Source organism: Ferrimonas pelagia (assembly GCF_039543565.1).
In the GTDB taxonomy this organism is placed as follows: domain Bacteria; phylum Pseudomonadota; class Gammaproteobacteria; order Enterobacterales; family Shewanellaceae; genus Ferrimonas; species Ferrimonas pelagia.
Genome location: NZ_BAABJZ010000093.1, coordinates 1 through 57,145 on the forward strand (window position 1 = coordinate 1; position 57,145 = coordinate 57,145).

Below are 57,145 nucleotides of genomic sequence, written 5' to 3' on the forward strand. Positions count from 1 at the left end.
CTTGTTTGTTTTCATGCCATCAGATTGACGGTATTGCGAGATCGTTCAAGCCTAAATTGAGCAAAATTTGTCGATCATCAATCGATCGCTGATCTCGCTGTCAACAGCGCGCGGGTGAACGGTTACCGAGAACCTAGACAAAATTCCCTGCAAACGACGCGTTAATGAACCCAACAGGCCGCTCATTGAGCGGCCTGCTGGGTTTGGTCGATCTGGACGGCTCTTGCTCGCTGGCATCTTGCGCTGTGGTTGAGCCGAGGACATTGCACTGGCCGGAAAAGGGGCCTGAGTGGACGGTTGTTGCTTTACTGATCCTGCCGTGGTGTCTTTACCCGCAGGGAAATTGACGCAGTGAGCTCATGGGAAAACAAGGATGAAGGGGTGGTCCGTCGCAAAATGGTCTGGCTACCTGCTCTGTTGGGTATGGGCATGGGAGGTTGTGGCGACGTCCGTTATGCCGACGGAGATCGGGGTGCCCATCAGTCAGCAATTTGGCATTGAGACGCATCAGGCGGGAAGTCAGATCTGGTGGGCGGATCAGCTGGACGACGGTCTGATGGTGTTTGCGACAGCGAATGGGATGGCCAGCTTTGATGGTACACGCTGGCAACTGGCCACAACCGACAATAACACCCGGATCCGCAGTCTGGCGCCGTGGCATGATGGTCGGATCTACGCGGGTGCGATCGGCGAGCTCGGTTATTTTGAGCGGCAACCGGAAGGGCACTTTGCCTTCACCCCATTGGCGACCCAAGCGCTGGTGGCCGATCCGGGTGAGGTCTGGTCGGTGGCGGTGGATGAGCATTTAGTTGTGTTTAGCTGCCAGAATGCGGTCTTGGTCTGGAACGGTGAGCAACTCAGTGCGTTGCCCCAGCTGGCGTCGGATGGATTTCGTTTTTTGCCTTTTCAGGGACAGCTTTACCTCAAGCCGCGAACACAGGGGCAGATCTACCGCCTGACGGGTGAGCGGCAAGCTCAGCTTGAAGCGATGCCATGGCAGATCGAGGCCGCGGCCGATATTAAGGCTTTATTGCCCGGCGCCGACGGCGAGCCGGTAGCGATCACCTATCAGCATGGGATCTGGCAACTGCGCGGCGACCGGTTTGAGCCGCTGTTTTCTCCGGAGCAACTCCCGGCGGGGGGCCTATACGGCGGGGCCGTTGATCAGGCCGGTTATGCCTACATCAACTCCTCAACCGATGGCGTCCTAATGTTTTCACCCCAGTGGCAACTGCTGCGCCATTATCGACAACAGGACGGCTTGTACAGCGGGCCTATCTACCATGTGTTTGTTGATCGTCAGGATCAGCTCTGGGTGAGCGGACTGCCGGGGATCGCCTCCTTTACGCCCCCGCACAAGTTCAGCCAATACCTGAGTGATACCGGCACTCGGGATCTGGAGTCGTTGCAATGGATCGGCGATCGGCTGTGGTTTTATGGCACCGGCTTGTATCGATTGGAGCCGGGAGCGGAGCCCTGGCTGGCCCCGCAGTTTGTCCGTCAGGGCACCTTTGATCATGTGGTGTGGGATCTGCAGCCCATGGGGGATCTCATCTTGGTTGCGGCCGACGATGGGGTTTATGCGCTCTCCCAAGAGGGGGGCGAGCCTGAACGGATTGTCGATCCCGGGACGGTGGTGGATCTGGTGGTGTGGCCGGATCAGCGGCGAGCATTTGCGGCGTCGGATGAAGGGATCTATCTGCTGGAGCGCCAGGGCGATGGCTGGCATTCTGCCGCGATCAGTGGGCTGGAGGGCGTCTTTGAGTACGTCGAAGTGCAAACGACGGGCGTAGAGCAGCCTGTGCTCTGGGCCAGCTCGGCCCAGCAACAGCTCTATCGACTGGAAGGGATCCAGGCTGATGGTCACAGTCGACGATTGCAGCGCTTTGATGCCGAGACGGCCCCTCTGGGGCACGATCACGTCGTGCCCTATCAGGGACGAGAGCATTTTTGGTTCGGTACCCAACATGGCTTATTGCGCCATGATGAACGGGCGGATGTGCCCTTTTTCCAGTCTGATGACTTGCCTGAGGCGCTGCGGCAGGCAGATCAGGGGATCTTTTTGCTCGAGCAGTCGGAGCCGGAGCAGTTGTGGTTTCAGGCCGGGGCGGACACTGGCTTACTGCACACGGCGTCCGGCCTCAGTGGTCAAACCCTGACCCAGTCGTTTCGGCCCTACAATCAAGCGGGGGTGCGGGGCCTGGCGGCGCGAGGTGAGGCGATGTGGCTGGGAACCTCTTCGGCTCAGGTGATCCGGATCCCGTCATCGGTCTCATTGCCCGCCCCGGCGGTCTTGGCGATCCGGCAGGTGACCGATCTCGAGCAGCAGATACCGTTAGCTCAGAGTCAGTCGATGGGCGCGACGGTTGAGTATGGCCGCGATAGCCGTTCGCTGCGTATCGGCTATGGCCTGCGAGGCGATCATGCCCTGCCTCGGCCGGTGCAATACCGCACCCGAATGCAGGGGGCATTGCAGCAGCACTGGAGTCCGTGGAGTACGGACTCCAGCAAGGATTTTATCGATCTGCGCGGTGGGCAATATCGGTTTGAACTGGAAGCGCGGGATCCTTGGGGCCGCGTGCTGCGCAGCGACTATTCCTTTGCCGTGGCCTACCCGTGGTATTGGAGCCCATTGGCCTGGCTCGGTTATGCCGTGCTGTTGTTTCTCGCCTTAGGGAGCAGCGCCTGGTGGGGCCAGCGCTGGCGGACGCGTCGGTTGCAGCTGCAAAATCGCAAGTTGTCTTTGCTGATCGCGCGGCGGACGCGTCAATTGCGGCGACAAACCGAACGCTTGCAGCAACAGCAAGAGCTGAAAGACCGATTCTTTGCCAACGTCTCCCACGAGTTTCGGACCCCGCTGACGTTGATTATCGGCTCATTGGGTGATCTGGTGGGTCGATTCACCCGGGGCATGAGCCCGCAAGCCCGGCAGCGGGCCAATACGGCCTTAACGAACGCCAATCGCATGCTGGCTCTGGTGGGGCAGGTGTTGGACATGGATCGGTTGGAGTTGGGGGCGATGCAGCTGCGGATCATCGAGCACGATATTGCGGCATTGATGCGACGTCAGGCGCAACGTTTTGAGGATTGGGCCGGGCAACAAGGACAAAGCTTGGTGCTGGAGGGGGCGGTTGACCCTCTGTTGGTTTATTGCGATCAGGATCAGTTGGAAAAATGTATAGCGAACCTGCTGTCCAACGCCATCAAATACAGTGGCGCGGGCACGCAGATCACCCTGTCGTTGTGCCGTGCTGATGGCCAAGTCGGCATACAGGTGCGCGATGACGGGATAGGTTTGAGCGACGCGGAGCAAGCGCAGATCTTCGATCGTTTTTATCAGGCGCCGGCGGCCACCGGTCTGGGTGGCAGCGGCATTGGACTGGCTTTGGTGAAAGAGGTCATGGCGCTGCATCATGGTCAGATCAGCCTGAGTTCCCAATTGGATCAGGGCTGCTGCTTTACCTTGTGGCTGCAGTTGGGTCACGCGCACTTTGACGACCATCAATTGCTCGAGCCGCGCGGGCAATCGACGGCGCGGCAATCGACCGACACCGACTCCGCCCGGGTTCTGCTGGTCGATGATAATGCGGAGCTGAGGGCTTTTTTGTGTCAAAGCCTGGAGGGGGCCTATCAGCTGTTTGAGGCGCACGATGGCGAGCAAGGATTGCAGATGGCGCGTCAATACCTGCCGGATGTGATCGTCAGCGATGTGACTATGCCGGGGCTGTCTGGGATCGAGATGACAGAGCAGCTCAAGGCGGCGCCGGACACCGCGGCGATCCCCGTGCTGTTGCTGTCGGCCAACACCACCAAGCGCCATGTTGTCGCCGGGTTCGATGCCGGCGCCAGCGATTATTTGACCAAACCGTTTGATACCGCGGAATTGATAGTGCGGATCAACGAGCTGTTGCGGCAGCAACAAGCGCTCTGCCGAGATATTGAACTGAAACCGTCTGGCCGACAGCAGGTATTGGCACAATTCGAGCTGGTGATCCAAGCGTTGATCTTGGCCCGAATTGACGATCCTAAGCTCACCGTAGCCGAACTCGCGACGTCGATGGACATGAGTGCGGAGACCTTGCGTCGCCGATGCCGGCAGGAGCTGAATATGAGCCCTAACCAATTGATGGTCAATCTACGCATCGCTCAGGCGAAACGCCTGTTACAACATGGCCAGCACAGCGTCAGTGAGATAGCCGACGCGGTGGGCTTCGACAGTCTGGCTTATTTCTCCCGCACCTTTAAAAAGCAAACCGGAGTCAGTCCTTCCGAGTTCGTACGATCTATCCCCGCATGACACCAAAACCCCGTTGTGATGGGTTTTGTACAAGTCTCTGACCGTTTTGTGCAAGCCATTATTCAACACATTTTCATATTGTTGATTGTGGTTGCTGTGGTTTTTCTTACTGCAGTTGAGGTGATTTTAGGAGGCGTCATATGGTCAGGAAAACACTGCTTGTTGGTTGGGTTGCGTTCGCTCTCGTTGCTTGTAACAACAGCTCTGATGAGGAAAATTCTGCACAGGAACTAGTTGCAAAGAATGTAAGCGTGACTGCAATTTCCACGGATTGGATTGATACACCCAGCATGGGCCGAACTGCAGAGGTTGAGTACGCTGTCTTACTTGAGGGTTTTGGTGATGAGTCTGTTGATGCGGATGTGGATTTTTACTTAGGAGGCTTATCGGATGAGGCGAAGGTTTACCACGTCGGCCACGAAACTCTGACAGCTCTTTCTGCCGGTTCTTCCCAGCAGATTTTCTCTATGAAGATACCGAGGGAGGTACGGCTGGGAGACTATGAGTTAGTTTCACATATTCGGCCACATGAGCGGCATGAGGAGTCGATAGACAGTGATAATTACCCGAACCCAGAGGTCACTGACCACCAAGATAATGGGTATGCCCATGCACTGATCCGGATTGAACAGAGCTTGCCGGTCGCATTGGAGATCGTGAAAGGGGCGACTGCTGCGCCAGCGCTGATCTGGGATGTTCCGAATACATCTATCGCCAATAGAGAGTTTGACTCTGACATTATTGGTTATATTGAAACGATCCATGATGGTGATCTGCAAGGCGATATGGAAATACTCGGGGCGGCATTTATCGACGGTGCATGGCAGCCGATGATGTTTTGGGATTATGAGTCGGAAGATTATCAAGGGTATCAGGGTATTTCATCATTCCACTCCGGCATTCAGCATGTTCCGTTTGATGTGAAGCTTTCAGATGAACAGCTGGCTAAGCTCTATGATGATTACGTTTACGGTGGTGAGAAGTTTGTGAGGCTTAAGTTTTCAATTTCAGATGAAAATGGTGACTTGATAAGTAATGAGTACGAGTTTGATCTTCCCTATTACTTCTTTGGTGATCAGGATGGCATTCAAATGAGCAATTTGAATACTCCTTTGCTTGCGAGCACCTCGACATCTAACAGTCAGGGTGAAGCATCATTAATGGCGGATGATGATAGTTTTCACTTCATGGGAGTAGATAGCAGAAATTATTATGGGGATGGTTCGAAGGCAAGTCTTGATGTGTATTGGAAAGCGGGTATGTTTTCTGATTCAAGAGGAGACGCAAGAGTTGCTGGATTCAATACCCTCTCAGCCGTAGGGGCGACAATATTTGGTCATTCTGAGTCTCTGTTTCAGTTGTCAGCAACTGCAGTGCCAAATCAGTCATCGGCCTCGTTGTCTGTACTTGGTAGTAAGGTTGTGGAGGAAAGTATCAATGTACCGAGTTATCAGCTAGCAAAAACATGGGAAGAGTACCGGCAGTTAGCCAGTGTCCATTTTCTGATTGGGCCTATCCCAGTGAACGTAGATGCTGGGGTGCAGGGCCAAGTTGGTACGTCACTTACTTTTTCACCCTGGGGTAATGGCGTTGGTGTTGAAGCAAACCTGATGAATCTGAACTTGAGCATACTTACGAGTGCAGGGTTTGATGTCGTCGTGGTTGGTGGTGGTGTTGTGGCTGAGCTGCGTGTGATTGATAACGCTTTTTCTGGTAGCGGCGGGGTTGCGATTGTGCCACATGGGAGTGAAGCCGTCGCAGAGTGGCATTTATATTCAGACATTAGTGTTGATCTGCTTTCGGGTCGATGGGGAACCTATGTGAAATATCCGACGGTTGTTCGGTGCTCATGGGGGTTCTTTGATGGTTGGTGCCCAAGTACGACCACCTCGGATCATTGGTTCTATAATACCCCCAGTATATTTAAGAAGAATTGGAATGCGTTCTCAGCCGCCGGCGGTGTTGCGATGGGGGATTGGGAATAATGAAATGGCTTGACAGAGTTTTGATATTATTGATTGCATTTTGCTCAAATGGTGCGAGTGCTAATTGCCAAGCGCAATATGATTTGTCTTTAGATACTAAAATGACTCTTGGAGAGGGAGAAATCAATACGCAGGTTGTTAACCTCTCTGGAGTTATCACATTAAAACATTTGTTTGATGATGAGTCTGGTGTCTGGTGGGCGATAAAGGGAGATGAGATGTCTATGGCTGGTGTGGAAGGGCATTTATTCTCAAGGGCGCATGAAGTACCTTTCGCTTTCCATTTGCATAATGAAGCCGGTTTGGACTCTTTCTCATTTCCTAAGGGGCTGTCAGAGGTCGATAAAGCGAAATTAAAGGGATTGGCCTACTTTTTTCAAACAAGCTATGAAGTGGCAACGAATGTGGTTGAACGAGATGCTTTTGGTGTCTATCGCGCGAGTTACATTGATGGCGGTGACGGTAAACTGCTCAAACAAAAAGGGCACTATGAGCAGCGTACGGATGGAACAGAGGGGCGGATCCAGTCATTATCAGTCCGTTATTTTTCTCATGAGATCGATCCGCGGGCGTGCATGTTTGCTCAGCTAAAAGGTCGGGAGACCGTGCTGTTTAAGCTATTTGATGGCTCTGAGTCGATGGAAACTGAACAGATGGTTGAGTTGACGCAGCGAAACGATGTGCGACCGAGTGATTTGGACATTTTGGCGTGGCCGGTGGAGGATTGGCCTGTCGCCATAGCAGATGATATCGCACAATTTGATGATAGGGGGCAGCTTAGCAGTGAGTTACTGGGCTTGATCACTTCTCCACAGTTAGAAAATATGTCAGTGACCGATCTAGTGGTCCATTTGGAGCAGCTTGACCTGGTGCTTGAAGAGATCCCCGCTTTGCTGACATCTCATGAGATATCAAATAAGGCAGAAATGCGCTTACTTGTCTCATTAGGGGTTGTGGACAGTGAAAATGTTCAGCGTGCTCTGACCCAGATCCTGACCGACGAAGACCGTGCCGACCTTTTAAGATTTAGGGCCGTTCGGGCTCTAACGGTTGGCGATGGTCCACTCAGCTCATCGGTTGAGGAGGTATTGATTGAGCTGATTTCAGAGGGGGTGGCAACGGACGATATGGCACTGGCATCGAGTTTCATTTTAGGGGTTGGAACGATGATTGAGAGGCGGGGAGCTCACCATGATATTGAGCCCTTGTTATCGGCCTTGTTGAGTGGGCTAACAAACGCCTCTCAGCCTACGGATCAGATCAGTATGCTGAATGCGCTCTCTAATGCTCGATTTGATGGAGAAATTGCGATGCTTGAAGAATACCTTAGTAGTGAAGTTGAAGCGGTTCAGATCGCGGCGATCGGTACGTTGGCACAGGCTGATCGAGAGGACGCTCGTGGGCAACTGTTTGAAAAGGCGCTAAGACAACACGATGAGCCTATCACTGTGCAGGTGGCAGCTTTGAACGCATTGGTGGGTAAATCGTTAAGCGACAAGGACGTTGAACAAGTTGTGGCTTTGGTGAATAGCCCGGCTGATAACCGGGTTAGGTTGGCTTCATTGGAGGCTATTACGGCGCAGATCGACGAGATGCCACACTTGCAAGAGACATTGAGAAGCATGTTGGAGAAAGAGTCGTGTCGGGAGTGTTTCGAAGCCATTGTGAAAGCGCTTCATTAGCATTCGGTTGCTGCAGTGAGCTCGGACGCAGGCTTGAGGTTCACGTTTCAGGTTCAGGGTTAAAGTGTTTGAAACGTATTCCCTTGAGGGTTCCAAGGGTCTAAGGGGTCAGGACTCCAAGTGTCAGAGTTATCGAAATTCGTTAATGACGGTGAGCCTATCGGAGCTCTGCCTACACCAAAAGATCGCCACAGCAGTACGGATTAAGTCCTAGCATTCTAGGATTTTTAGTTGGTCAGTTGGGGGCGACTCTAAAAGTCCACAAGGGTAGGATTAATTACGCTAAAGCCCAAAAACAACGGTGCCCCACTCGCTCAGCGTGCGGGGCACCGTGTTATCGACAAATAGGCTTACTCAATGTTCTGAATTTGATTAAGCAAAGTGCAATAAACTTCTTTTAAATCAATTAATTGAAGTCTGGCACGTGAGGCTGCTCAAAAAAATTGTACATATCTGTCACCCACGGTGTCATGTGCGCACTCTTTATACAGTTAAATTAAGTCAACAGTAAATAAAACTGTGTGTAAGCAATTAGAACTCGAAAGGATGCCCATCAAGTATATTTTAACGGCATCATATTAATTCTATCTAATCATCTGCTCAGTTGTTTTTAAACTGATTGCTGAGATTGGAAACAAATTTAGAGAATTTTGAACGATTCTCTTCGTCTCGGTTGTCGGATAGTAACCTCATAATGCCTACACAGATAGCAGTCCAACCAGCGATACCTAAAGCTACGCCATCAAAGCTAGATTGCTTAAATAGGTCGGAATAAATTGAAATAATAAACACCACAACTTGAGCCATATCTTCTCCAGTATGAACAACAATATCATTGAATAATTGTTGATAAGAAGTATTCTCAAGAAGCTTACACTGTATAAATGCTAAAATAGGGCCGCCGAGCAACCACAAGAGCGCGGTTCCTTTTATTGGATACTTTCTTTCTTCAAAAGGAACAAATTGACTGGCAAGTGAATCAGAGTCCACCATTTGAGTATAGGAACCAGTTTGACTGTTTTTTACTGATATGACTTTCCAAATTTCATGGTTTTCGTTATTTGGTTTTCCCTCTACAAGAAGAAGTGTCAGCTTATTTCCTTGTCTTACTGAAAAGCTACTGTCTAAGCTAATGGGAAGTTCTTTACCATATAGATTAATCCAAACTTCAGTATAGTTGACAGTTGTTGAGCTAACGTGGACTGCTGTTTGGCCCCACTTCCCATCACCTTGATAGTAAGAATCACCACCAGAGCTACGAATTTTATTCTCTGAGTGATGCCTTACCTCTAATGCTTCACAATCAACAGAAATAAATTTGAGATCGTGTGTTTTGTCATTATATCTAGAAAGTAAATTAGTCATATTATATCAAGAGCTATGAAGTGATAATGATATATGATCGCTGAGACACCATATGAGATCAAGTTGTACGCGAGAGAATTTGAATCCCATTCACTTTGGTGAAAAAGTATACTTTGATAGATAGGTGCCACCACTTTTTGTAACAGCAAAGGTTCCGTGTTGTTGTCATTATGTTTGATCGGCCGTGGCCGCCCACACACTGGTACAGTGTTTTAGTGGGCTAAAGCGCTGCTCTGTCGATCAGTGCTTAATAAAGCGCTGTCGCGCATATTTTGAAAGCAGAAGGACAAGTTGGTTTACACCTTTCAGTTATTGCCTGAGTTAAGATAAAAGAAAAGGCAATATTGTGGCTGCTTATATATCAGTTAATGCAAAATATTACAAAGACAGTAATAAGAATTTGTTTGGGCACACTGAAAGAACCCATGCTAAAATTCAAAATGCTAAAAGTGAACTCTTAAGTAACAACTTCTACTCTTATGGGGCACCTATCCCTGATTTATATGAGCAAACTAAGTTAGAGGTTGAGCGAGTAAAAGGGAAGAAACTCCAGAAGAACTCGAATACAATTGTCGACTTTGTTATTTCTTTTGATCGAGAACTTTGTAATTCGATCATCAAAAAAGAAGGAAGGATGTATTTCGAAAGGGAGTTTAAGGTACGCCTTAATAAGCTGCAATCTAAGGTAAAAGAAAAGTTTGGATTAACTCCGATTGGATTTGTGTTTCATGCCGATGAAGGTCATGAGGACAAGGATGGTCTATGGAAGGAGAATTACCATGCTCATGTCTCTTTCTTCAATTATGATTTCGATACTAGGACTGCTCCCCTCCGCATAATGGCTAAGAAAGGGCAGGATTCACCATGGGCACGAGTTCAAGATCTTGCCGCATTAGAGTTCCTAGACTTAGGGTTCAAACGAGGAGTGTCGAAAGAAAAAACCAGAAAGGAACATCTAGAGAAAGAGCAATACATAAAGCGTAAGCATGATGAAATGATAGAAACAAATGATCAGCTACAAAGAGATATAGCGGCTTCTAGAGAGTACATTAAGCACGAAGAAGAAAAACACCTAGAAGAAATGAGGAGAGTAACCGAAGCGGCCAAAAGCGTATACAAGTCAACACCTGCCATATTATCTATATCGAAAGTTCTGTCTGTTCTCTGCGAGAATGTGGCAACACGGAAAGTCTTAGAGTTTGCGATACGAAGGTTAAACGAAGACGAGCAGGACAGAGCCAAGTTTATGGTTGATGTTTGTTTATCTACACAGAATAAGAGTAATGTTTTTGGAAGTGGCCTTAGAGCTAAAGCCTTGGCAAGCCGCATCGTTAAGATAGCTAAAGATGAGCAGCCCAACATGAAGTTGGAGTTAAATGGTTAGCACTTGGACAAACGGTACATTCGATACAAACCCCATTAGGTAGGGACGTAAGGCTAAACATACGGAAGGCCAAACAAACAGTTTGGCCTCGAGCTGTATCATGGCCTCCACCCTATGGGGATGGGATTGGAGCGTTTGTCCACTTTGTCACAGGGGGAGCAATTGCACACGACAGCTATTGTTTTTTCCCCTAATAATATTCACCTTGTTTTTATGCTGAAGATAATCAAGAGCAGCTCTACGTTGTTTTGCTGGAATTCTTCTCTTGAACTTCTGGTTAAGCTCAGATGCATTGACGAAGTCTACACCAAGTTGCTTTTTTTCCAACAGGAAACTATAAATACTATCTGAATCATCTATAGCTCGTTGAGATTTAACTCTAGATGCTTCTAATCCCCAAAGGTAGTCAATACTTTCAAACCAGTAATCTATCCATGCATGTGCAGACCTTAGGTGTCTTTCCTTGATCGTCAATGAACAGTCGAAAATTGCAAATAGCATAGAGAAGGTAATTAGTTTGTGGGGAGCCCTGCTTAGTAATGACTTTCTGGTTTCATCACCATCCACATCATGGATCTCTGGGATAATTTGATCATAGTAGTCTTCAAAACAACGAGATACCACCATTTGAGTTGGGGCAGAATAAATGCCACACCACGAAATGATATCAGAGAGCTCTTGGGTGATGACTTCTAGCTCTCCCACGGAAACTGGGCGAGGCCTGTATACAGTTTGGTTTCTCATGCCATAGCAAAATATATGGCGGTTTATATACCCATTGCTTTCGTCTACTTTTGAAGTTTTGTCGTGTAAGCCCTTTGGTGTCACATGGGCGAGGAGTACAACGTGAGCACCTGTGGAGGTAAGTTTATTGGATATACTCATATTTCCAACAGTCTTTCCATCATGCACGATTCGTAGAGTACCAGAAAGTGTATTACCATCAGATTTGCCAACAGTCATTACTTTTTCATACTCTTCCTCAACGATAAGTACTCGCTTATCTGAACGTTCATTTCCGTCTTCATCGATATCCGATATTTCTTTTAGTAGACCTTGACCAGATACAAGCCCATCCATCTGTTTTGCTGGTTCAATATTTGCGAGCTTACTTGCCGCCATCCAAAGGTCATTTGCAAATGTTTCCGAGACTCCTTTCCCCTCACCTGTCGGTGCTACCAATATTTGCCAGTGTGCATTGAGCTTTGTCTTGTGCTGTCCAAATTGCACAAAGAACGATTCGAATTGTGCCGCCGCACGAGCCAATATTGAAGCTATCAAGAATTCAGGTATTAACTGGTTACTGCGCCCAAAAGCATCAATAATAAACTGGAATAGTCCGTCTATACCTTCCTTTCGAAGTTTCGGAACTTTTACAACGTAATCATCCTCAGTGAGTACATTGTTGGATGTCGTTTTGGTGCCATTTGAATTTGTCATGATTGTACCCTCTTGTGGAATTTCCACCAATTAATAATATCGACTTTATTCCAATAGAGTGCCCGTTCACCTAAAACAGTCCCCTTTGGAAAGTGATTTGATTTTCTCCAGCGCAGGAGAGTGCTGCGGCTAATACAAAGAAGTTTGCATACTTCATTTGTAGAGATTAATTCAAAGTCTTTCATAAGCTTTCCCGTGCTGAAGATGTGCATATGAAACCACAGACAGATATTTATTCCAGTCTGGTTATATTGTGTTATGTATAGAATTGCTCGTAGCGCTTTAGTGGCGCGGCTTAGGGCTATACGTCATTTCGTATAGCCCTGAGCCAGAAGTCATTTTTCTTTTAATACATAACGGCATCAGACTGGAATGAGGCGGTAATTTATTAAGCGGGAGTGAATTCGTGCCGCGCATTGAAGTGCTGACCGCGAAGCGGCCTGCGCTGAGATGGGTGGAATTACATTTTTGCTGAAGTCAGTAATAGATCCGTCAAGGACTCCTGCGCAGATCTTCGTTCTTCAATGTAATCGTGTTTATCATATGTCTCGATTATTCTACCTTGAGAGTGATTCAATACACGTTCTGCTACATGTGGTGGGACGTTTATAGATGCAAGCAGGGTACGACATGACCTTCTCAAGTCGTGAATAGTGAAGTGCTCAATGTCTTCTTTCGCCATGACATTTATTTCAGGTCTAAATCCTTTGCTACATTGTTTACCAAATAGCTTTGCTAATGCATGGTTTAGTGTGCTCGAAGATATGTGACCATATTTACCAGACCTGCGGCTTGGGAATAGATACTCACTATCATAGGACTTAACCTTTAATTCATTGAGCATAGGCCTAACTTGGTTAGGTATTGCAACTCTAAAAGCTTTTTTGCTCTTGTTTCGTGTTGCTGGCAAAGACCAGATGCCCAACTCTAGGTCAAATTCTTCCCACTTGGCCTCAATCAACTCCCTTTTGCGCACTCCTAATGTTAGTAGCAGACAAAAAGCGATGTAGTTATCTCGCGTAAACCTATCTTTGTTTGTTCTCAAAACCCTGAACACTTTCTCGAGTTCAGTAACTCCAAGTGCTCGTGTTCTGCTTTCTTCTTTACCTCCGGCATGCATTTCCCGTAGGCACGATGCCGGATTCCGTTCACATAGACCCATGATCATCGCATGGTCAAAGATTTGTCTGGCGATGGACAGCGCATCATTACTGATCGTCGGTCTACCACTTTGTGTGATTTTCTGGAGCACCTTGAGGAGTTCATGGGGTGTTATGTCATTTGGGTTTCTATCGCCCAGTGCTGGTTTTAGTTCCTTTTTGTATATCCGAGTGGGAATCGAGGGTGTTTGGATGTGTTGAGCCTTGATAGCTATCCATTCATCAAAGACAGAGTCGAGCGTTTCGAATGCCCTGATGGCGGTGTATGGATTAGTTAGAGCGGGGTCTTTCCCTTGTCTTACGTCAATTCGTGCCTTAGCAGCTCTGTCATGTGCTTCATCTAACCCTATACAGTCAGCACGCTTGCCATATCGCCCGATTGTTATCTCTCTTCTTTTACCGTTTAACGTGTATCGGAAGATCCAAAAGCCTGAGCCCTCTGCTGACACACGGAAGTACACAGAGCGGCCTACAGCGTGTCGGCCAATGACGCGGTTGGAGAGTAGTTTCTTAAGTTGAGAGTCTTTCATTGAACCAAAAAAAAACGGTGACAGGATTGCGTCGCACGATAGAGCTTAAGGCTCATATCTGCCACCTACCTGTCACCGTTCAGGTGACTCACTATGACTCAATCTGGTTCACTGTGAATCACTATTGATTCACGTCAAGCTTATGAAAATAAAGGATAAACCCTTAAAATTCAGAACTTGTGATGGTTTACTCGATGTTCTGAATTTGCTCGCGCATCTGCTCAATTAGCACTTTCAGCTCCACCGCTGCGGCGGTGATGTCGGCGCTGATGGACTTGGAGGCCAGGGTGTTCGCTTCGCGGTTGAACTCCTGCATCATAAAGTCGAGGCGACGGCCGACGGCGCCGCCTTTTTTCAGCACTTTGCGGGTCTCGGCCACGTGGGCGTCGAGGCGATCGAGCTCTTCGGCCACGTCCAGCTTCTGCGCCTGCAGGATCATCTCTTGCTCGATGCGCTGGGGATCCAGATCGTCCATCACTTCGGCTAGGCGGTCGGTCAGCTTCTGACGCTGCCAAGCCATGACTTCCGGCATGCGCGCGCGGACAAAGGCGGCTTGCTCGGTGATGGCGTCCAGACGCTGCTGGATCAGGGCTTCCATCGCCTGGCCTTCGGAGGCGCGGGCGGCAATGAAGTCGTCGGTCACGGTGTCGAACAGGCTCAGCAGATCTTTGCTGACGCCGTCCATGTCCTGCTCACCGGATTCCATCACGCCAGGCCATTTGAGTAGATCTACCAATTGGATCTGGCCAATGCCGGCCATGGTGTGCAGCTTGTTGGCCTGATCCACCAGCTGTTGTGCCAAGGATTCGTTCATCTGCAGGGTGTCGGTCTTCTGGGCCAGCTCAAACCGCAGGTTCACTTCCACTTTGCCTCGGGCCAAACGCTTGCGCAGGCGCTCGCGTAGCACCGGCTCTAAGCCGCGAAACTGCTCGGGCAGACGCAGGTAGGTCTCCAGGTAGCGTTGGTTAACGGAGCGGATCTCCCAGGACGCGGTGCCCCAGTCGGCTTTAATTTCACCGCGGCCATAGGCGGTCATGGAGTGGGTCATGATGGTGACTCAGTTAGAAAAAATCCCGCTCAGTATAGCGAGTCCCCTTTGTCGTTAACACCGTCACTCTCGGTGGGATTGATGCGGATCAACCGCTATAATGGCGCCCACTTCCCCAACTTCAGGTTCAACAGCATGCGTTCGAACGGCAGAACTGCGGCCCAGCCGCGTCCAGTGACCATCACCCGTAATTTCACCGCTCACGCAGAGGGCTCGGTATTGATCGCCTTTGGTGATACCAAGGTGATCTGTACCGCCAGCGTGGAAGAGGGCGTGCCACGCTTCCTGCGTGGCAAGGGACAGGGGTGGATCACCGCCGAGTACGGCATGTTGCCGCGGGCGACGCATAGCCGGAATAATCGCGAAGCGGCGCGCGGTAAGCAGAGCGGTCGCACCTCAGAGATCCAGCGTTTGATCGGCCGTAGCCTGCGCGCAGCGGTGGATCTGAAAGCCTTGGGCGAGCACACCATCACCATCGATTGTGATGTGATCCAGGCGGATGGTGGCACCCGTACCGCGGCCATTACCGGTGCGTGTGTGGCGCTGATGGATGCCATCGATTACCTCAAGGTGACTGGCAAGCTGAAGATCAGCCCGCTGAAGCAGCCGATCGCCGCCGTCTCCGTTGGTATCGTTAAAGGTCAGCCGGTGTGTGACTTGGATTACTCCGAGGATTCCACCGCCGACACCGATATGAACGTGGTGATGGGCGAGGATGGCCGCATCATCGAGGTGCAGGGCACGGCTGAGTGTGAGCCTTTCTCCTTTGAGGAGATGAACGCCATGATGGCACTGGCCAAAGACGGCATTGCCGATCTGATCGCGGCGCAGAAAGCGGCCTACAATCAACAATAATGACAAAATTGAGAAGCGGCGTTGCCGCTTCTTTTTTATCTAAGAAACAGGAAAAGACAGTGAAAGCCTACCAGAAAGACTTTATTGAGTTTGCCCTCGACCGTAACGTACTGCGCTTTGGCGAGTTCACGCTAAAATCCGGTCGCACCAGCCCGTACTTCTTTAACGCGGGCTTGTTTAACCGGGGCAGTGACTTGGCGAAGCTGGGACGTTTTTACGCGGCGGCACTGATGGACGCAGGCATCGATTTCGATCTGCTGTTTGGCCCGGCGTATAAGGGCATTCCTATTGCCACCACCACGGCTGTGGCGCTGGCGGATCACCACGATCGCGACTTGCCTTATTGCTTTAATCGCAAAGAGAAGAAGGCGCACGGCGAAGGCGGTACCTTGGTGGGTGCGGAGCTGACCGGCAAGGTGATGTTGGTGGATGACGTGATCACCGCGGGCACTGCGATCCGTGAGTCGATGGAGATCATCAAGGACAACAACGCCGAGCTGGCCGGTGTGCTGATCGCGCTGGATCGTCAGGAGAAGGGTAAGGGCGAGCTGTCCGCCATTCAGGAAGTGGAGCGTGACTTTGGCTGCTCCGTGGTGTCCATCGTGGCGCTGGGCGACTTGATCGCGTATCTGGAGCAGCAACCGGGCCGTGAAGCCGAGCTGGCTTCGGTGCGCGCTTACCGTGAGCAGTACGGGATCGCGTAACTCATCCGGTATAGCGTGTCCGGAGATGGACAAAAAGAGGGCGCCTTCATGGCGCCCTCTTTCGTACTTGGTGGCTTAGTTAGCGCTGATCCAGTCATGGATCATCGTGTTGATCAGCGCCGGGGATGACTCTGTAAACCAATGTCCACCAGGGACGGCTTCGATCTGGCCTTTGTTCAGATCGATGACTTGCTGTTGCCACTGTTCGCCATGGAACCAGATCTGTTTGTCTTCGCCATAGATAAACAGCAGCTCGGTGCCAAAGTCCTCAACGGCGACAGCGGTTGGGAGGGTTTTAGTGAAAATGGCGTTCCACAGGTGCCAGTAGGGATAGGTCATGCGTGGATCGGTCCGCAGATCATGCACGCTTTTGTTTGGATCGACGTTTTTTTCCAGCTCAAGGATATGCTCTGCGGTGTAGAGGGTAAGCTTGTGGCCGAGTGTCTCTGGCAGCGTCCATGCAATGCCCAAAGCAAAGGTGTATTTGGCGTTGATCGCCGGTGTTGGCTCGCTGCCATAACTGCCGATGTCGAGCAGGATCAATTGATCGACCAGATCATTTTGCGCCAGATAGTGGGAAGCATACATAGCCCCCCAGTCATGCGCGATCACCGTAACATGCTCGGCATTCAGGCTTGCGATAAAGGCGTCGGAGATCATTCTGATCTGTTGGATGCTGTAATGAGGGCGTTCGCCGGTATCCTTCTGCTCAAACCCGGGGAGGGTGAAGCGGGCGACGGTGTAATGCTCCTTGAGGAATTCGACTTGAGGTTCCCACATCTCCAGGCTGTCCGGGTAGCCGTGGATCATCACCAGGGTCTTATCACCGTTTCCTTCGATCTTGACCTCTAGGTTTTCAACAATGGAGGGTAACGCCTGTTGAAACTGTTCGTCAGGGATGGGACCGTTCAGGGCAAAGGTGCCTGCCACATAGAGCAGCGGAGAGAGCAGAAGAGCTGCCACTGCGAGGCTGATCAACGCGATCTTTTTCATGTATTTCCTTATCAACGGGCAAAGGGGAGACGAAAATTCTCCCTCGATATTAGAGCTTTTGCACTACTCTTTGTTTGATCATTCTTTGGAAATGCAGATATTTGATCCGACTGGTCGGTTAATGTTTGAACCCGGTACAGCCGCTGTGCTTTTGTGTTGAGCGAAACTGCAGGCCAATTCAATTCTGCTGGTTGTTTGCACAGCGGGTTCATTCCATAACGATGCTGAACGGGCTGGTGGCGTCAGTCGTTAAGCGCGTTGTGAGGCGCAAGTGAGGAGCCCAAGAGCGGCAATCGGTGGAGGTTTCGGTCTTCCGGCTTGTCGTTGGGGCGAGCCGTATGCCCATGTCGGAGCTGTACGCATATAGCGAAGCGGTAGGGTATTGGCAAAGGGGCCAGTTCATGATGCCAAGTCGCGGGACCAGCTGGACTTGGCTGAAAATCGCATAAAAAACCCGGCGCTTGGCCGGGCTCTTCTCGAGTGGGGAGCGGTCAGCTCTGCAGCAGCTGCTTACGGATAAAGGCCCACTGCTCGGAGAAGTCGGCGGTGGGGAGCTGCTTGAAGTCGCTGCGCACAAATTGGGCGATGCGCCCTTCGGTCCAAGCCATCAGCAGGTTGGCCAGCATGCCTTCCTCTAGATAGAAGCCCTGGCCTTCGCGGATGCTCTTTTCCCGCAGAACCTGTTTGATCTGGGTTTCGATCTTGCCAAACAGCAGGTTGATCCGCTCGCGCAGCCGCTCCTGCTCGCCGATCAAGGCATCGCCGGTCAACAGTCGGGTGATCCCCGGGTTGCGCTCGGCGAAGGTCAACAGCAGCTGCAGGATAAACTGGCAGCGGTTCATGGTGTCCTTCTCTTCCATCATCACCAGATTGATGCGCGACAGCAGGGAGTCTTCAATGAATTCGATCAGCCCTTCAAACATGCGGGCTTTAGATGGGAAGTGGCGATAGAGCGCCGCTTCGGAGACCCCCACTTCCTGCGCCAGCGCTTTGGTGGTGATCCGCTGGCCGGGGCAGGTTTCCAGCATGCTGGCCAGGCACTCAAGGATGTGCTGACGCCGATTCTTTTTGTTATTGGCTGCCATTTCGGGCTCCTGAATTACTGGGTACCTGAGTGGCCAAAGCCACCTTCGCCGCGATCTGAGGCGTCAAACTCTTCCACCAGCTTAAATGCCGCCTGCACAACTGGGACGAACATCAACTGGGCGATGCGTTCACCCGGCGCCATGGTGAAGGCTTCATTGCCACGGTTCCAGCAGGAGACAAATAGCTGGCCCTGATAATCGGAGTCGATCAACCCGACCAGATTGCCCAGCACAATGCCTTTTTTGTGGCCTAGGCCGGAGCGGGGCAGGATGGTGGCGGCCAGGCCGGGATCGCCGATGTGGATCGCCAGACCTGTGGGGATCAGCTCGGTTTGGCCCGGTGCTAGTGTCAGCGGGGCGTCGAGCATGGCGCGCAGATCCATGCCGGCAGAGCCCGGAGTGGCGTAATCGGGTAGGGGCCATTCGCTCCCTAGGCGGGAGTCGAGGATCTTCAGTTCAATCGGTGTTTTCATCGGTAGGCAATCGCTTGGCTATGGTCAGTAACAGTTGACGGGCCTGATCGGCTTTGTCGCTATGGCCCAGGCTATGATGTCCGTCGTGCCAATACAGGGTGAGGGCGTTGCCGTCCGCATTAAACCCCTGCCCCGGTTGGGAGACATCATTGGCGGCGATCAGATCCAGCTTTTTGCGGGCCAGTTTATCGCGGGCGTATTGTTCCACATTGTGGGTTTCGGCAGCAAATCCAACGGTGTACGGACGTTGTGCCTGTTGCGCGACGGTGGCGAGGATATCGGGATTGCGCACCAGCTCGATGGTCATCGCATCCTGAGATTTTTTGATCTTGCCTGCGGCCACGTTGGCAGCGCGATAATCGGCCACTGCAGCGCAGCCGATAAAGATGTCCTGGCCCGGCAGTGCTGCCAGAACCGCATCCATCATCTGCTCAGCCGACTCGACGTCAATGCGCTGAATGCCTGAGGGGGTGGCGAGATTAACTGGGCCGCTGACTAGGGTGACCTCGGCGCCCAGCGCCTGCGCTTGCTGAGCGATGGCAAACCCCATCTTGCCCGAGCTGTGGTTGGAGATGTAGCGCACCGGATCCAGCGCTTCGCGGGTCGGTCCGGCGGTCAGCAATAGCTTCTTGCCAGCCAGCGGCTGTGCCTCTGGGCGTTGAGCCTGGGCCCATTGAGCGGCGATGGTCTCAGGCTCCGGCATGCGGCCGGGGCCGATGTCACCGCAGGCCTGATCGCCGGCATCGGGATCGATCACTTGCACGCCGCGCTCGGCCAGCAGCGCCAGATTGGCCTGAGTGGCGGGATGTTGGTACATCACCTTGTTCATGGCTGGGTAGAGCATGACAGGCGCTTCGGTGGCCAGTACGGCGGTGGTGAGCAGGTCGTCTGCCATACCAGCCGCCATGCGGGCGATCACATTGGCACTGGCCGGGGCGATGATCACGGTATCGGCCCAGCGCGCCAGATCGATGTGACCCATGGCGGATTCGGTCGCGGGATCGAGTACATCGCGTACCACAGGATGACCTGAGACCGCCTGCAGCGACATTTCGGTGACGAATGCCTTGGCGCCTTGGGTCAGCACCACGCGAACGTCTGCGCCCTGCTCACGCAGTCGGCGCACCAGGTTTGGTGTTTTGTAAGCGGCAATGCCCCCGCTCACACCAAGAAGAATGTTGGCTTTACTCATGCTCTTGCCTATATCAGCGTACTGCGGCCTAAGATAACACAGGGCCGAATGGAGTCGGCAGTCTTGAACCAAGGAAGGTGATCATGACCATAAGCCAATGGCCTGCTCAGGAGCGGCCGCGTGAACGCTTGATCGAGCAGGGCGCCACCGCCCTGAGTGACGCCGAATTATTGGCTATTTTCCTGCGCACCGGGGTTGCCGGAACCAGCGCAGTGGCTTTGGCTCGGCAGCTTTTGCACCATTTTGGAAGCTTGACGGCACTTTTGACTGCGGACAAGCAGGAATTTTGTTCGATCCATGGCCTTGGCGAGGCCAAATACGTACAATTACAGGCTACATTGGAATTGGCGCGCCGATACCTGGCTTGCGAAGTGGAAAGGAGTTCGGCATTGAGCTCTCCACAAGCGGTTCGGGATTATCTGCGCAGTCATTTGCACGGTCTGGGCGAAGAGCATTTTGTGCTGCTGTTGTTAGACAGTCAGCACCGGGTGATCAAACTTGAACGGCTCTCCCGAGGCACGATCGACGCCGCGTCGGTGTACCCACGTGAAGTGGTGAAGACGACATTGGCAGCCAATGCTGCGGCGGTGATCCTGGCGCACAATCACCCCTCAGGGGTGGCTGAGCCAAGCCAGGCAGACCGCCACATTACCGGTCGGATCCAACAGGCATTAGCTCTGGTGGATGTTCCGGTCCTCGATCATTTAGTGGTGGGTAGCGGTCAAAGTTGCTCATTTGCTGAACGGGGCTGGTTATAGGTAGGGCGCATTCTCAGACTCTTGGCTTGATCTTTGCCAAGGGATCTTGTATAAAATGCGCCCTTCGTGTGTCCTCGGGCGACGGCCATACGAGGCACAATGATGCTCGAGCTAAGAATTGGAGACTGAAATGTCTAAAGTATGTCAAGTTACCGGCAAGCGTCCGGTAACCGGGAACAACGTTTCCCACGCAAAAAACCACACTAAGCGTCGTTTTCTGCCAAACCTGCACACCCATCGTTTTTGGGTTGAAGGCGAAAAGCGTTTCGTCAAGCTGCGCGTTTCCGCTAAAGGTATGCGTATCATCGATAAAAAAGGCATCGAAGTCGTTCTGAACGAACTGCGTGCCCGTGGCGAAAAGGTTTAAGGAGTTAAACGATGGCTAAGAAAGGTATTCGTGAGAAGATCCGCTTGGTGTCCTCTGCTGGCACTGGTCACTTCTACACTACTGACAAGAACAAGCGTGAAATGCCTGAGAAGTTTGAGATCAAGAAATTTGATCCAACCATCCGCAAGCACGTGCTGTACAAAGAAGCCAAGATCAAGTAATTGCTCTTTGCCTCTTGAAGAAACCCAGTCCTCGGACTGGGTTTTTTTGTGTCTGGATAAACCGTTCGGACACAAAAAACATGGCCGCTGGTATCAGGGCCCACATGCGCAATGCCCGAGAGGCTGACATCCGTCAGCGCAGTGCGGCAAGCTCAAACTCATGCCGTCGTGTATTGTCTGTTGCAGGATCCCAGTCCTCGTACGGGTCTGTTGTGTGCTGTGACGTCGCTGGATCGGGATGAAAGCGCCGTGCCGGGCGTGAGAGGGGGGCAGCGCTGGCACGATGGTGCCGCTAAGTCGCCGACACGCAAGCTGTATCGAGTTTAGGGGGGGATGGTCCTGGCACCCTCGGGCTAGGCGCCAAGATGCACCGAGCCAGTCGGTTGGGCATGAATAAGCTGGGCGCTTATGGCATGGTGGAGCCTGGCAGCGAGAGGGAGCGTGAGCGGCATGGCGAAACGGCCAACAAATTATAATAACCTGCTGATCGTATTGGTTGCCGGCGTTGGGATCTTACTGCTGAGCCTCAGTCGTTTGGTCGATTCGCAAGACAACAGCGTGACGCTATTGCCTGCAGAGGCCAACCTAGCGGCGCTGGTATTCTCCGGGGTGGTATTGCATCAACAGCAGGGCGAATGGCAGGCGACGCCATCACAGCCCCATTCAGAGCTGCAGCGTTTGGTCATGGCGTGGCAGCAAGCCCGCTTGGTGCCGGTAGTAACGCCACTTGAGCGATTGGAGGTACCGATCCAGGTCGATCTCTATTTGACGGCGTCTGGCGAGCCACAAACCGTGCTGTTGTATCCAGAGGGGCAGATGATCAAGTTATTGGCGCAGCCGCAATGGTGGCGTTTGGTCAATCTGGATATGAACACCCTGCTGCCCACGGCGTCGCCCGCCCGAAACGAGTCTGATGGAGTGTAACCATGCCTGAGTTACCGGAAGTGGAAGTCACCTGCCGCGGGATCGCCCCGCACCTCGTCGGTCATCAGGTGTTGGCGGTGCGGGTGCGCAACCCGAATCTGCGTTGGCCGGTCAGTCCGCAGATCCAGCAATTGGTGGGGCAGACCATCCGTGCTGTAACTCGTCGTGCCAAGTATCTGCTGCTCGACACCGAGGCTGGCGTGTTAATCCTGCATCTGGGCATGTCGGGCAATCTGCGGGTGCTACATGACCCGCCGGCGCCTGCTAAGCACGATCATCTGGAGCTCGAGCTCGACAGCGGTGCGGTGTTGCGGCTGAACGATCCGCGCCGATTTGGCGCCGCGATCTGGTGGCAGTTACCGCTCGACGCTCAGCCATTGTTGGCCCATCTAGGGCCGGAGCCGCTGACGCTCGGGTTTAACGCTGAGGCATTCCAGGCTCGGTTGAAAGGCAAGACCACCGCCATTAAGACGGCGTTGATGGACAATAAGATCGTGGTCGGGGTGGGCAATATCTACGCCAATGAGGCGCTGTTTGCCGCGCGGATCCACCCTAAGACCGCGGCAGGCGCGCTCAGCCGTACCCGACTGGAGCGGTTGGTGCAGGAGGTGAAGCAGGTATTGAGTCGGGCGATCGAGCAGGGAGGCACCACCTTGAAAGACTTCACCCAGGCTGACGGTAAACCGGGCTACTTTGTGCAGCAACTGCATGTCTACGGCCGGGGAGGCGAGCCCTGCGTGGCGTGCGGTCAGGCGTTGACCGAGATCAAGCTTGGGCAGCGAGCGACCGTGTTCTGTCGCCGCTGCCAGAAATAATGTGTACAGCGTTAGAAGCGATACCGCAGTGTGGTGGAGCCCCACGCGAAGTCGTCACGCTTATAAGGATCGTCAACCCAGTTGTTGCTGGTATCGGTACTGGTATAGTTCAGCTCGGCCGAGAGGGACCAGTTAGGTGCAAGCCAGTAGTTCAGCCCGAAACCAAAACCATAGCCGTAGGCTGGCAGCTCGCGGTAGTAGCGGGCGACGCCGCCATAGAATGAGGCACTCCAGTGGTGGCTGAGGGCGTAGTCGAGCTCTGCGACGCGAAACATCAACAGATTTTCTGAGCGGCGCCAGCTGATGGGATCGCTGATCAAGGCTTCGACGCCAACACCGAGTCGCAACCGCTCGCTGATCTGGCGGTGTAGCTGTAATTGCACCGAGGGTCGGGCTTCAGTGTGGGTCGGGTATTCCCGGGTCGGATCGCGCTCTTTTTGCCAGACAGCAGACACGCCAGCACCGGCTTGAAAAAACCACTCTTCGTTGGCCCAGGCTGGGCGTGTGAAGCAGACGAGAAGGGTGGTGATAATGGTGATGTATTTTACCATCCTAGGCTGATCTCCAGTCGGGCAAAGTTATCGGAATGAACGGTCTGTCCGGCAAACAGACTCCAGCCCCAAGGGTGGCCCATCAACTTGCCGTAGTGGCTCAGCTCGATGTCTCGACCGACCTCATAGTCGCACATCGGCGTTTCTCGCCCATTGTAACGATTATCGACGCTACGATAGGCCAGCTCGTAACGCGAGCCAGCAGCGCGTTGGTAGCCGAGGCGGGCGGTGTGGATCTGGCTTCCGACGCTGTCCGGGCCGCCATTGCTGTTGTAGCATCGATCGTTGCCGGCCCAGTGGCCCATCACCACGCCGTTGTTGCTGTAGCCTTGGCGGAAGATGTGGTGGCTGTACCAGGCGTGGGCGTGCTCGGTAAACTCATACGTCAGTGACCAGTCAGGCCCCAGCAGCCACTGGGGCATAAATGGCAGGTGGATCCCTGCCGACACCGCCAAGTTGCCCAGTCGGGTGTTCTTCAGCTGTACCGTATCTTCACCGGCGTATTCGGCGTACAGCACAAATGGTACGGGGCCGCCAAAGTGCATCTTGGAGGTGAGCGAGGCGATCTGATTGTCGCTGGCATTGCCTTGTTGATCGGCGGTGGGGTTAAAAAAGGCCTGCCAGATCTCTTTGAGGCTGATCCCATCATCGCCACCGTTAAACTGAATGGTGCGGTTGGCTCCGATCACCCAGCCTGCGATGGGCTCAATGCTCATATGAAAGCCCGTTAAACCGGGACGGACATTGAGCCACTCGCCATCGATCCGGACTCCGTCCATGTGCTCAAGCCGGGTGAAAAAGATGTCGTATTTTAGGTTCCACCAGTTCTCTAACGGCATGGGGTTGGATAAGCCGACCGAAACCGAGGGCTGTGCATTGGTGGAATGGACCATGGCTGATTCGTGGAATGGTGATAGCCAATGTTCCCGGTAGCCAAAATCCAATTGAATGCTGTCATTGCCCACGGCCACGTAGCTGCCCACAGGGATCACTTCATTCTGGCTGTCATATGCTAACCCACCGACGTTCACCACCAGCCAATCGGCAGGCCGATATTGCCCTTGCGCTGTGACTCGATAGCTGGAGTTGAGTTGTTCTCCACGTGCGTTTGGCAGCAGTTTACCGTTGTCCGGATCGGTTGCGGCGGCGACGGTGACTTCGCTGTAAGTCAGTGCCAGTTTCTGCTCATAAGGGCTGAGTAGGCGATCCAACTCGTGATAGAGCGTTGGATGACTGTGTTCGATCAGGGGTAATTGTGCCCGTACCTGGCGCACATTGTAGGGCTTGGACAGTGAAGGCATCTGGGTGACGGTCGCCATTTGATGGATGCGACCATTGAGATACCTATCCTGCATTGAAATGAACGGAGAGGCGGCCCACAGTGGGCTACTCAGGCTCAACAGCAGCAGCGATCCAGCGAGCGTCTTGTTTGATGTCATGTCGTCGAGGTGATCTTTAGGGGGCGGAAACTTGGGGCAGATCTTATCACAGCCGTGCAAAGAAAATGCGGCTAGGCGCAGGGGGCGCGCGCCGGCTAACGGACTCAGTTTGCTATCACTGAGCCCGTGGTTCAGATCACTTACCGAGTTTTTGCTTCAGCGGGGATACGACCTCGGCAGGAATGAAGCCGGTGACATCGCCGTCGTGCAATGCCACTTCTTTGACCAAGGATGAGGAGATAAAGGCGTTCTCTTCTGCCGGCGTCAAGAACACGCTCTCGAGATCTGGGTGCAGACGTCGGTTCATGTTTGCCAGCTGGAACTCATATTCAAAGTCGGAGACCGCACGCAAGCCGCGCACCAGAACGCGGGCATTGTGGGTTTTCGCGAAATCGACCAATAATCCGGAGAAACCGACCACTTGAACGTTGCCGATCGACTGAGTGATCTGCTCGATCAGGGCCACGCGTTCCTCAAGTGAGAACAGCGGCTTTTTACTCGGGCTGGCAGCGACGCCAACAATCACGGTGTCAAACATGCGGCTGGCCCGAATGATCAAATCAAGATGGCCATTGGTCAGTGGGTCAAAGGTGCCAGGGTAGATTGCGCGTTGTTTCATGTCGATACCGGTCGTTCTTTATGGATAGTTCGAGCCATTGTGCCGGGGAATGGGCTCTCGGCACAATGGTTCAATCGTTAGGCATGGTATGGCTGGCCCGTTTTCAGCGTATGCTCCAGCGCTGTGCGCCAGAGTTGGCGATCGGTTCCCCACGCTTTGAGTGCAACGTCCAGATCGGCTTCAACCATTTTTAGGCGCTCACAATATTGCTCGAAGCCGATCCCGGCCGAGGATTTTATCGAGAGTAAGGTAGGCTTATCTTCGCAGCCGAGTATTGCGGCTTCCATCGGGATTCGCGCGGGCAGCATGCCTCCAGCACAGGGGAGATGCTGATATTCTTCTGGTTGCTCGGCCGGGTGGATCTTCAAGATCACGTGATATCCCATGGCATTAAGGTGCTCGGTCAAGATCTCGTATAACTTGACCTTGTTGCCCTCATTACCTGGCATCCAGCGCTCCATCGGCTGGGTCAGCAGAATAATGGTGTTGTCGGCATGACTTAGCGCGCCGTTGATGCGAAACAGCCCGAGCAGATTGGTGCGATGGGCTTCGGCATTCAGAAAGTCGATATTGACGGCTTTGTGTTGAACAATGCTGGGCACCCGGTGAGGCTGAACCGCGAAGATCCGCTGACAACGATGGCTTTCTCCAAACACTCGGTTGTCTGGAAGTCCCATCAGGCGACGCGGCAGCGTTTTAATGGCTGGTAGCTTAAATTCAATGTAGTTGCCCTCGCCATCTTCGATGATGTCGAACTGCTCAACCAGTTTGTTGAAGAGCCGCGAGATCGGATTGCGCTCATTAAATACCACCATGGATTTGTCGTGATCGTGCAGCAGTGCCTCGCTCAGTGACGGGCTATAGCTGGCGAGAAAACGGATAAATCGCTGCTGCTGCCCCTCTGTGGCAGGCGTGTCTCGGTAGGTACTCAGCCGGTACAATAACCCCCATGGTTGCTTGGCCAATTCGGCTTTACTCTGACGCCATGGGATCAGATGAAAGTGTACGTGCGAGGGCAGTACCGATGGATCCCAATTGGCTCGATCGGCTTCAATGTTGCGGGAAAAAAACACAACGTGTGTTTGCTGCTGCGGGCGGGATAAACCGCGCATGACGGCAAACAGCATATGGCGTGGAGTGGTGCAGATGTAATAGTCCACAGGGCCTCTGAGACGGTTGGCTAAGCGTACAAGGGAGGCAATGTAGCGTATGGTCGGCGCAGGGTAAACTTTCTAGAACTCGGCGGCGGCCTTATTCTGACAAAGCGATGGTGTCACTCACTCCTTTCCGTGGCGCGAAATGATATGATCGCCGGATTGACGGATTAGGCAGATATCATGACTGAACGCGTAAACTGCATTGCGATTATTCCCGCCCGTGGTGGCTCTAAGGGGATCCCTCGCAAGAATTTGCGGCCATTGGCCGGTAAACCAATGATCTCTTATAGCATTGAAGCTTGCTTGCAGGCTGGTAACGTCGATCGGGTCGTGGTGTCCACCGATGACGACGAGATCGCCCTGATTGCTGAGCGCTTCGGTGCGGATGTGGTGATGCGGCCGGATGAGTTGGCCAACGATGTGGCAACGCTGGATCCGGTTATCGATGATGCGGTCGCTCGTGCCGAGCTGCGCTTTAACGAGCAATATGGCACCGTCGTAACGGTGCAGCCCACGTCGCCTTTGGTGCGGGCTGTTGATGTCGAAGCGGTAGTGGCCCGATTGGGGCAAACCGGTGCGGATACGGTGATGACCGTCGTGGACGATCGCCACCTATGCTGGACGGTGAAAGACGGCCATAGTGTCCCTGCTTACCATGCTCGGGTGAACCGGCAGCAACTGCCCGCCAACTTTCGTGAAACCGGTGCTGTTGTTGCCTGCACCCGGGCACAGTGTGCCACGGGGACGCGGATCGGCGCTTCAGTCGAGTTGCAAGAGGTGCCACACGAGCGCAGCTTCGACATTGATAACTACGCCGATCTGTACCTGTGTGAGGCAATGCTCAGCCGTCGTACCATAGTGTTCGCAGTGGTGGGTTACGCGGAAGTCGGTTTAGGCCATGCCTTCCGAACGGTCATGCTGGCCAATGAATTGGTTAAAGCGGACATTCGCTTTGTGTTGGAGGCGCGCAGTGATCTGGCCATTGATTACATTCGTCAGCACAACTATCCGGTGGAGATCTGTCCTGACGGAGAGTTAGTGGAGCGGATCGCCACGTTTTCACCTGATCTTGTGATCAACGACCTGCTCGATACCAGTGAAACCTACATGGCCGGATTGAAGGCTATGGGCTGTAAGATCGTGAATTTTGAAGATGTTGCTCCAGCGAGTCGCCATGCAGATCTGGTGGTGAATGCTCTGTATCCACAACAGTTACCGTCGAAGCAGGTGCTGACGGGGGCCCGATACTTTTGTTTGCGCGATGAGTTTATCTACCTTCCGGAACGTCAACAGAGCGGCGAGATCCGCCGTGTTCTGTTAACGTTCGGTGGGGTGGATGAGGGCGATCTGAGCTGTCGTACCTTGTCCCTGATCGCCGATGAGTGCGCTCTGCGCAACATTGCCATCGATATTGTCGTTGGTCCGGGTTACCCGCACACCGCCAATCTCCAGCAAGTGATTGATGCGTGCCAAGCTTCGGTTGAGTTGATCAGCAAGACCAAGCGGATCTCGGATTATATGGCACGGGCCGATATGGCCATTACCTCCGGCGGGCGGACAGTCTTGGAGTTAGCGGCGGTTGGGTTGCCGACTCTGGTGATCTGCCAGAATCAACGGGAGACCACTCACACCTTTGCTTCCAGTGAAAATGGCATCATTAACCTGGGCTACCGTGGAGAGGTGAGTGATGAGCAAATTCACCAGACGTTTGTGCGCATTGTGGATGACGCACACCTGCGTACCACCATGCTGGACAAGGTAGCAGAATTGGATTTAACCAAAGGCAAAGACAGAGTGATCCGAGCGATCACTGCACTGTTGCCTTGATTGGATAGGATAAGCAGATGAAAAATGAAATGAAGATCGGCGATGCGCTGGTAAGCAACCCACTTAAGCCGTATGTCATTGCCGAGATCGGTGTGAACCATGAAGGCGATATGGCATTGGCTAAACGCTTGATCCGCGAGGCGGCAGAAGGCGGCGCACATGCGGCCAAGTTCCAGTCGTACAAGGCGGGCAAGATCGCGTCTAAGAATAGCCCAGCGTATTGGGATCAAAGCAAAGAGCCTACCGACAGCCAGTACAAACTATTCCAAAAGTACGACGGCTTTGGCGAGGCAGAATACCGAGAGCTGGCGGCCTACTGTCAGGAGGTTGGCATTGAGTTTATGTCGACGCCATTTGATCTGGAAGCGGTCGACTTTCTCAAACATCTCATGCCAGCATTTAAGATCGCCTCTGCTGACATCACCAATGTTCCGCTGATCCGCAAGTGTGCGGCGGCCGGCAAGCCGCTTATCATGTCGACCGGTGCGGCGACCTTGGCTGAGATCGAGTTTGCCCTGCAAACCGCCCGCAACGCGGGGGCGAAAGAGATCGCTCTGCTGCACTGTGTGCTGAATTATCCTACGCCGGAAGAGAATGCCCAACTGGGCATGATCAAGGTTTTGGCTCGGACCTTCCCAGATGTGGTGATCGGTTACTCTGATCATGTGTGTCCGGATGAGACCATTAGTGCACTGGAGTCCGCGATGTTGCTGGGCGCCGTGGTACTGGAAAAGCATTTTACTCACGATAAGTCACTGCCGGGCAACGACCACTATCACGCCATGAATGCGCAAGATCTGAAGCGCTTTATGACCAAAGCAGAAACCTATCACCGACTGATCGCTTCCGAAGGTAAGGCTCTGGAAAAAGAGGCGGCGGCGCGTCAGCATGCGCGTCGTAGCATTGTCGCTGCGCGTGATCTGAAGCGGGGCGAGATACTGACCGAAGAGATGCTGATCGCCAAGCGACCGGGCCATGGTATTTCGCCGATCCATTGGGACGATATCGTCGGCCAACGACTAACGCAAGACGTTGAAGAGGACGCCTTGCTATGTTGGCAGGACTTCGCGGCGGAGTGAGGCCAGTTTACAGGCGTAAACATGACATGTTTGCGCCTTGTTCATGCTCTAAGTGCGTTTCTGACTGTTGTCCGGTCGGGTAATTTTCAAAAGCATTCCCTGAGGGAGTAATCATCCCTGGGAAATGGTGTTGGCCGTATCTTCGGGTACGCGATGAGACAGTTTCATGCCGAAAAACACTGATGCCACGTTCACACGGATGGACGGGGTGAAGGAATATGCGTTACGTCTGGCGGCATCGGGTTGGATCCCGGGCCGTTGGTTTAATTCCGCCTTGCCCGAGAAAACGGCACTGCGTGCCGCTCAACGGCCGTTAACGCTGGAAGTGGTGAGCCATTGCTGGAAGTATTCTGAGTTTCAGTTATATCAGCTAAGTTCGCTGGTGAATCACGCCCCGACCCAGCTGAAGGTGATCCACACGGTGTTCTACAGTGACGAGGATGCCGATACGGTTCGCTTATTGGATTTCTTCCGTACTCAACAAGTGGCGAATGTGACCTGGAACTTTATTGCTCTGCCAAAAGAGCAGTTGTTCCGTCGGGCCATTGGTCGTAACCAGGCAGCCAAGCAAACCCAAGCGGATTGGATTTGGTTTACCGATTGCGATGTGGTGTTCCATGAGGGGGCCTTGGACACCTTGGCGACCCAACTTGAGGGGTGCCAAGAGTTTTTGGTGTATCCACAACAGATGTTAGCAACGGATCTGTTGCCAAAGGATGATCCGCTGATCGTTCAAGCGAAGGCCAATCCGACCGTGATGGAGTTGGATCTGACCCGCTTCTCGGTGCGGAAATTCAGCCGAGCGACTGGACCGATCCAGATCGCACATGGTGATGCGGCTCGCGCTTGCGGTTATTGCGATTCCTTAGCGGTCTATCAGAAGCCGATGACACGCTGGAGCAAGTGCTACGAAGATCGTGCCTTTCGTTGGTTGCTGGGGACGCAGGGGGTGCCGATCGAGGTACCGAATGTGTTGTTTATCCGCCATGCAGAGAAAGGGCGGTATCAGCAGGGCAGTCAGATCTCGGTGCTGCGTAAAACGATCCGCCGTATGAAGTCGGCGCTGTTTAATCGATAACGCAGAGCGCCATTTAATGAAAACCAGAGTCGAGATGACTCTGGTTTTTTTCGTACTACCGTCGCTTTTTTTGCGCTTTGTAGTGGGATAATTTGGCTTGATACGTGCTCATGTCAGCGACATCTTCCTCAAAGAGCATCTTGGCTCGATCGGCGATTTCATAGATCTCCCCACGCCAATAAAGCTGATCCAGGATCTTTTTCGGTGCAATGACATAGTGCTGTTGCCAAGCGTTAAAGACCGTCTTTTTATTGAAGAAATTGACCCGTTTACCCAAGAACAACTTGGCTAATGGCAACTTCCATCCCGCCAGATCAAATGACCAATGATAGAACAGATCCCGGTGAACGAGATCCATTGCTTCTGGCCGCGATAGGTAGCGTTGGCACAACTCACGCATGTGCATGGCATGGCTGGCGATGTAGAAGTCTGCGATCTGATGAGGAGAGTAGGTCACGGCCCAGGGCAAGATCACTTTGTTTGGGCTGGCAATCAGTGTTTTCTCAACAAATTGTGCCAGTTGATCCCAGTCGCTGTACTGATCGGTGCGCACCTTGATGACAACATCGCAGCCGCGCGCTTGTACGAGCTCTATCCCCTTCAAAAATGAATAGAACTGACGATACTTGTTGTTTGCACCAACGACGGCTTTTTTCGGGCGCAACTGGCGAGTTTCGTCTTTTAATAACAGGACGTTGTCCTGGCCGATCGATTGTTGCACCTGATTGATCAGCGATGTCTCTTCGTCGTCCCATGTGACGCAGATTATCTCGGCAAAGGTGCTTTTAAAGTCATTGAAGGTCTTGGCAATATTGTCTACACAGTTGAAGTTAGCGATATCGGATTCATCCAGCGCATTAAGCTTGATGCTGGATGTTCTGCCGGTACGGCCTTTGGAGCGCAAAGGGCCTTGAATGATGAGTCCAATTTTCATGAGAGTTCCTGAATCACACAGCCATTCAGGCGTATGGATCTTTAGCATGGAGATAGGCGGTGAACTCGGCGGGAACACCGCAGAAGATCACCTCGTCACGATGGATCTTGTGATAACGGATATCTTTGCCTTCCGCGATCAGCTGATTGTAGAGCGGCGCGATATAGAGCTCTTGTTTTTGCCATTGTGATATCGGTTTGGCGGCTTCCACGGCGAAGGCCTGAAGGAAGTCTTTGGCGTGAGCAAAGTGATAGAGGCCGGTGCTGCACAGATTAGATATGGGGTTTTTCTCTGCCGTCTCGATCACGCGATCGCTCGCATGATCCAGCGGCTTGGCATAGGACCAGTTGTCGCCTTCGCCCTCGAAGACTTCGAGATAGCCATCGCTGCACTCGGTAAGTTCTGGCAGGGCAAAACCAGGCCGGAAGGTATCAATATTAAAGATGGTTAAGGGCATTTGGGGATCGATCTCGGTGAGACCGAGCGCGACTGTTTCTGCCTGTCCTCGGGTCGCTTTATCCAGGGTGACGATCTGAAAGTCGGTGATGCCAAGCGCGTGACAGCGCCGTGCAACAAAGGCGGGCGTGTCGTGATCTGAGCGCACAATAAAAAGGAAAGACAGGTGGGTAAAATAGCGCTGAAAGCTGAGCAGGGCATGGTCAAACAATGGGCGACCATGGGCTTCCAGCATATATTTAGGCTGGGTGTATCCCGCTTTGAAAAAACGGGAGCTGAGTCCAGCCATCGGAATAACAATCATTTTTCAAGCGCTTCCATTAAGTCGTATAAGCGGTATGCGTTGCCGATAAAGCCCAGTTGACGGTCGGGTCTATCACTGTGTAGCGGCAGCATGGATAAGAAGAGCTGGATCTGCATGGCATAGAGTGCTCGGGGTGTGACACCGAATTGTTCGGAAACCATCTGACAGAACGACGCCATCACCTGCTCACGCACGCTGTTTTCGGTGATTGAAAACAGCAGCTCTTGTTGGTGCTGACTGGCGTTGAAGTAGCCGGCAATGATCACATCGTATAAGCCGATGATGGAGTGGGCCAGCTTGGCTAAGTCATAGAGGCTATTGCCGTGAATGCTTAGGTTGTTGTCGAGATCGAGACCGCGGGGATCGATCACCTTGATCGAACCGGTACGAAAATCGTACAAGATGTTACTAAAGCACAGATCACCATGCAGGACGTTATAGGCACGGTTATCCGCCGGCAGAGCAGACTCACTGGCCTGTGCCAGTTCATAAATGCTCAAGTGTTGTTGGCCGTTGACCCGCAGTGGCACTGCCAGATCGATGGTGGCACTGCGGCCATATTCCGCCAGTCTCTGGGCAGTTTTTTGGCCAAATAGCTGGCCCAGTGTCGGACCACTCTCAACCGGGAATTGTTGCGCGTGGTGGATAAATCGGCAACAAGCACGCAGGACGCGATCCCAAAATTTAGCGGGCAGCAAACTAAAGACATACAGCTCATTGAGTGCGGTTAAGTGCAGATATTCGATGCTGTAGGTAAAACGTTCATCGTGCTCGACGGCCTCTAATAATTGCGGTGTGTAGAGCCGCATGGGACCGGGCAGCGTCTGGTACCAGTGGGCTTCAGCGGCCAGCTTTTGCTTTTTAAGGCTGGATTTGGTCACCACCTGATCGCGGATCTGCATGTCATTGAAGGCACGCTGGGTGGTCATCTGGCTTTTGGACTGGTAGTAGGTATGACCGTGGCCAAAGTCATACCAGTCGTCGCAGGACTCCGGTATCAGAGGCAGTTCGGCGTGGTATCCGTTGATGCCTTGAATGAAGTCCCAGTTGGCCGAAACGATATGACGTACCAAGGATTTCGGCTCGGAGAAGCTGAAATAGCCATTGATGATCCAGTCGCTGGCGCAGCCGTTGTCGCTCTCGGACGGGCGCAATAGCCCGGTGCTGGGGTCGTAGCAGGTCCAGTTGTAGTTCTCTTCGACAGGGCTGATCCCGATCTTGTCACTGCCAGACGGCAGTTGTTCGAATAGGGTGTCGCCATGCAATAGAGTGAGTGTCTCTTTTGCATCAAATTCAAGTAGATTGAGCGCGTAGACGACCGACTCGCCCAACGACAGGTGTTCAGGAAGAAACAACAGCTCGATGCCGCGTTTTTGCAGGAAGGCTTGGTCGTAAGGGCCGGGTTGGAACTGCTGTGGCAGCGTCAGGACGATCCGCTCGCCTGCCGGGATCCGCTCGATCTGATGGTGAAACAGGCGACGGTTCCCTACCGGTAAAAAACTTGGGGGTAAGTGGCCAAACTCGGATTGCAGCTCCGAGGGGATGTAGGCTGCGGAGGTGATCAGATACATTCGGCTTCGTTCTTTAGCAGTTGCTCGATCTCGCTCGGGCTTAGGCGAGCAAACTCACTTGGACGAATGGCTTTATCATCTATATAAAAGCCTTCATGGCCACACCAAGGTTTGCCCACTAGGATCTCGTCGTAAGGGATCTGATGCTTATCCAGCCAGGCGGTAATGATCGGCAAGGTGTGGATGTTGATCTTGCCAACATTGCCTTCATAGGTGCGCATGTTGCGTGCAGTGGCAATGACGATCTCGAACCCATTGTCATGGTATTTCCTCAGCGCCTCGATGACATCCAGTCGCGGTAGGACATTGGCGTAATCTGAGGTATTGGCTTGGGTGAGAGTGCCGTCAAGATCGACGATCAGCCTTTTCATATGCGAGCAACCTTTGTGTTGGCGGTGTTGAGTCGGGAGTTGAACTATCTCTTGGATTTTAATTCATTTCAGCCCAGGCGAAACACCTTAAAGCGTCTATTGTGTGGGCGAACTGTCGATGTTTGGCAGATCATTGCGCCAAATGTAATCGTGAGTAAGACCCACGAGGGTGATTTGCAACACTCTCGCTATCGTTGCCCAGCATAATGGGGCGCCTTGCTATCGATAGAATTCCCGATACCAGTCGGCGAATTGCTGCAACCCTTGCGCCAGCGAGGTGTCCGGGCTGAAGCCGACGGCTTGCTGCAGGTTGTCGGTGTCGGCGTAGGTGGTGTAAACGTCGCCGGGCTGCATTGGCATCAGATTGAGTTTGGCTTTGGTACCCAGTGCCTGCTCCAGGGTCTGGATAAAGGTCAGTAGCTCAACCGGCTGGTGATTGCCGATATTGAACAGGGCGTAGGGTGCTTTGGACTGGTCTGGGCGATCACAGCGACGTTCAGGATCCGCCGTTGGCACGTTATCCATCACCCGCACCACGCCTTCGACGATGTCATCGATGTAGGTGAAGTCACGGCTGAGTTTGCCGTGGTTGTACACATCGATGGGCTCGCCGGCGAGGATCTTCTTGGTGAATTTAAACACCGCCATGTCGGGACGGCCCCAAGGGCCATAGACGGTGAAGAAGCGCAAACCGGTCACGGGCATGCCGTACAGGTGGCTGTAGGTGTGGGCCATCAGTTCATTGGACTTCTTGGTGGCCGCGTACAGGCTGATGGGATGATCGACCGCATCGGCTTCACTGAACGGGGTCTTCTCGTTCATGCCGTAGACCGAGGAGGAGCTGGCATACACCAGGTGCGGCACCTTGCTGTGGCGACAGCCCTCGAGGATGGTCATCATGCCGGCCAGGTTGCTATCGAGGTAGGCCATGGGGTTGTCGATCGAATAGCGCACCCCGGCTTGGGCGGCCAGGTGGACGACGCGGTCGAACTGGTGCTCGGTAAACAGCTGCGCCATGCCAGTGCGATCCGCTAGATCTTGCTCAACAAACTGGAACTGATCGCGCTGGGTCAGCTGCGCCAGGCGGGCCTGCTTAAGATTGACGTCGTAGTAGTCATTGAGGTTATCCAGGCCCACGACCTGATGCCCTTCGTCGAGAAGGCGTTGGCTGACGTAAAAGCCGATAAAGCCGGCGGCGCCGGTCACCAAAATGTTCATCATTGCTCCTGCTGAATGCTCATACCACGGCCGATCCCGTAGTAGCTAAAGCCTTTTTGGGCTAAGCGGGCTGGATCGTACAGGTTTCGGCCATCAACGATAACCGGGTGGTGCAATTCTTGTCGGATCAGATCAAAGTCCGGTGCGCGGAAGGCTTGCCATTCGGTGCAGATCACCAGCGCATCGGCGCCGCGCAAGGCGGCTTCTTTGGTGCCCATCAACGCCAGATCGTCGCGCTGGCCGAAGATCCGCTGAGTCTCTTCCATCGCCTCGGGATCGTACGCCTGCACCTTGGCGCCGGCTTGCCACAGGGCCTGCATCAGCACGCGACTGGGCGCTTCGCGCATGTCATCGGTGTTGGGTTTGAAGGCTAAGCCCCACAGGCAGATGGTTTTACCGGCCAGATCGCCGTCGAAGTGGTGCATCAAGTTACGGAACAGCACGGATTTTTGCTGTTCATTGACCTGCTCGACGGCTTTGAGGATGGTGGCGCTGTGCTCGATGTGATCGGCGGCTTGGATCAGCGCCTGCACGTCTTTGGGAAAGCAGGAGCCGCCATAGCCACAGCCGGGGTAGATAAAGTGGTAACCGATGCGGGGATCGGAGCCGATCCCGCGGCGCACCGATTCGATGTCGGCCCCCAGTTTCTCGGCCAGGTTGGCCATCTCATTCATAAAGGAGATCTTGGTGGCCAGCATGCAGTTGGCGGCGTATTTGGTCAGCTCGGCGCTGCGTACGTCCATCACCACGGTGCGATCCTGTTGCCGGTTGAAGGGCTCATACAGCTCGCGCATGGTGGCGATGGCGTCGGGGTTGTCGCTGCCGATGACGATGCGGTCGGGGCGCATACAGTCGCTGATGGCGGCGCCCTCTTTGAGAAATTCCGGGTTGGAGACCACCTGAAAGTCGAGCTCACTGTCGCGCTGCTGCAGCACCTTGCCGATCTGAGCCCTGACCTTATCGGCGGTCCCGACCGGCACCGTGGACTTATTGACCACCACTTTTGCCGCGTTCATGTGTTGGGCGATGGTGCTGGCCACCGCAAGCACGTATTTGAGATCGGCACTGCCGTCTTCATCCGGCGGCGTGCCCACGGCGATGAATATCACCTGGCCATGCTCGACGCCCTGCTGGGCATCGGTGCTGAAGTGCAACCGTCCTGCGGCATGATTTTGGGTGACCATCGGCTCCAGGCCTGGCTCGTAGATGGGGATCTGGCCCCGCTCCAGCGCCGCGATCTTGTCGCGGTCGACGTCGATGCAGCAGACCTCGTGGCCAAATTCTGCCATCACCGCGGCCTGCACCAAACCAACATAGCCAATACCAAAAACCGACACTTTCATGGTGGATCCCCTATTAAATACGGCCCTCAGAGGGCAAAACTTGGCGCAACAAGGGATGGGCTCAATGTTTGCACGTGCGAGCGGTGCTGCATGGCCCAACCGTCGTATTTTAGGATAGGTGGGATCTGCGTAGGTGGATGAAAAAGGGAGCGTTGACTGCGAATTTGGTGGCGCTGTCGGGGGTGGCATTGTCTTTATGACGGACTTTTTCTTAGAATGGCCGGCTCATTCCTGGGATCCTGAACATCATGAAAACCCTCAATCTGCCTCCTCATACGGTTTTGCTTGCCAGCGAGATCCCCTCCAGTGACTTTTCGGTCGGCACCTTTGAGCCGGATTGGTTGCGGCAGCAAGGGTGGCTAACGGGCAGCTCTGACAGCTCGGGGCGCAATCCGGCGTGGTTCTTTCAGCATCAGAATGGCGAGTGCGTGTTGCGTCACTATTGGCGTGGCGGGTTGCCGGGCAAGGTGCTGCGCGACACCTACTTGTACACGGGACTGGAGCGCAGTCGGCCTTATCGAGAATTTGCCCTGATGGAGTGGATGTGGCAGCAGGGATTGCCGGTGGCGCAGCCGGTGGCGGCGCGGCTGACCCGAACCTTGTTGCGTTATCGGGCCGATCTGATCACGCTGAAACTGCCGGACAGTCAGGATCTGGTGGGGGCGCTGCAACGATCGCCGTTGGGCAAGCGTGAATGGCGTAAGGTGGGGGCGATGATCGCCCGCTTTCATGATGCCGGGATCTACCACGCCGATCTGAATGCACGCAATATCCTGCAAAGCCAGGAGAGCTACTTCTTGATCGACTTTGATCGGGGGGAGCGGCGTCAACCGCATAAAGGCTGGATGAAGGCCAACCTGGAGCGGCTTAAACGCTCCTTGCATAAGGAGCTTGGTCGCGTCGAGGGGTTGCACTGGGTGCCGGAGCGGGACTGGCCTGCGTTGATCGAAGGGTATATGGCCTAACAGAGCCGCCGAGCGCTAGCCTGGAGCCGAGCTCCTAGCCAACGGTTGGGTAAGCTCTGAGCTCCGAGTCCCTATGTCTCCGAGTACTGGGCCCCTAGTCGTTGCTTGTCAATAACGCCTCTGCGACGGTCAGTTGGCGTTGAGTGGCGCCGCGGTTGATCTCGACCACGCGCTGACCCTTTTTTCCCATCGCTTGGGCTTGGCTACGCAGTGACAGCAGGTGCTCGAGTTGCTCGGCCAGGTCGTCGCTGTTGCTGACCACGCTCATGCCACCGGCTTGCACCAGTGCGGCGCCGATCTCGGCGAAATTGAAGTGATGTGGCCCCATCAGCACCGGCTTGGCCAGGGCGGCGGGCTCCAATGGATTGTGACCGCCGCGCTCGATCAGGCTACCGCCGACAAAACAAGCATCGCTCATCCCGTACAGCGCCATCAGCTCGCCCATGGTATCGCCGATCAGCACTTGGATCTCGTCGCCGACGGTGTCGGACTGGCTGCGTCGCGCCGTTTGGAAGCCCGCCTGTTTGCTTAATTGAATGGCGGCCTCAAATTGCTCCGGATGGCGTGGCACCAACAGCAGGAGCAGATCCGGATGCATCTGTTGCAGTTGGCGATGGGCCGCTAAGGCCTGCTCAAACTCGCCCGGGTGGGTCGAGCCGGCGCACCACACCGCGCGCTCACCGAGCCACTGCCGGCGTTGGCTGGCGATATCCGAGGTTTGCGCAAGATCGACATCAAACTTGAGGCTGCCACACACGGTCAGCTTGGCGGGGTCTAGCCCCAAGGAGACCAGTCGTTCGCCATCCACTTCGTTTTGCATCGCCACGGCGCTCAGTTGGGTCAGCATCGGCTGGATCAGCTTGGGAAAGCGGGCATAACCTTGAGCCGAGCGGGAGGACAAACGCGCATTGGTCAGCATGACCGGCGTCTCGTTTTGGTGGCAGGCGTGGATCAGGTTCGGCCAGAGTTCGGTTTCAACGAGGATCACCAGCTGAGGTCGCAGGGCTTTGACAAAGCGCTGGCAGATCACCGGCAGATCCAATGGCAGATAGCAGTGCTGTACGCTGTCTCCCAGGTGTTGCTTCACTTGGGCGGAGCCGCTGGGGGTGGTCGATGTGACGGTAATGGACTGGTGTGGAAAGCGCGCTTGGAGTGCCCTGATCAAGGGCAAAGCGGCGAGGGTTTCCCCCATGGAGGCGCAATGGATCACGATCCCACCCTGCTGGGCAGGGAAGTGTCGTCCGAGCCGCTCACCCAGGCGTTGACGGTAGGCCGGATCCTTGCGGCTACGCCACAACAGGTAGAGCAGGATAACCGGCAGCAAAAGGGTGACTAACAGGCTGTAGATAAAGCGGTTCATTAGGCTGGTTCCACGAGGTTTGGGCAGATAATAGGGAAGCGGGTGCAGGCTTTCAAATAAATGCTGGGGAGTGCTACCCTAACCGCACATTCGTGCTAATTAACTTGTGCCCAGCATAGGGCTGTGGTGGTCATAACAATGAAGACAAAAGATCGGATCATCGAAGCCAGTTGCGCTTTATTTAATTCACAGGGAGAGCGGGCGGTCACCACTAATCATATCGCCGCATATTTGGGGATAAGTCCAGGCAACCTGTACTACCACTTCCGCAATAAAGAGCAGATCATCCGTGCCATCTTCAGCTGGTACGAAGCCTATTTGGAAGAGGGCTTTGCGCCGGTTGATACCGACGATGCGCGCAGTTTGATGGAGCGCTACCTGGAAAAGCTGTTTAAAGGGATGTGGCAGTTTCGCTTTCTGTACGCCAGCCTAGCGGACATTCTGGCGCGGGATAAGGAGCTGCATAAACGTTATCTGGAGGCGCATGAGCGCAACCTGCAGCAGGCGTTAGAGACCACGCGGCACCTTAAGCGGCTGGGGATCCTCACTGTGGAAGATCAATACGAAAAGGCCTTTACCGAAGGCATGAAGATGATCGTAACCCACTGGATCAGTAATCTGTACATCAAGAACCTGGATGGCGAGATCACCGAGTCAATGGTGTACCAGGGCGTGTTGATGTTGTTGGAGCTGTTCAGCGGTTACATAGCGGAGCCGGCAAAGCCGATGTTCGAGGAGATCATGGCACACTATCGTGCCCTCGCACAGGGACAAGACAGTGTCAAATCATGAGTAGGCCCTGATTTATAGAGGGAATGGTGGGTTTCTGATGGATGAGCTGCAACTTCGTCGCCGGTCGGCTAGTATGACCGCCATTGTGACTTAATTGCCCTCGGTTTCTCAGGAGAACCCATGTCCACTTCTGCGTTTTATCAACAGATCCGCGACCAGATCGAACAGGTTAAAGCGGACGGCCTGTACAAGAGCGAGCGGGTGATCACCACCGCCCAGCAACCGGCCATCGCCGTTGCCAGCGGCGATCAGGTCATCAACTTCTGCGCCAACAACTACTTGGGCCTGGCCAATCATCCGGAGCTGATCGGCGCTGCGAAGGCAGGACTGGACGATCACGGCTTCGGCATGGCCTCGGTGCGCTTTATTTGTGGCACTCAGGACATCCACAAAGTGTTGGAGCAGAAGCTGTCTGACTTCCTGGGGATGGAAGACACCATTCTTTACTCCTCCTGCTTCGACGCCAACGCTGGCCTGTTCGAGACCCTGCTCAGCGCCGAAGACGCCATCATCTCCGATGCGCTCAACCACGCCTCCATCATCGACGGTGTGCGCCTGTGTAAAGCCAAACGCTTCCGCTACGCCAACAACGACATGGTGGAGCTGGAAAACTGCCTGAAGGCAGCGCAAGAGGCCGGTGCCCGCAATATCCTGATCGCCACCGACGGCGTGTTCTCCATGGATGGCGTGATCGCCAATCTGGAAGCCGTGTGCGACTTGGCCGATAAGTATGGCGCTCTGGTGATGGTGGATGACTCCCACGCGGTGGGCTTCGTTGGCGAAGACGGTCGCGGTACCCACGAGCACTGCAAGGTGATGGATCGCGTCGATATCATCACCGGTACCCTGGGCAAAGCCCTGGGCGGTGCTTCCGGTGGCTTCACTTCCGGTAAGAAAGAGGTGATCGACTGGTTGCGTCAGCGCTCCCGTCCTTACCTGTTCTCCAACTCGCTGGCGCCCGCCATTGTGTCCGCCTCCATCCGGGTGATCGACATGATGGCCGATGGCGCGGACTTGCGTGCCAAGCTGTGGGACAACGCCGAGCGTTTCCGCCGTGAAATGAGCGCCGCAGGCTTTACCCTAGCCGGTGCCGATCACGCCATCATCCCGGTGATGATCGGCGATGCTGCGTTGGCCGCCGAGTTTGCCGATCGCCTGCTGGCCGAAGGCATTTACGTGGTGGGCTTCTCCTTCCCTGTGGTACCCAAGGGCCAGGCGCGCATTCGTACCCAGATGTCCGCAGCGCACACACCCGAGCAGATGGATAAGGCGATCGAAGCCTTTATCCGTATCGGCAAAGACATGAAGATCATCTAAGGAGCGGTCATGAAAGCACTCTCTAAGCTGCATCCGGAGAAAGGGATCTGGATGGTGGATGTGCCGAAGCCTGAGATCGGCCACAACGACATCCTGATCAAGATCCGTAAGACCGCGATCTGCGGCACCGACATGCACATCTACAACTGGGACGAGTGGTCGCAAAAGACCATTCCGGTGCCCATGGTCGTGGGCCACGAATACGTCGGTGAAGTGGTGGCGATCGGTCAGGAAGTCAAAGGCTTTGCCATTGGCGATCGCGTCTCCGGTGAAGGTCACCTGGTGTGCGGCCACTGCCGTAACTGCCGCGGCGGCCGTACCCATCTGTGCCGCAACACCGTCGGCATTGGCGTCAACCGTCCCGGTTCGTTTGCCGAATATCTGGTGTTGCCGGCGTTCAACGCCTTTAAGATCCCCGATGACATCAGCGATGAGCTGGCCTCGGTGTTCGATCCGCTGGGCAACGCGGTGCACACTGCCCTCAGCTTCGACTTGGTCGGTGAAGATGTGTTGATCACCGGTGCCGGTCCGATTGGGATCATGGCCGCCGCCGTGGCCAAACACGTGGGCGCCCGCCATGTGGTGATCACCGACGTCAATGAATACCGGCTGGAGCTGGCGGCCAAGATGGGTGCGACCCGCACCGTCAACGTCGCCAACGAAAAGCTGACCGACGTGATGGCGGAGCTGGGCATGACCGAAGGCTTCGATGTCGGCCTGGAGATGTCGGGCGTACCGTCGGCCTTCAGCGACATGCTCACTGCGATGAACCACGGCGGTAAGATCGCCCTGCTGGGCATTCCGCCGGGGGACATGGGCATCGACTGGGATCAGGTCATTTTTAAAGGCTTGGTGATCAAAGGCATTTACGGCCGTGAGATGTTCGAGACCTGGTACAAGATGGCGTCCCTGCTGCAGTCCGGCTTGGATATCAGCCCGATCATCACCCACCAGTTCCCCATCGACGAGTTCCAACAGGGCTTCGAAGTGATGGGATCCGGCCAATCCGGCAAGGTGATCCTTAACTGGGATTGATTGACTGGTTGCTGATTACCGCCCTCCTCGGTTTTGCCGATGGAGGGCGTTGTTGTATCTGGGGCTGTTGTCTTTTGTCGACGGCTGGCACTGTATTGAGACAGAAACAAAAAACGGCCTCATGATAAGGCCGTTTCGCGTTTGGGTGGTTTACCGGGCGGGGCTTAGAGCTTAATGGTCTGCACCTTGCCGGTGTATGTCACGCTGCGATGGACTTTGCTGGCCTCTTCGATGCCAATGCCGGTGGTTTTATCCACCAGCACCAGGTTGAAGGTGCGCTGCTTGATCAGGCCGTCGAACGTGCCTTGACGCTCACCCAGGGTGAGGGTGCGCTTGCTGTCGTCCCACTGCAGATCGACGGTGGCAAAGGCGCCCTGTTGGTAGCCTAGGCCTTCGCCTTCATCCTCGTACAGCTGGAAGCTGCCATCGGCGCCTAGGTAGATCCGCAGCTCCCAGGCCGCATCCGGTTGATCGCCGGTGTGCTGCAGCTTGGGTCCCATCGGCAGGATGCTGCCGGCGCGGACAAACAGTGGCAGTTTGGCGATCGGCGCGTCGGCGCTGAGGGTCTGGCCGCCGTCATGGCGCTCACCGGTCCAGAAGTCCTGCCACTGGCTGCCTTCGGGCAGGTAGACGTCACGGGTCTTGGCCGCGTCTTTGACCGGCTCGGAGCCCGGCAGATAGTACATCGGCTCGATCACCGGGTTGACCATCAGAGCGGGGCCGTACAGGTACTGATCCTTCACGTCGTGGGTCTGACTGTCCTCGCGGAAATCAAACGCCAGCAGACGGCTGAAGGTGGCGTCCTGATGGTACACCTGGCCCGCCAGCGAGTAGGTGTACGGCAGCAAACGGTAGCGCAGATCCAGCATGTCCGTCAGGGCATCGTAGAATGGCGTGCCCGGCTCGCCGAAGCGCCAAACCTCACGCGGGGTGTCCGCGCCGTGGCTGCGCATGACCGGCAGGAATGCGGCCCATTGGAACATCCGGGTGTAGAGCTCGCGGTAGCCAAGATCGTCCACGCCTTCCGGGAACTTGGCATTCTCGTTGAACCAGGCGGTATCGGGTTTTACAAAATAGGCGCCGACATCCATGGTCCAGTAGGGCGAGCCGGTGACCGTAAAGTTCAGCCCCGAGGGGATCTGATCGGCGTACAGCTGCCAGTCGGCCGAGGTGTCGCCATTCCAGGTAATGGTGCCGTAGCGTTGCTGGCCCGGGTAGCCGGAGCGGGTCAGGTTGAGCATGCGGGTGCCTTTATCGCTGGCGAGGTGGTTGTCGTACATCCCTTGCGAGTGATGCAGCGAGTAGGTGTTGGCCCGCAGTTGACCCATGCCGCGATCCAGCGCCCGCAGGTTGCCTTTAAAGCGCTGCTCCGGCCCCTTGTCCTCATAGCGCCATTTCCAGTCCCAGTTGTTGGGCTCGGTGGAGTCACACCACCAGGCGTCGATCCCGTGTTTGCCAAGGCCATTGCTCAGGTATTGCCAGTAGAGATCCTGGGCTTCCGGGTTGTAGGCGTCGTAGGCGCCGCCGGTGAGTACCATGCCGCGCTGTTTAAAATCATCGGCTTGAGGGGAGCGGTTGGAGTTGGGCCAGATGGAGATCATAAGCCGGGCGTCCATGTCGTGGATATCCGCGACCATCTTGCTCGGATCCGGGAAGCGCTCCTGGTCAAAGCTAAAGGCACCCCATTGGCCATCTATCCAGTAGCGCCAGTCCTGGACGATCAGATCCAGCGGGATCTGACGTTCCCGGTATTCTTGGACGATGCCGACGAGCTCATCTTGGGTTTTGTAGCGCTGTTTCGATTGCACATAGCCAAAGCCGTAGCGCGGCAGCATCACCGCCTTACCGGTCAGGGTGCGGAGATCTTGAATGATGTCGTCAAACTCCGGGCCCTGAATAAAGTAGTAATCCAACTGGTTGGCCGCTTCGATCTGGACGAAGCTGCCCTCGGCGTCATCATGGAAGCGCATGCCCGAGCCGGCGTCAAACAGCAGGCCATAACCCTGGGTGGAGAGCAGCACCGGCATCATTACCTTGAGGTTGTGTTGATACAGGTACTGCATGGTGCCGCGCAGGTTCAGCACCCCCTCTTCGTGGGAGCCCAGGCCATACAGGGCCTCGCCCTCTTGCCACTGGAACTGCTGGCGCACCTGTAAAGCTTGGCCGACGGTCTGACTGCCTTTGATCTCGCTGATCTCCCGATCGCCATCAATGGTGCGTTCGACCCGGGACTTGCCGGTGATCGACTCGGTCAGTGGGATCGAGCGGATCCGGCGCGGATCCTGTTGGTTCTCCTGTAGTATTGGGCTGCCTTGGCCATCGAGGTAGGTTAAGGCGCCGGTGCGGCGATCGATCTGCACGGTCAGATCCGCCAGGCTCAGTGAAACCTGCGTTTTGGCTTGCTTGAGCGCTACTGGCAGTGCTGGCTCCTCCCGTGGCAGCATTACACCGGTGCCGTTATCCAGCCCTTCGCGCTCGGCGGCAAAGCGTACCCGCACCACACCCTCTTTGACGAAATGGACCCGCAGGAAGCCTTGCTCGGCTTGCAGGGTAACGCCATTGGCTTCCTTGAATACTTGGCTGATCGCACCGATCTGCTGCACCGGCGGCTCGGAGTAGGGGGTGAGGGCGGGCTCAGCCAGCGCGGTGGCGCTGCTTAGGGTGACGGCGACGGCCAGCGCCAATCGCAATGGACTCAATTGCTTTATCAACTTCGGTAACCTCTTGCTGTTGTTATCCGGCCAACTTAGCGTCTTTTGTTAGCGGTAACTGTGCGGATGCTTGTGAATGGCGATCATGGGGGCGGTGCGAGCAGAGAGTGTGAAGCTGGAAGCGGTGATCTCTGCGGCGAGTCAGAGTCGCGGTTGCGGGTGATTTAGCGGAAGGTATGGTCATCGGGGCAAGAGAACGGTGTCTGTTCCCTTCAACGTGCTAGCATTGGATCCGGACCGGGTAAGCGACTTGGCGCAGCACATCGAGTGTCGCAAGGGGTAGGAGAGTGTGACGCCGTTGATGTCACAGTCGAGATTATAGGGCGTTAAATGAACGGCTCGGTTGGGGGGGCTCAGGGTGCTGTCATTGACTTGGAGGGATCCAAGCGCTGCCGCAATCGATCTGTCGCTATTGTGTCTGAGCGATGGGCTTGGGGAGTCTTTTGGATGGATACAAGACACTGGCTGTAATGTTTGCGTTTACTCCCTGAAGATCGCCGAAATCTGTACTTCGGTTGTATGACTCATATTTGCTTAATCATGCCAAACACAGCCTGAACCTTGCGTTCCATGAGGGTCCCGAATGAAGGGGCGTCTATCTATCTGTTGCGCGTGGCATCCGTCGTGTTGTTCGCCGCTTTGTCACGCATTTCTCTTTTATGCTAAATCGAACAAGAGCAAGTGTTTGTGCTAAATCTTGACCTTTGGATGTGATTTTATGCCGCAAGGGATACGTTTATTAACCGGTGTTGTGGATGTTCGTGTCATATCTGGCTTATTGATTATTTGAATTTTGATTATTTAAAAGGTTAAGTTGAGGGCGTTTTATTAGGGGGCGCACTTGTGGCTGTGAAAGTGCAAATTGCGATCTTTGATATTTTGCCTGGCGGACATTAAATGGCATGGGCACATTTTTCTCCTTACTGGCCTTTGGCGGGATTTATTGCTGTGAATTAATGCTTTAAAGGCTTTTTATTTTTCTTGTTTATGCATTTTTTATTTTTATTTAATTAATGCTTCAGCGATGCATTGTGTGAGCAAGGTCATCCCATATAGCGCTAGCTTTACCTAGCATTGAGTTGAGGTTGTCGAAGTCTTAATGAATTGAGTTTATGTGGATGGAGTTTGCTTTGGATGGGCGAGCGGCATAAACAACATTCACTGAAACACTTAATGAAAAGCTAATTGATATAAATGTTAGGGGTGAATATGAAAAATATAGGATGGGTGTTGGGATTACTATTGGTCTCCCAAGGCGCGATGGCGGCGCATATACAGATGCCTCGAGGGCTTGAAATGAAGTCGATTTCGGGTGAGACCATGTCCAATCGGGCCGGCGAGGCACAGTTGGAAAATGAGCAGGTCGTTCTGCTGCGCTACCGGACGCAATTGATGGAAAACGATGGCGACAGCTTTTTTTCTTCGCCGGGTTGGATCGTGCCGATCTCTGTGACAGAAGGCAAAAACTACGAGTTGATACTGAATGAGCCCAACCATGCCAACGAATGGTATGGCTTTGTTCGCGATCCTAAATGCTATTTACTGGCTGAGGATGGCGAACGGATCGATCTCGAGTTGCGAACCACCGAGCAATGGATGGCCCGATTACTCCTCAAGTGAGCCGAATTCTCTTGTGCAGTGATGTTTAGCTCGCTGCACAAGATTGGACCTTGTCTTCTGTAACAATGTTTCCTGAAATTGAATAGCTCGCTGCACCTCTCCGCATACACCCTTCGCGACGCCCTTTTTGTCTCTCCTTCAGCCAGCGAGTACACTGATCGCATCGTTCAATAGGAATGTTTGCATGACCCAATATCAGTGTTTGCCTTTGGCCCAATTTAGTGAACTTCAGCAGCGCAATGATCTGCAGATCGTCGACATTCGTGACGCCAATGCGTATGCCGCCGGGCATATTCCTGGTGCCGTGCATCTGCACAACGGCAACCTGGCTGAGTTCATTCTGAACGCGGAGTTTGACGACCCACTGGTGGTGTGTTGTTACCATGGGATCTCCTCTCAGGGCGCGGCGGGCTATCTGGTCGAACAGGGTTTCGAGCAGGTCTATAGCCTGGATGGCGGCTATGAAGGCTGGGCCAAGGCTCAGGGCGTGTCCTTTGAGGGGAAACCCGCATGATGGAGATCGGTGTGCTTGGTGATCCCCGTGCCGCTCAGGCACTGGTGGATTACATGGCGACGCAAGGGATCAGGGCCCAATTGCAGCCTGTCGAGGATGGGACCGCCATTGTGGTGGAGTCACCTCAGTACCACCGGGGGCGCGAGGAGTATGAGCGCTTCTTGGCTGAGCCCTATCACCGTCGTTATATGGCCGCTTCATGGGAATCCGGGGCCGTGCCTCAGCGTGGCGAGGGGGCTCGGTTTGATTACGGCGCGCCCGGGTTGCAGTTCGTGCAGTCGTTGATCACCCAGTCTGGGCCGCTGACCCTGTTGTTGTTGTTGCTGTGTAGTGGGATCTGGCTGTTTTGGAATATCGGTTTTGCCGAATCCATCTTCGGTGTGATGCATTTCTTTCCAAGCTGGGAGCAGATGAGTCTGAGTGAAGGCTGGCGTTTGTTCACCCCAAGCTTGATCCACTTCTCTGCGATGCACGTGATCTTCAATCTGCTGTGGTGGTGGTATCTGGGAGGGCGGATCGAGCGCGAGCGCGGAGCCGGAACCTTGCTGGTGTTGCTGCTGGTCGCGGGCACTTTGCCGAACTTGGCCCAGTTTGCCCTGATCGGCCCGAACTTTGGTGGCCTGTCCGGCGTGGTGTATGCGTTGGTGGGGTATTGCTGGATAACGGGGCGTTTCGATCCTCAGTCGCCGCTGGCCTTGCCGCCCGCTTATGTCGGGTTCCTATTGCTCTGGCTGGCTATGGGCTTTATGGGCTTTATGAACATGGCGAATTACGCGCACCTGGGCGGGCTGTTGGTGGGGATGGGCCAGGCGTTGCTGGACAGCCGGACACGGCGCTAAGATGACCGGCGCCAGCTCAGTGTCTGGCGCCGATCACTTCAACGTTAATCATATAAAAACTTGGCGAACAACAGGTTGGCCAACAGTGGCTGGCCGGTTTCCTGAGCCAGTAGCTGGTTAATGGCCTCAAAGATCTCGCGGCGAACGGTTTCCCTGCCTGCTAGGGATTTGATCTGCTCTTCCGATTGCTGGCCGAGGATCTCGACCACGGTGGCGCGGATCAGCGGTGCATGGTGCTCGACCAATTCTAGGGTATCGGCGTCTTTGAGCATCAGCTCAACCTGTACCCGGACGTAGCCCAGTCGGCGGCCATGGGTCAGATAGTTGGTGACGATCTCTGGCTCTAGGCCGTAATAGCCGTAATTGTTATGTGCCACCTGGCTGGCGTCCAGCAAGGGAAGATCCTCAGCCCAGCTGTTTGCGCTGAACCACAGGGAAGTAAACAGAAAGGCGAACAGTTTCACAGGCTTGCGATCCAACATCGGTTTGGCAGAAATGTACCTGTAGGTGGCTGGCTTTGGCAAGCCTGATGGGTTTGCTACTATGGGCCGGTTAATGGAACAAGGACCCTTTATGCACGCGCTGGATGCCCCACTGGCCCGCCAACCTGAGCCGATCTTGGCTCATTGGTTGCGGGACCCCAATTCCCTCACTTTGCGATTGAAGACCCAGTGTCGACGGTTCGAGGTTGTGCTTCTGCAGGAGTGGCATGGCATTGCTCGTTGCGATAGCCGACAGTGGCAGCTCGGCGAGCCGCTGTGGCAGCGTGAGGTGTTGCTGAGGCTCGATGGGGTGGCCTGGGTGTACGCGCTAACGGAGGTGCCTCAGAGTACCTTGCGCGACAGCGATATTGATTTTCAGAATCTGGGGCGGCAGCCATTGGGTGAGGCACTTTTTACCGCACCGAGTATGCGCCAGGGCCCTTTGCAGATTGAGCACTATGGACCGGAGAGCCGGGCCGTTCAGATAGCCGCATCGATTGGCCAGACTGTTTCTGATGGGTTGTGGGGGCGCAGTCGCCACTTTGAGTTGTCGGGGCGGCCTTTGCGGGTGAATGAGATATTTCTGCCTGCCGCAGAGCGGGCATTAACCCTTAGGAGAGGCGGTTAGGGGCGCGTGCCGGTGTCCATTGATGATTGGCAGGGAAGCACTTTTGCTCCACAATAAGAGCGATGACATCTATCGGAAAGGCAACCATGCGACTGTTCAGTACCTTCATGCTGATCTTCGCCCTGATCTCTCAGGGTGCGGTTGCCCGTGTCCATTTGATGCCGACCGATGTTGAGGTTCTCTCTCAGAGTACGGTCATTGACTCAGCGGCATCTGGCCACGCTGAAGATGCGATGCATTGCGATAAGATGGCGATGGCACAGAGCGCCAGCCACGATTGTTGTGATGATGCACCGGTCATGGATTGCCATGATGCCAATGCTCCCTGTGAGGGGGAGTGCGGTCATTGTCAGGTGTTCAGTCCAGCCGGTACGGCTTTGCCTAGCGCGGCATTGGCGGCTTTGGATCTGACCGCTCAGCAAGCTTGTTCTCAAAGTAAATCGTTCCACTCCGTGGCTTTGTCTCTCGACAGCCCACCACCGATAGCCTGATCCCTTCATTCCATCTGTAGAACCCGCAGTGCCAATTTGTCGGCCTGTGGTGTTGTTGTATGCATGATTTTGGTCTCCGCCCTAGGCGCTGAGATCCCTTGGCGTTACGCCAAACTGAATGAAATTGGAGCTGTCCATGAATCCCCTGTTTTCCCGCTTTGTTAGCCGTGCACTGACCATCGCTGCCCTGGCTATGTCTCTGATCTTGTCCCCCCTATCGCTGGGATCGGAGCCGCATTCTGCGCACGCAAAACCGGCACACGCCCACTCGGCGACCCACGATTGTCCCCACGCCAAGGCGGGCAAAACCCCATGTCCGATGCACGCGGCCAACGCCGCCGGTGAGGCGGGTGAAAACTGTCCACATCACGGCCAGCAGGGCGGCAAAGCCTGCCCACATTACGCCAAGGCAGAGCAGGCCGCAGACAGCCACGCTTGTCCGATGCATCCGCGTATTACCGGGATCGCCGGTGATGAATGTCCTAAGTGCGGTATGGCGCTGGAGCCGGTGGCTCAGTCCAAGAGTGAGACGCAGGCCGAAGCGATCCATCACTGTCCGATGTGCCCGGGTGTCACCGGTAAAGCCGGCGACAGCTGCCCGAAATGCGGCATGTGGCTGGAGCCGAAGGGCAGTGACAGTGCATCGGTATACCACTGCCCGATGCACCCGAAGATCCTTGGTCATGCTGGTGACGAATGCCCGAAATGCGGCATGAACCTGACGCCGGTTGCGGCGCACAGCGGCGACACGCACGCCTGCCCGATGAACGCCAAGATCACCGGCAAGGCGGGCGACGAGTGCCCGAAATGTGGCATGGCATTGGAGCCGATGGCCGCTAATGCCGGTCATGATCATCATGGCCACCATTGAGGCCTGAGGGAGTCACACGATGTGTAACGTACGCAAAGGCCATCCATGCGGCGGCCATAACGGCCGCGCCGTAACACGAATTCATGGCCGCGTTGCCATGGCCGTCTTGTTGGCATTGTCCTTGACCGCCGCGCCGGGGGCCTGGGCCTCGACGACACCCGCCGAGGCCCAGACGGGCCATGTTCATACGCAGCACGCTCAAACTCAGCACACCCATGCTTGCCCGATGCACCCGGAGGAAACCGGGATGGAGCGGGATCGATGCGGGATCTGCAATATGTTCCTGACCCAGCCCATCGAGGGCGCTGAGTCGGCACTGGCACATACCCATGCCTGCCCGATGCACCCGGAGGAAACCGGGATGGAGCGGGACCGCTGCGGGATCTGCAATATGTTCCTGACCCAGCCGATCGCGGACGCTGAGCTGGCACTGGCGCATACTCACGCCTGCCCGATGCACCCGGAGGAAACCGGGATGGAGCGGGATCGCTGCGGGATCTGCAATATGTTCCTGACCCAGCCGATCGCGGACGCTGAGCCGGCACAGGCGCATACCCACGCCTGCCCGATGCACCCGGAGGAAACCGGGATGGAGCGGGACCGCTGCGGGATCTGCAATATGTTCCTGACTCAGCCCATTGCGGCTGACGGTGTGGCGGAGAGTGAAGAGGAAGAGGTGGGCGATGATCCCCACGCCGGACATTCGGAGGCGGGACTCGCCAGCTTAGATCCGCTGCCACAGGCGTTGCCTAGCGTGGAAGCCGGAGCCACGGCCACGGTCAAATACGTCTGCCCGATGCACCCGCACATCGTCTCCGATGATGCCGATGCGACCTGTCCCATCTGCGGAATGGATCTGGAAGCGGTCACCGTGGGCGCGGCGACCGAAGAGGTGGTGGTGGGCGTCTCCGGCGGCATGCAGCAGGCACTGGGCATGCGCACCCAAACCGTCGAGCGCGGCACCTTGTGGCAGTACATCAAGACGCTGGGCGAGGTGCAGTACAACGAGGATGCCATCTCTCACCTGCACACCCGGGTGACCGGTTGGGTGGAGAAGCTGACGGTCACCACCGTAGGTCAGCGAGTGGAGCAGGGGCAGTTGTTGTATGAGCTGTACTCTCCGGAGCTGATCAATGCGCAGGACGATTACCTGCAGGCACTGGATTATGCCAAGCAGGATCCGAAACGCGGCGACGATCTCAAGCGCCGGGCGCGGTTACGCCTGGAGTTATTGGGGATGAGCAATCGTGTGATCAACCAGGTGGAGCGCTCCGGCGAGAGTCTGTATCGGGTGCCTTTCTACGCGCCAAGCAGTGGCGTGATCAGTGCCATTGAGCTGCGCGACGGCATGTATATTCAGCCGGGTAATACCCTGATTGAGTTGGTGGACCTCTCCACAGTTTGGGTCATTGCCGATGTGTTTGAGAATGAGCAGGGTTGGCTGGAAACCGGTCGGCCGGCGGATGTGACGGCGGCGCCGCAGGGGTTGTTTGAGATAGAGGGGCAGATCGATTACATCTACCCCGAGCTGGACGCCACCACCCGCGCCATGCGGGTGCGGGTGAAGCTCGATAATCCCGGTGAGCAGCTGCGACCGGGCTCCTTAGTGGACGTCGAGCTGTATGGCGGGCCTAAGCGCGGCCTGCTGATCGTACCGACTGAAGCGCTCATTCTGACCGGCCGGGAAAACCGGGTGGTGGTGCAGCATGACAGCACCGGCTTTGCGTCGGTACCGGTCAAGCTGGGCATGATGAGTCAGGGCAAAGCGGAGATCCTCGAAGGCCTGAATGAGGGCGATCAGGTGGTGGTTTCCGGCCAGTTCCTGCTCGATTCCGAGGCCAGCATTCAGGGCAGTTTGCGCCGCTTGAGTGCGGGTGAGGCGGCGGCCGATCCGCACGCTGGTCATAACCACTAAGGGGCTCAGACCATGTTAGAGAAGATCATTGTGGTCTCACTGCGTCAGCGGCGCCTGATCGAGCGTGTTGATCATCGGTCCGAGTGGGAGACACCGCCATGTTAGAGAAGATCATTGCCGCTTCACTGCGGCAGCGCGTCATGGTGCTCATTATCACCGCTGTGGTGGCGCTGTATGGCTGGCAGGCGATGCGCACCACGCCGCTGGATGCCTTGCCGGATCTGTCCGATGTCCAGGTGATCGTCAAGACCGCCTATCCGGGCCAGGCGCCGCAGCTGGTGGAGGATCAGATCACCTATCCGCTCTCCACCGCCATGCTGTCGGTGCCCGGTGCGCAGACGGTGCGCGGTTTTTCCATGTTTGGCGACAGCTTCGTCTACGTCATCTTTGAGGATGGCACGGATATCTACTGGGCCCGCTCGCGGGTGCTGGAATACCTGTCGCAAATTCAGGACCAACTGCCGCCGGGGGTGACTCCATCCTTGGGGCCGGACGCGTCCGGGGTGGGCTGGGTATTCCAGTACGCGCTGGTGGATAAGACCGGCCGGCAGGACCTGGCCCAGCTTCGATCCCTGCAGGACTGGTTTTTGAAGCTGGAGCTGCAGAGTGTGGCCGGGGTGTCGGAAGTGGCCACCGTCGGCGGCATGGAGCAGGCCTATCAGATCGTGGTCGATCCCCACAAACTGGCGCTGTACCGGCTCGACTTGATGGCGGTGAAAAACGCCCTGGATAACGCCAATGCGGCGGTGGGCGGCTCGGTGATCGAGATGGCCGAAGCGGAATATATGATCACCGCCTCCGGCTACCGTCAGACCCTGCAGGACTTTGCCGAGATCCCGTTGGGGGTGTTGTCGGATTCGGGCACGCCGGTGCTGATGAAGGACGTGGCGCAACTGCGCACCGGCCCGGCGGCGCGGCGTGGTATCGCCGAGCTGGACGGCAAGGGCGAGGTGGTCGGCGGGATCGTGGTGATGCGCTATGGCGAAAATGCGCTGACCACCATTGAGAACGTCAAAACCAAGCTGGCGGAGATCCAGTCCGGCTTGCCGGAGGGCGTGGAGATCGTGGTGACCTATGATCGCTCCGAGTTGATCTTAAGCTCGGTGGATAACCTCAAGCACAAGGTGCTGGAGGAGATCGGTGTGGTGGCGCTGATCTGCCTGCTGTTCTTGCTGCATGCCCGTTCCACCTTAGTGGCGGTGGTGACCCTGCCGCTGTCCATCCTGATCAGCTTTATCGTCATGGGCTGGATGGGGGTGAACGCCAACATCATGAGCCTGGGCGGTATCGCCATCGCCATTGGTGCCGTGGTGGATGCGGCCATCGTGATGGTGGAGAACGTCCATAAACACCTGGAACATCACCGGGAGCAGCATGGCAAGGCGCCGGAGGGCGAGGCCCATTGGCGGTTGATCCAACAGGCCTCGGTCGAGGTCGGCCCGGCGCTGTTCTTCAGTCTGCTGATCATCACCCTCAGCTTCATTCCGGTGTTTGCGCTGGAGGCGCAGGAGGGGCGGCTGTTCCATCCGCTGGCCTACACCAAGACCTTCGCCATGGCGGCGTCGGCGCTGCTGGCAATTACCTTGATCCCGGTGCTGATGGGCTACTTCGTATGGGGCAAGATCCCGGACGAGCGGAAAAATCCGCTCAGCCGTGTGTTGATCGCCCTGTACCGCCCCGTGCTTCAGGGCGTGCTGCGCTTTCCCAAAGTGACGCTGCTGCTGGCCTTGCTGGCGTTGGCCAGCGCCTGGTATCCCATGCAGCAGATGGGCTCGGAGTTTATGCCGGAGCTGGAGGAGGGTGACTTGCTCTATATGCCAACAACCTTGCCGGGCCTCAGTGCCGGTAAAGCGGCGGAGCTGTTGCAGCAGACCGACCGGCTGATCAAAACCGTGCCGGAGGTGAAACGGGTGTTTGGCAAAGTGGGCCGGGCGACCACGGCGACGGATCCCGCACCGCTGACCATGCTGGAAACCACCATCATGCTCAATCCGCGCGAGACCTGGCGTGAGGGCATGACCATGGAGGGGATCATCAATGAGCTGCAGCGCACCGTGCGGGTGCCGGGCATGACCAATGCCTGGGTGCAGCCCATTAAGACCCGCATCGACATGCTCTCTACCGGGGTACGTACCCCCATCGGGGTGAAGATCTCCGGCGCGGATGTGGAGGAACTGCAGCGAATTGGCGGTGAAGTGGAAGCGATCATGGCCAAACTGCCCGGCACCGCGTCGGCTTTTGCCCAGCGTACCGGTGGTGGACGTTACATCGACATTGAGCCGGATCTGACTGCGGCGGCGCGCTACGGCATGACCCTGCGGGACATTCAGGATGTGGTGCAGATGGCCATCGGCGGCATGACGGTGGGCGAATCGGTGCAGGGCCAGGAGCGCTATCCCATCAACATCCGCTATCCGCGTGAGCTGCGTGACGATCTCGATAAGCTGCGTAAGCTGCCGGTACTGACCAAAACCGGTAAATACGTGCCTCTGCAGAATCTGGCAGGCCTGTCCATTCGCGACGGCGCACCCATGTTGGCCAGCGAAAATGGCCGGCTGATCTCCTGGGTGTTTGTCGATCTGCAAGCCGGCGCCGGTGCGCTTTCTATTGGCGAGTACATCGAGCAGGCGCGAGCGGCGTTGGATTCCGAGCTTTCACTGTCACCGCGCTATTCGGTCAGCTTTGCCGGTCAGTACGAGTATATGCAGCGAGTGGAAGCCAAGATGGAGTTGGTGGTGCCGCTGATGCTGGCGGTGATCTTCCTGCTGCTGTTTCTGACCTTTGGATCCATGGTGCAAGCCTCGGTGATCATGCTCAGTCTGCCCTTTGCCCTGGTGGGCTCCGCCTGGCTGCTCTACCTGCTGGACTTCAACCTGTCGGTGGCGGTGGCGGTGGGGATGATCGCCCTGGCCGGGGTGGCGGCGGAGTTTGGCGTGGTGATGCAGGTGTATCTCAATAACGCCATCAAGGCCCACAAAGAACGCGGTGAGATGCGCCACGAACAGGACTTGAAAGACGCCTTGCTGGAGGGCGCAGTGATGCGCATTCGGCCCAAGGCGATGACGGTGGCCACCATCTTCTTCGGCCTGCTGCCCATCATGTGGGGCAGCGGCACGGGCAATGAGGTGATGCAGAAGATCGCGGCGCCTATGGTGGGCGGCATGGTCACTGCGCCACTTCTCTCTTTGTTCGTCATTCCGGCGGTGTATCTGCTGATCTATCGACGCAGCCTGGGAACTTCGTAGGGCAGGTTAGCCGCGCAGCGGGGTAACCTGCCGATCTGGGCTTTGTTCGTCATTCCAGCGGTGTATCTGCTGATCTACCGCCGAGGGCTGGGCAAGGCGGTTAGGTGATGGGTTAAAGAGACCTCGTAGATATCCGCTCAGCAAGATGAACCATCGTAAAAGCCGGATCCCAGTGGATCCGGCTTTTTTGCGGATGGTTTTTAATTAAGGTTAATTATTTATCGAAAAACGATACTTTTTGATTGATAAAGGAGCGGTGTCGGCGCTAGTGTATTAAACGTTAACAGGGAACGAATACGAGGGGTGATGGATGGATCCGTTACGGCAATACGCGCGTTTTTTTAATGGGCAGATTAAGTGGGATGGTGCAGTGATGTTCGTGCTGCTGGGCCCGATCAGTTTGGTTTATTGGTTGCTCAGTTTACAGGAAGCCTTTAAGGCGTCTGAGTTTGCCGCAGGTCTGCTGGCGCAGCAGGGGGGCTATCGGGCGTTGACGGGGTTGGTGTTAGCGGTACTGGTGTACCGGCTGTTTCGTCTGGCGGCACAAGATAGGCTGTTTACCTTTGAAAGCCGACTGTGTCTGGTGCTGACCGCCCGGATCGCCCTGCTGTTTGCACTGGTGATTTCCCCCGCTTGCCTGATGTTGTTGCACTGGCGATTTGAGCAAGTGCTTAGCGTGCAGACCTATTTGTCCGGGATAGATTTTCCGTTGATCACACTGGCGATCTTGCTGCATCTGCTGGCGGGCCTGCAAAAGCGCAGCGGCGAATTCAAAGATGAACAGGATCTGACGGTATGACCATCGTCGTTAACCTCGATGTGATGCTGGCCAAACGTAAGATGAAGCTGAATACCTTGGCGGAGATCATCGGGATCACGCCGCAAAACCTCAGTGTATTGAAAGCCGGGCGAGCCAAAGCCGTCCGTTTCAGCACGCTGGATGCTATATGCCGGGCACTGGATTGCCAACCGGCGGATCTATTGGCTTATCAACAGGGAGAGGATGATGAGCAAGATGCGATTTGAGCAAGAGATAGAGGGCCAATCGATAGTCGTGCTCTGCTCGATATGGAGTGGTAGAGAGCAGGTTTGGCTGGACGGCGAGCTAGTCAGCGATAGGCACTCGTGGCGAATGCGCACCCGTCACACCGTCGAGCTGAAAACCGGTCTCATC

51 protein-coding genes (1 of these 51 cut by a window edge) are annotated in these 57,145 nt (G+C 55.0%); 29 read left to right on the forward strand and 22 right to left on the reverse strand.

The features are described from left to right. The first annotated feature begins 439 nt into the window (after positions 1-439). From ABEA08_RS15095 to ABEA08_RS15105, 3 genes are all read left to right on the forward strand, one after another. Positions 440-4,297, forward strand: coding sequence for an ATP-binding protein (locus ABEA08_RS15095; protein WP_345336187.1), 3,858 nt, complete (start codon positions 440-442; stop codon positions 4,295-4,297). A gap of 140 nt (positions 4,298-4,437) precedes the next feature. Then, the gene (locus ABEA08_RS15100; RefSeq protein ID WP_345336188.1) at positions 4,438-6,282 is read left to right on the forward strand and encodes a hypothetical protein; all 1,845 of its coding nucleotides are present in this window, start codon (positions 4,438-4,440) and stop codon (positions 6,280-6,282) included. Next, the gene (locus ABEA08_RS15105; protein WP_345336189.1) at positions 6,282-7,964 is read left to right on the forward strand and encodes a HEAT repeat domain-containing protein; all 1,683 of its coding nucleotides are present in this window, start codon (positions 6,282-6,284) and stop codon (positions 7,962-7,964) included. Before ABEA08_RS15100 ends, ABEA08_RS15105 begins: the two co-directional genes overlap by 1 nt. A 600-nt stretch (positions 7,965-8,564) precedes the next feature. On the opposite strand, the gene ABEA08_RS15110 is transcribed toward ABEA08_RS15105, so the two are convergent. Then, a complete protein-coding gene (locus ABEA08_RS15110) occupies positions 8,565-9,329 on the reverse strand; it encodes a hypothetical protein (protein ID WP_345336190.1) in 765 nt (254 codons plus the stop codon). Between the two features lie 346 nt (positions 9,330-9,675). On the opposite strand from ABEA08_RS15110, the gene ABEA08_RS15115 reads away from it, so the two are divergent. After that, a complete protein-coding gene (locus ABEA08_RS15115) occupies positions 9,676-10,713 on the forward strand; it encodes a plasmid recombination protein (RefSeq protein ID WP_345336191.1) in 1,038 nt (345 codons plus the stop codon). A 147-nt stretch (positions 10,714-10,860) separates the two neighbouring features. On the opposite strand, the gene ABEA08_RS15120 is transcribed toward ABEA08_RS15115, so the two are convergent. From ABEA08_RS15120 to ABEA08_RS15130, 4 genes are all read right to left on the reverse strand, one after another. Beyond that, positions 10,861-12,153: a hypothetical protein gene (locus ABEA08_RS15120; protein WP_345336192.1), complete on the reverse strand. Its 1,293-nt coding sequence runs from the start codon at positions 12,151-12,153 to the stop codon at positions 10,861-10,863. Next, complete coding sequence (locus ABEA08_RS22055) at positions 12,150-12,365, reverse strand: helix-turn-helix transcriptional regulator (RefSeq protein WP_425557370.1); 216 nt, start codon at positions 12,363-12,365, stop codon at positions 12,150-12,152. Before ABEA08_RS22055 ends, ABEA08_RS15120 begins: the two co-directional genes overlap by 4 nt. Before the next feature lie 248 nt (positions 12,366-12,613). Further along, the gene (locus tag ABEA08_RS15125) at positions 12,614-13,843 is read right to left on the reverse strand and encodes a tyrosine-type recombinase/integrase (RefSeq protein WP_345336193.1); all 1,230 of its coding nucleotides are present in this window, start codon (positions 13,841-13,843) and stop codon (positions 12,614-12,616) included. 187 nt (positions 13,844-14,030) lie between these two features. Then, positions 14,031-14,891, reverse strand: a complete 861-nt coding sequence (locus ABEA08_RS15130; protein ID WP_345336194.1) for a YicC/YloC family endoribonuclease — start codon at positions 14,889-14,891, stop codon at positions 14,031-14,033. Between the two features lie 135 nt (positions 14,892-15,026). Between ABEA08_RS15130 and rph the strand changes: the two genes are divergently transcribed. Next, entirely contained in the window at positions 15,027-15,746 is a 720-nt protein-coding gene (gene rph, locus ABEA08_RS15135) for a ribonuclease PH (protein ID WP_345336255.1), read from the forward strand. A 59-nt stretch (positions 15,747-15,805) separates the two neighbouring features. Beyond that, the gene (pyrE, locus tag ABEA08_RS15140; RefSeq protein ID WP_345336195.1) at positions 15,806-16,450 is read left to right on the forward strand and encodes an orotate phosphoribosyltransferase; all 645 of its coding nucleotides are present in this window, start codon (positions 15,806-15,808) and stop codon (positions 16,448-16,450) included. Between the two features lie 75 nt (positions 16,451-16,525). Here pyrE and ABEA08_RS15145 read toward each other — a convergent pair whose 3' ends face one another. The 4 genes from ABEA08_RS15145 to coaBC form a co-directional block, all read right to left on the reverse strand. Further along, positions 16,526-17,443, reverse strand: coding sequence for an alpha/beta fold hydrolase (locus ABEA08_RS15145; protein WP_345336196.1), 918 nt, complete (start codon positions 17,441-17,443; stop codon positions 16,526-16,528). A 491-nt stretch (positions 17,444-17,934) separates the two neighbouring features. Further along, the gene (gene slmA, locus ABEA08_RS15150; RefSeq protein WP_345336197.1) at positions 17,935-18,528 is read right to left on the reverse strand and encodes a nucleoid occlusion factor SlmA; all 594 of its coding nucleotides are present in this window, start codon (positions 18,526-18,528) and stop codon (positions 17,935-17,937) included. A gap of 14 nt (positions 18,529-18,542) precedes the next feature. Beyond that, positions 18,543-19,001, reverse strand: a complete 459-nt coding sequence (gene dut, locus ABEA08_RS15155; RefSeq protein ID WP_345336198.1) for a dUTP diphosphatase — start codon at positions 18,999-19,001, stop codon at positions 18,543-18,545. Then, complete coding sequence (gene coaBC, locus ABEA08_RS15160; RefSeq protein ID WP_345336199.1) at positions 18,985-20,193, reverse strand: bifunctional phosphopantothenoylcysteine decarboxylase/phosphopantothenate--cysteine ligase CoaBC; 1,209 nt, start codon at positions 20,191-20,193, stop codon at positions 18,985-18,987. Before coaBC ends, dut begins: the two co-directional genes overlap by 17 nt. An 83-nt stretch (positions 20,194-20,276) precedes the next feature. Between coaBC and radC the strand changes: the two genes are divergently transcribed. The 5 genes from radC (at position 20,277) to mutM (ending at position 23,239) form a co-directional block, all read left to right on the forward strand. After that, on the forward strand, positions 20,277-20,951 hold the full coding sequence (gene radC, locus ABEA08_RS15165; RefSeq protein ID WP_345336200.1) for a RadC family protein: 675 nt from the start codon (positions 20,277-20,279) through the stop codon (positions 20,949-20,951). Positions 20,952-21,081: 130 nt separating this feature from the next. Then, positions 21,082-21,318, forward strand: a complete 237-nt coding sequence (rpmB, locus tag ABEA08_RS15170; RefSeq protein WP_345336201.1) for a 50S ribosomal protein L28 — start codon at positions 21,082-21,084, stop codon at positions 21,316-21,318. An 11-nt stretch (positions 21,319-21,329) separates the two neighbouring features. Further along, positions 21,330-21,500 (forward strand): 50S ribosomal protein L33, encoded by a 171-nt coding sequence (gene rpmG, locus ABEA08_RS15175; protein WP_028116431.1) that lies wholly within the window; start codon positions 21,330-21,332, stop codon positions 21,498-21,500. A gap of 450 nt (positions 21,501-21,950) precedes the next feature. Continuing rightward, complete coding sequence (locus tag ABEA08_RS15180) at positions 21,951-22,424, forward strand: hypothetical protein (RefSeq protein WP_345336202.1); 474 nt, start codon at positions 21,951-21,953, stop codon at positions 22,422-22,424. A gap of 2 nt (positions 22,425-22,426) precedes the next feature. Continuing rightward, positions 22,427-23,239: a bifunctional DNA-formamidopyrimidine glycosylase/DNA-(apurinic or apyrimidinic site) lyase gene (gene mutM / locus ABEA08_RS15185; RefSeq protein WP_345336204.1), complete on the forward strand. Its 813-nt coding sequence runs from the start codon at positions 22,427-22,429 to the stop codon at positions 23,237-23,239. 11 nt (positions 23,240-23,250) lie between these two features. Here mutM and ABEA08_RS15190 read toward each other — a convergent pair whose 3' ends face one another. The 4 genes from ABEA08_RS15190 to ABEA08_RS15205 all read right to left on the reverse strand — a co-directional run bounded on the left by ABEA08_RS15190 (position 23,251) and on the right by ABEA08_RS15205 (position 27,008). After that, positions 23,251-23,790: a hypothetical protein gene (locus ABEA08_RS15190; RefSeq protein WP_345336206.1), complete on the reverse strand. Its 540-nt coding sequence runs from the start codon at positions 23,788-23,790 to the stop codon at positions 23,251-23,253. After that, positions 23,784-25,229 (reverse strand): capsule assembly Wzi family protein, encoded by a 1,446-nt coding sequence (locus ABEA08_RS15195; protein WP_345336207.1) that lies wholly within the window; start codon positions 25,227-25,229, stop codon positions 23,784-23,786. The genes ABEA08_RS15190 and ABEA08_RS15195 overlap by 7 nt, the downstream gene beginning before the upstream one ends. Before the next feature lie 136 nt (positions 25,230-25,365). Continuing rightward, positions 25,366-25,848, reverse strand: a complete 483-nt coding sequence (coaD, locus tag ABEA08_RS15200; RefSeq protein WP_345336208.1) for a pantetheine-phosphate adenylyltransferase — start codon at positions 25,846-25,848, stop codon at positions 25,366-25,368. A 77-nt stretch (positions 25,849-25,925) separates the two neighbouring features. Next, complete coding sequence (locus ABEA08_RS15205) at positions 25,926-27,008, reverse strand: polysialyltransferase family glycosyltransferase (protein ID WP_345336209.1); 1,083 nt, start codon at positions 27,006-27,008, stop codon at positions 25,926-25,928. A gap of 177 nt (positions 27,009-27,185) precedes the next feature. On the opposite strand from ABEA08_RS15205, the gene ABEA08_RS15210 reads away from it, so the two are divergent. The 3 genes from ABEA08_RS15210 to ABEA08_RS15220 all read left to right on the forward strand — a co-directional run bounded on the left by ABEA08_RS15210 (position 27,186) and on the right by ABEA08_RS15220 (position 30,989). Then, on the forward strand, positions 27,186-28,832 hold the full coding sequence (locus ABEA08_RS15210; protein WP_345336210.1) for a cytidylyltransferase domain-containing protein: 1,647 nt from the start codon (positions 27,186-27,188) through the stop codon (positions 28,830-28,832). 17 nt (positions 28,833-28,849) lie between these two features. Then, positions 28,850-29,911: an N-acetylneuraminate synthase family protein gene (locus ABEA08_RS15215; protein WP_345336211.1), complete on the forward strand. Its 1,062-nt coding sequence runs from the start codon at positions 28,850-28,852 to the stop codon at positions 29,909-29,911. Between the two features lie 166 nt (positions 29,912-30,077). Next, positions 30,078-30,989 (forward strand): glycosyltransferase family 2 protein, encoded by a 912-nt coding sequence (locus ABEA08_RS15220; RefSeq protein ID WP_345336212.1) that lies wholly within the window; start codon positions 30,078-30,080, stop codon positions 30,987-30,989. 55 nt (positions 30,990-31,044) lie between these two features. Here the strand turns inward: ABEA08_RS15220 and ABEA08_RS15225 are convergent, their stop codons facing one another. From ABEA08_RS15225 to ABEA08_RS15250, 6 genes are all read right to left on the reverse strand, one after another. Continuing rightward, positions 31,045-31,923 carry a hypothetical protein gene (locus ABEA08_RS15225; protein WP_345336213.1) on the reverse strand — a complete coding sequence of 293 codons (879 nt, stop codon included), beginning with the start codon at positions 31,921-31,923 and terminating at the stop codon, positions 31,045-31,047. Positions 31,924-31,948: 25 nt separating this feature from the next. Next, positions 31,949-32,614: a glycosyltransferase family protein gene (locus ABEA08_RS15230; protein ID WP_345336214.1), complete on the reverse strand. Its 666-nt coding sequence runs from the start codon at positions 32,612-32,614 to the stop codon at positions 31,949-31,951. 65 nt (positions 32,615-32,679) lie between these two features. Continuing rightward, entirely contained in the window at positions 32,680-34,254 is a 1,575-nt protein-coding gene (locus ABEA08_RS15235; RefSeq protein ID WP_345336215.1) for a capsular biosynthesis protein, read from the reverse strand. Then, entirely contained in the window at positions 34,245-34,625 is a 381-nt protein-coding gene (locus tag ABEA08_RS15240; RefSeq protein ID WP_345336216.1) for an HAD-IIIC family phosphatase, read from the reverse strand. The genes ABEA08_RS15235 and ABEA08_RS15240 overlap by 10 nt, the downstream gene beginning before the upstream one ends. Positions 34,626-34,844: 219 nt before the next feature. After that, a complete protein-coding gene (locus ABEA08_RS15245) occupies positions 34,845-35,843 on the reverse strand; it encodes an NAD-dependent epimerase (RefSeq protein ID WP_345336217.1) in 999 nt (332 codons plus the stop codon). Then, the gene (locus tag ABEA08_RS15250) at positions 35,843-37,186 is read right to left on the reverse strand and encodes a UDP-glucose dehydrogenase family protein (RefSeq protein ID WP_345336218.1); all 1,344 of its coding nucleotides are present in this window, start codon (positions 37,184-37,186) and stop codon (positions 35,843-35,845) included. The genes ABEA08_RS15245 and ABEA08_RS15250 overlap by 1 nt, the downstream gene beginning before the upstream one ends. Before the next feature lie 248 nt (positions 37,187-37,434). On the opposite strand from ABEA08_RS15250, the gene ABEA08_RS15255 reads away from it, so the two are divergent. Then, positions 37,435-38,151, forward strand: coding sequence for a 3-deoxy-D-manno-octulosonic acid kinase (locus ABEA08_RS15255; protein WP_345336219.1), 717 nt, complete (start codon positions 37,435-37,437; stop codon positions 38,149-38,151). Positions 38,152-38,245: 94 nt separating this feature from the next. Here ABEA08_RS15255 and waaA read toward each other — a convergent pair whose 3' ends face one another. Beyond that, positions 38,246-39,511, reverse strand: a complete 1,266-nt coding sequence (gene waaA / locus ABEA08_RS15260; protein ID WP_345336220.1) for a lipid IV(A) 3-deoxy-D-manno-octulosonic acid transferase — start codon at positions 39,509-39,511, stop codon at positions 38,246-38,248. A 138-nt stretch (positions 39,512-39,649) separates the two neighbouring features. Here waaA and ABEA08_RS15265 point away from each other — a divergent pair, with 138 nt between their 5' ends. The 3 genes from ABEA08_RS15265 (at position 39,650) to tdh (ending at position 42,655) form a co-directional block, all read left to right on the forward strand. Beyond that, on the forward strand, positions 39,650-40,303 hold the full coding sequence (locus ABEA08_RS15265; RefSeq protein ID WP_345336221.1) for a TetR/AcrR family transcriptional regulator: 654 nt from the start codon (positions 39,650-39,652) through the stop codon (positions 40,301-40,303). A gap of 120 nt (positions 40,304-40,423) precedes the next feature. Continuing rightward, positions 40,424-41,620, forward strand: coding sequence for a glycine C-acetyltransferase (locus ABEA08_RS15270; protein WP_345336222.1), 1,197 nt, complete (start codon positions 40,424-40,426; stop codon positions 41,618-41,620). 9 nt (positions 41,621-41,629) lie between these two features. After that, positions 41,630-42,655, forward strand: coding sequence for an L-threonine 3-dehydrogenase (gene tdh / locus ABEA08_RS15275; RefSeq protein WP_345336223.1), 1,026 nt, complete (start codon positions 41,630-41,632; stop codon positions 42,653-42,655). Positions 42,656-42,819: 164 nt separating this feature from the next. On the opposite strand, the gene ABEA08_RS15280 is transcribed toward tdh, so the two are convergent. Continuing rightward, positions 42,820-45,366 (reverse strand): glycoside hydrolase family 31 protein, encoded by a 2,547-nt coding sequence (locus tag ABEA08_RS15280; RefSeq protein ID WP_345336224.1) that lies wholly within the window; start codon positions 45,364-45,366, stop codon positions 42,820-42,822. A gap of 1,278 nt (positions 45,367-46,644) precedes the next feature. Here ABEA08_RS15280 and ABEA08_RS15285 point away from each other — a divergent pair. From ABEA08_RS15285 to glpG, 3 genes are all read left to right on the forward strand, one after another. Then, complete coding sequence (locus ABEA08_RS15285; RefSeq protein WP_345336256.1) at positions 46,645-46,986, forward strand: DUF2057 family protein; 342 nt, start codon at positions 46,645-46,647, stop codon at positions 46,984-46,986. 184 nt (positions 46,987-47,170) lie between these two features. After that, complete coding sequence (gene glpE, locus ABEA08_RS15290; RefSeq protein WP_345336225.1) at positions 47,171-47,500, forward strand: thiosulfate sulfurtransferase GlpE; 330 nt, start codon at positions 47,171-47,173, stop codon at positions 47,498-47,500. Then, positions 47,497-48,339 carry a rhomboid family intramembrane serine protease GlpG gene (gene glpG, locus ABEA08_RS15295; protein ID WP_345336226.1) on the forward strand — a complete coding sequence of 281 codons (843 nt, stop codon included), beginning with the start codon at positions 47,497-47,499 and terminating at the stop codon, positions 48,337-48,339. The genes glpE and glpG overlap by 4 nt, the downstream gene beginning before the upstream one ends. A 44-nt stretch (positions 48,340-48,383) precedes the next feature. On the opposite strand, the gene ABEA08_RS15300 is transcribed toward glpG, so the two are convergent. After that, positions 48,384-48,803: a flagellar basal body-associated protein FliL gene (locus ABEA08_RS15300; RefSeq protein WP_345336227.1), complete on the reverse strand. Its 420-nt coding sequence runs from the start codon at positions 48,801-48,803 to the stop codon at positions 48,384-48,386. 91 nt (positions 48,804-48,894) lie between these two features. On the opposite strand from ABEA08_RS15300, the gene ABEA08_RS15305 reads away from it, so the two are divergent. From ABEA08_RS15305 to ABEA08_RS15340, 8 genes are all read left to right on the forward strand, one after another. Continuing rightward, on the forward strand, positions 48,895-49,449 hold the full coding sequence (locus tag ABEA08_RS15305) for a chorismate--pyruvate lyase family protein (protein WP_345336228.1): 555 nt from the start codon (positions 48,895-48,897) through the stop codon (positions 49,447-49,449). 86 nt (positions 49,450-49,535) lie between these two features. Next, positions 49,536-49,940: a hypothetical protein gene (locus ABEA08_RS15310; protein WP_345336229.1), complete on the forward strand. Its 405-nt coding sequence runs from the start codon at positions 49,536-49,538 to the stop codon at positions 49,938-49,940. A gap of 136 nt (positions 49,941-50,076) precedes the next feature. Next, on the forward strand, positions 50,077-50,811 hold the full coding sequence (locus ABEA08_RS15315; protein ID WP_345336230.1) for a heavy metal-binding domain-containing protein: 735 nt from the start codon (positions 50,077-50,079) through the stop codon (positions 50,809-50,811). A 19-nt stretch (positions 50,812-50,830) separates the two neighbouring features. Next, entirely contained in the window at positions 50,831-52,726 is a 1,896-nt protein-coding gene (locus ABEA08_RS15320; protein WP_345336231.1) for an efflux RND transporter periplasmic adaptor subunit, read from the forward strand. A 98-nt stretch (positions 52,727-52,824) separates the two neighbouring features. Next, positions 52,825-55,971: an efflux RND transporter permease subunit gene (locus tag ABEA08_RS15325; protein ID WP_345336232.1), complete on the forward strand. Its 3,147-nt coding sequence runs from the start codon at positions 52,825-52,827 to the stop codon at positions 55,969-55,971. Positions 55,972-56,281: 310 nt separating this feature from the next. Next, positions 56,282-56,770 (forward strand): DUF2975 domain-containing protein, encoded by a 489-nt coding sequence (locus tag ABEA08_RS15330; RefSeq protein ID WP_345336233.1) that lies wholly within the window; start codon positions 56,282-56,284, stop codon positions 56,768-56,770. Continuing rightward, positions 56,767-56,997 (forward strand): helix-turn-helix domain-containing protein, encoded by a 231-nt coding sequence (locus ABEA08_RS15335; RefSeq protein ID WP_345336234.1) that lies wholly within the window; start codon positions 56,767-56,769, stop codon positions 56,995-56,997. Before ABEA08_RS15330 ends, ABEA08_RS15335 begins: the two co-directional genes overlap by 4 nt. Beyond that, positions 56,975-57,145 carry the beginning of a hypothetical protein gene (locus ABEA08_RS15340; RefSeq protein ID WP_345336235.1) on the forward strand. It continues 384 nt past the right edge of the window, so only the first 171 of its 555 coding nucleotides appear in the window; the start codon lies at positions 56,975-56,977; its stop codon lies beyond the right edge, outside the window. Before ABEA08_RS15335 ends, ABEA08_RS15340 begins: the two co-directional genes overlap by 23 nt.

Coding starts and splice junctions, on each gene's coding strand:
- ABEA08_RS15245 (WP_345336217.1), bottom strand. CDS start 35,843: ATGAACATTTTGGTGACCGGCGCCGCCGGCTTTATCGGCTTTTACGTC.
- ABEA08_RS15235 (WP_345336215.1), bottom strand. CDS start 34,254: ATGTATCTGATCACCTCCGCAGCCTACATCCCCTCGGAGCTGCAATCC.
- waaA (WP_345336220.1), bottom strand. CDS start 39,511: ATGAACCGCTTTATCTACAGCCTGTTAGTCACCCTTTTGCTGCCGGTT.
- ABEA08_RS15305 (WP_345336228.1), top strand. CDS start 48,895: ATGGAACAAGGACCCTTTATGCACGCGCTGGATGCCCCACTGGCCCGC.
- ABEA08_RS15225 (WP_345336213.1), bottom strand. CDS start 31,923: ATGAAAATTGGACTCATCATTCAAGGCCCTTTGCGCTCCAAAGGCCGT.
- ABEA08_RS22055 (WP_425557370.1), bottom strand. CDS start 12,365: ATGCACATCTTCAGCACGGGAAAGCTTATGAAAGACTTTGAATTAATC.
- ABEA08_RS15335 (WP_345336234.1), top strand. CDS start 56,767: ATGACCATCGTCGTTAACCTCGATGTGATGCTGGCCAAACGTAAGATG.
- slmA (WP_345336197.1), bottom strand. CDS start 18,528: ATGGCAGCCAATAACAAAAAGAATCGGCGTCAGCACATCCTTGAGTGC.
- ABEA08_RS15210 (WP_345336210.1), top strand. CDS start 27,186: ATGACTGAACGCGTAAACTGCATTGCGATTATTCCCGCCCGTGGTGGC.
- ABEA08_RS15310 (WP_345336229.1), top strand. CDS start 49,536: ATGCGACTGTTCAGTACCTTCATGCTGATCTTCGCCCTGATCTCTCAG.
- radC (WP_345336200.1), top strand. CDS start 20,277: ATGACCATAAGCCAATGGCCTGCTCAGGAGCGGCCGCGTGAACGCTTG.
- ABEA08_RS15110 (WP_345336190.1), bottom strand. CDS start 9,329: ATGACTAATTTACTTTCTAGATATAATGACAAAACACACGATCTCAAA.
- glpE (WP_345336225.1), top strand. CDS start 47,171: ATGACCCAATATCAGTGTTTGCCTTTGGCCCAATTTAGTGAACTTCAG.
- ABEA08_RS15120 (WP_345336192.1), bottom strand. CDS start 12,153: ATGACAAATTCAAATGGCACCAAAACGACATCCAACAATGTACTCACT.
- ABEA08_RS15285 (WP_345336256.1), top strand. CDS start 46,645: ATGCCTCGAGGGCTTGAAATGAAGTCGATTTCGGGTGAGACCATGTCC.
- ABEA08_RS15220 (WP_345336212.1), top strand. CDS start 30,078: ATGCCGAAAAACACTGATGCCACGTTCACACGGATGGACGGGGTGAAG.
- ABEA08_RS15315 (WP_345336230.1), top strand. CDS start 50,077: ATGAATCCCCTGTTTTCCCGCTTTGTTAGCCGTGCACTGACCATCGCT.
- tdh (WP_345336223.1), top strand. CDS start 41,630: ATGAAAGCACTCTCTAAGCTGCATCCGGAGAAAGGGATCTGGATGGTG.
- ABEA08_RS15145 (WP_345336196.1), bottom strand. CDS start 17,443: ATGAAAAAGATCGCGTTGATCAGCCTCGCAGTGGCAGCTCTTCTGCTC.
- ABEA08_RS15215 (WP_345336211.1), top strand. CDS start 28,850: ATGAAAAATGAAATGAAGATCGGCGATGCGCTGGTAAGCAACCCACTT.
- ABEA08_RS15240 (WP_345336216.1), bottom strand. CDS start 34,625: ATGAAAAGGCTGATCGTCGATCTTGACGGCACTCTCACCCAAGCCAAT.
- ABEA08_RS15255 (WP_345336219.1), top strand. CDS start 37,435: ATGAAAACCCTCAATCTGCCTCCTCATACGGTTTTGCTTGCCAGCGAG.
- ABEA08_RS15325 (WP_345336232.1), top strand. CDS start 52,825: ATGTTAGAGAAGATCATTGCCGCTTCACTGCGGCAGCGCGTCATGGTG.
- ABEA08_RS15265 (WP_345336221.1), top strand. CDS start 39,650: ATGAAGACAAAAGATCGGATCATCGAAGCCAGTTGCGCTTTATTTAAT.
- glpG (WP_345336226.1), top strand. CDS start 47,497: ATGATGGAGATCGGTGTGCTTGGTGATCCCCGTGCCGCTCAGGCACTG.
- ABEA08_RS15230 (WP_345336214.1), bottom strand. CDS start 32,614: ATGCTGGAAGCCCATGGTCGCCCATTGTTTGACCATGCCCTGCTCAGC.
- rph (WP_345336255.1), top strand. CDS start 15,027: ATGCGTTCGAACGGCAGAACTGCGGCCCAGCCGCGTCCAGTGACCATC.
- ABEA08_RS15180 (WP_345336202.1), top strand. CDS start 21,951: ATGGCGAAACGGCCAACAAATTATAATAACCTGCTGATCGTATTGGTT.
- ABEA08_RS15100 (WP_345336188.1), top strand. CDS start 4,438: ATGGTCAGGAAAACACTGCTTGTTGGTTGGGTTGCGTTCGCTCTCGTT.
- ABEA08_RS15125 (WP_345336193.1), bottom strand. CDS start 13,843: ATGAAAGACTCTCAACTTAAGAAACTACTCTCCAACCGCGTCATTGGC.
- rpmB (WP_345336201.1), top strand. CDS start 21,082: ATGTCTAAAGTATGTCAAGTTACCGGCAAGCGTCCGGTAACCGGGAAC.
- ABEA08_RS15195 (WP_345336207.1), bottom strand. CDS start 25,229: ATGACATCAAACAAGACGCTCGCTGGATCGCTGCTGCTGTTGAGCCTG.
- mutM (WP_345336204.1), top strand. CDS start 22,427: ATGCCTGAGTTACCGGAAGTGGAAGTCACCTGCCGCGGGATCGCCCCG.
- ABEA08_RS15330 (WP_345336233.1), top strand. CDS start 56,282: ATGGATCCGTTACGGCAATACGCGCGTTTTTTTAATGGGCAGATTAAG.
- ABEA08_RS15320 (WP_345336231.1), top strand. CDS start 50,831: ATGTGTAACGTACGCAAAGGCCATCCATGCGGCGGCCATAACGGCCGC.
- ABEA08_RS15270 (WP_345336222.1), top strand. CDS start 40,424: ATGTCCACTTCTGCGTTTTATCAACAGATCCGCGACCAGATCGAACAG.
- coaBC (WP_345336199.1), bottom strand. CDS start 20,193: ATGAGTAAAGCCAACATTCTTCTTGGTGTGAGCGGGGGCATTGCCGCT.
- rpmG (WP_028116431.1), top strand. CDS start 21,330: ATGGCTAAGAAAGGTATTCGTGAGAAGATCCGCTTGGTGTCCTCTGCT.
- ABEA08_RS15190 (WP_345336206.1), bottom strand. CDS start 23,790: ATGGTAAAATACATCACCATTATCACCACCCTTCTCGTCTGCTTCACA.
- ABEA08_RS15250 (WP_345336218.1), bottom strand. CDS start 37,186: ATGAAAGTGTCGGTTTTTGGTATTGGCTATGTTGGTTTGGTGCAGGCC.
- ABEA08_RS15105 (WP_345336189.1), top strand. CDS start 6,282: ATGAAATGGCTTGACAGAGTTTTGATATTATTGATTGCATTTTGCTCA.
- coaD (WP_345336208.1), bottom strand. CDS start 25,848: ATGAAACAACGCGCAATCTACCCTGGCACCTTTGACCCACTGACCAAT.
- dut (WP_345336198.1), bottom strand. CDS start 19,001: ATGAAAACACCGATTGAACTGAAGATCCTCGACTCCCGCCTAGGGAGC.
- ABEA08_RS15130 (WP_345336194.1), bottom strand. CDS start 14,891: ATGACCCACTCCATGACCGCCTATGGCCGCGGTGAAATTAAAGCCGAC.